Origin of the sequence: Sporosarcina sp. NPDC096371 (assembly GCF_044762865.1) — a bacterium.
In the GTDB taxonomy this organism is placed as follows: Bacteria; Bacillota; Bacilli; order Bacillales_A; family Planococcaceae; genus Sporosarcina.
This window is the reverse complement of sequence record NZ_JBIWFE010000001.1, coordinates 400,558-458,228: the sequence shown is the minus strand read 5'-3', so window position 1 is coordinate 458,228 and position 57,671 is coordinate 400,558. Positions and strand designations below refer to the sequence as shown.

General features: G+C 43.4%; 60 protein-coding genes (2 of these 60 only partly in view). 1 reads left to right on the top strand and 59 read right to left on the bottom strand.

Annotation, left to right across the window (positions count from 1 at the left end):
• The 49 genes from fliL to ACIQ0H_RS01875 form a co-directional block, all read right to left on the bottom strand.
• On the bottom strand, positions 1-296 hold the 5' portion of the coding sequence (gene fliL / locus ACIQ0H_RS02115) for a flagellar basal body-associated protein FliL (protein ID WP_403410209.1). 130 nt of this gene lie to the left of the window's left edge; only the first 296 of its 426 coding nucleotides appear in the window; its start codon is at positions 294-296; the stop codon falls past the left edge of the window.
• The gene (locus tag ACIQ0H_RS02110; protein ID WP_403410208.1) at positions 286-507 is read right to left on the bottom strand and encodes a flagellar FlbD family protein; all 222 of its coding nucleotides are present in this window, start codon (positions 505-507) and stop codon (positions 286-288) included. Before ACIQ0H_RS02110 ends, fliL begins: the two co-directional genes overlap by 11 nt.
• 81 nt (positions 508-588) lie before the next feature.
• Entirely contained in the window at positions 589-1,764 is a 1,176-nt protein-coding gene (locus ACIQ0H_RS02105) for a flagellar hook-basal body complex protein (protein ID WP_403410206.1), read from the bottom strand.
• Between the two features lie 86 nt (positions 1,765-1,850).
• Complete coding sequence (locus ACIQ0H_RS02100) at positions 1,851-2,231, bottom strand: TIGR02530 family flagellar biosynthesis protein (protein ID WP_403410203.1); 381 nt, start codon at positions 2,229-2,231, stop codon at positions 1,851-1,853.
• A 4-nt stretch (positions 2,232-2,235) separates the two neighbouring features.
• On the bottom strand, positions 2,236-2,940 hold the full coding sequence (gene flgD, locus ACIQ0H_RS02095; protein WP_403410200.1) for a flagellar hook assembly protein FlgD: 705 nt from the start codon (positions 2,938-2,940) through the stop codon (positions 2,236-2,238).
• A 2-nt stretch (positions 2,941-2,942) separates the two neighbouring features.
• Positions 2,943-4,196 carry a flagellar hook-length control protein FliK gene (locus ACIQ0H_RS02090; protein WP_403410197.1) on the bottom strand — a complete coding sequence of 418 codons (1,254 nt, stop codon included), beginning with the start codon at positions 4,194-4,196 and terminating at the stop codon, positions 2,943-2,945.
• A gap of 35 nt (positions 4,197-4,231) precedes the next feature.
• Positions 4,232-4,840 (bottom strand): MotE family protein, encoded by a 609-nt coding sequence (locus ACIQ0H_RS02085; RefSeq protein WP_403410194.1) that lies wholly within the window; start codon positions 4,838-4,840, stop codon positions 4,232-4,234.
• A 4-nt stretch (positions 4,841-4,844) separates the two neighbouring features.
• Positions 4,845-5,297, bottom strand: coding sequence for a flagellar export protein FliJ (gene fliJ, locus ACIQ0H_RS02080; RefSeq protein WP_403410191.1), 453 nt, complete (start codon positions 5,295-5,297; stop codon positions 4,845-4,847).
• Entirely contained in the window at positions 5,294-6,625 is a 1,332-nt protein-coding gene (fliI, locus tag ACIQ0H_RS02075; RefSeq protein ID WP_403410188.1) for a flagellar protein export ATPase FliI, read from the bottom strand. Before fliI ends, fliJ begins: the two co-directional genes overlap by 4 nt.
• Positions 6,626-6,627: 2 nt before the next feature.
• Positions 6,628-7,407, bottom strand: a complete 780-nt coding sequence (gene fliH, locus ACIQ0H_RS02070; protein WP_403412324.1) for a flagellar assembly protein FliH — start codon at positions 7,405-7,407, stop codon at positions 6,628-6,630.
• Entirely contained in the window at positions 7,391-8,404 is a 1,014-nt protein-coding gene (fliG, locus tag ACIQ0H_RS02065; protein ID WP_403410185.1) for a flagellar motor switch protein FliG, read from the bottom strand. Before fliG ends, fliH begins: the two co-directional genes overlap by 17 nt.
• A gap of 14 nt (positions 8,405-8,418) precedes the next feature.
• On the bottom strand, positions 8,419-9,993 hold the full coding sequence (gene fliF, locus ACIQ0H_RS02060; protein ID WP_403410182.1) for a flagellar basal-body MS-ring/collar protein FliF: 1,575 nt from the start codon (positions 9,991-9,993) through the stop codon (positions 8,419-8,421).
• 61 nt (positions 9,994-10,054) lie between these two features.
• Positions 10,055-10,363 (bottom strand): flagellar hook-basal body complex protein FliE, encoded by a 309-nt coding sequence (gene fliE, locus ACIQ0H_RS02055; RefSeq protein ID WP_403410179.1) that lies wholly within the window; start codon positions 10,361-10,363, stop codon positions 10,055-10,057.
• A gap of 24 nt (positions 10,364-10,387) precedes the next feature.
• Entirely contained in the window at positions 10,388-10,849 is a 462-nt protein-coding gene (flgC, locus tag ACIQ0H_RS02050) for a flagellar basal body rod protein FlgC (RefSeq protein WP_403410176.1), read from the bottom strand.
• A gap of 2 nt (positions 10,850-10,851) precedes the next feature.
• Positions 10,852-11,244 carry a flagellar basal body rod protein FlgB gene (gene flgB, locus ACIQ0H_RS02045; RefSeq protein ID WP_403410173.1) on the bottom strand — a complete coding sequence of 131 codons (393 nt, stop codon included), beginning with the start codon at positions 11,242-11,244 and terminating at the stop codon, positions 10,852-10,854.
• A 337-nt stretch (positions 11,245-11,581) separates the two neighbouring features.
• Positions 11,582-12,358, bottom strand: coding sequence for a GTP-sensing pleiotropic transcriptional regulator CodY (gene codY, locus ACIQ0H_RS02040; RefSeq protein ID WP_403410170.1), 777 nt, complete (start codon positions 12,356-12,358; stop codon positions 11,582-11,584).
• Between the two features lie 99 nt (positions 12,359-12,457).
• A complete protein-coding gene (gene hslU, locus ACIQ0H_RS02035) occupies positions 12,458-13,861 on the bottom strand; it encodes an ATP-dependent protease ATPase subunit HslU (RefSeq protein ID WP_403410167.1) in 1,404 nt (467 codons plus the stop codon).
• The gene (hslV, locus tag ACIQ0H_RS02030) at positions 13,858-14,400 is read right to left on the bottom strand and encodes an ATP-dependent protease subunit HslV (RefSeq protein ID WP_403410164.1); all 543 of its coding nucleotides are present in this window, start codon (positions 14,398-14,400) and stop codon (positions 13,858-13,860) included. The genes hslU and hslV overlap by 4 nt, the downstream gene beginning before the upstream one ends.
• Before the next feature lie 12 nt (positions 14,401-14,412).
• Positions 14,413-15,312: a tyrosine recombinase XerC gene (gene xerC, locus ACIQ0H_RS02025; protein WP_403410161.1), complete on the bottom strand. Its 900-nt coding sequence runs from the start codon at positions 15,310-15,312 to the stop codon at positions 14,413-14,415.
• 316 nt (positions 15,313-15,628) lie between these two features.
• Positions 15,629-16,939, bottom strand: a complete 1,311-nt coding sequence (gene trmFO, locus ACIQ0H_RS02020) for an FADH(2)-oxidizing methylenetetrahydrofolate--tRNA-(uracil(54)-C(5))-methyltransferase TrmFO (RefSeq protein WP_403410158.1) — start codon at positions 16,937-16,939, stop codon at positions 15,629-15,631.
• A gap of 553 nt (positions 16,940-17,492) precedes the next feature.
• Positions 17,493-19,565, bottom strand: coding sequence for a type I DNA topoisomerase (topA, locus tag ACIQ0H_RS02015; RefSeq protein WP_403410155.1), 2,073 nt, complete (start codon positions 19,563-19,565; stop codon positions 17,493-17,495).
• 114 nt (positions 19,566-19,679) lie between these two features.
• Positions 19,680-20,567 (bottom strand): DNA-processing protein DprA, encoded by an 888-nt coding sequence (gene dprA / locus ACIQ0H_RS02010; RefSeq protein WP_403410152.1) that lies wholly within the window; start codon positions 20,565-20,567, stop codon positions 19,680-19,682.
• Positions 20,568-20,633: 66 nt separating this feature from the next.
• Positions 20,634-21,536, bottom strand: a complete 903-nt coding sequence (gene sucD / locus ACIQ0H_RS02005; protein ID WP_403410149.1) for a succinate--CoA ligase subunit alpha — start codon at positions 21,534-21,536, stop codon at positions 20,634-20,636.
• Between the two features lie 18 nt (positions 21,537-21,554).
• The gene (sucC, locus tag ACIQ0H_RS02000; RefSeq protein WP_403410146.1) at positions 21,555-22,715 is read right to left on the bottom strand and encodes an ADP-forming succinate--CoA ligase subunit beta; all 1,161 of its coding nucleotides are present in this window, start codon (positions 22,713-22,715) and stop codon (positions 21,555-21,557) included.
• Positions 22,716-22,964: 249 nt separating this feature from the next.
• A complete protein-coding gene (locus tag ACIQ0H_RS01995; RefSeq protein WP_403410144.1) occupies positions 22,965-23,261 on the bottom strand; it encodes an EscU/YscU/HrcU family type III secretion system export apparatus switch protein in 297 nt (98 codons plus the stop codon).
• The gene (locus ACIQ0H_RS01990; protein ID WP_403410141.1) at positions 23,258-25,177 is read right to left on the bottom strand and encodes a hypothetical protein; all 1,920 of its coding nucleotides are present in this window, start codon (positions 25,175-25,177) and stop codon (positions 23,258-23,260) included. Before ACIQ0H_RS01990 ends, ACIQ0H_RS01995 begins: the two co-directional genes overlap by 4 nt.
• Positions 25,174-25,965: a ribonuclease HII gene (locus tag ACIQ0H_RS01985; protein ID WP_403410138.1), complete on the bottom strand. Its 792-nt coding sequence runs from the start codon at positions 25,963-25,965 to the stop codon at positions 25,174-25,176. Before ACIQ0H_RS01985 ends, ACIQ0H_RS01990 begins: the two co-directional genes overlap by 4 nt.
• 116 nt (positions 25,966-26,081) lie before the next feature.
• Positions 26,082-26,945: a ribosome biogenesis GTPase YlqF gene (gene ylqF / locus ACIQ0H_RS01980; protein WP_403412321.1), complete on the bottom strand. Its 864-nt coding sequence runs from the start codon at positions 26,943-26,945 to the stop codon at positions 26,082-26,084.
• A 16-nt stretch (positions 26,946-26,961) separates the two neighbouring features.
• Positions 26,962-27,519, bottom strand: coding sequence for a signal peptidase I (gene lepB, locus ACIQ0H_RS01975; protein WP_403410135.1), 558 nt, complete (start codon positions 27,517-27,519; stop codon positions 26,962-26,964).
• 100 nt (positions 27,520-27,619) lie between these two features.
• Complete coding sequence (rplS, locus tag ACIQ0H_RS01970; RefSeq protein ID WP_340738900.1) at positions 27,620-27,964, bottom strand: 50S ribosomal protein L19; 345 nt, start codon at positions 27,962-27,964, stop codon at positions 27,620-27,622.
• 140 nt (positions 27,965-28,104) lie between these two features.
• Entirely contained in the window at positions 28,105-28,833 is a 729-nt protein-coding gene (gene trmD, locus ACIQ0H_RS01965) for a tRNA (guanosine(37)-N1)-methyltransferase TrmD (protein ID WP_403412318.1), read from the bottom strand.
• Complete coding sequence (rimM, locus tag ACIQ0H_RS01960) at positions 28,833-29,348, bottom strand: ribosome maturation factor RimM (RefSeq protein WP_403410131.1); 516 nt, start codon at positions 29,346-29,348, stop codon at positions 28,833-28,835. The genes trmD and rimM overlap by 1 nt, the downstream gene beginning before the upstream one ends.
• A 343-nt stretch (positions 29,349-29,691) precedes the next feature.
• On the bottom strand, positions 29,692-29,925 hold the full coding sequence (locus tag ACIQ0H_RS01955; protein WP_403410128.1) for a KH domain-containing protein: 234 nt from the start codon (positions 29,923-29,925) through the stop codon (positions 29,692-29,694).
• A 15-nt stretch (positions 29,926-29,940) separates the two neighbouring features.
• Complete coding sequence (rpsP, locus tag ACIQ0H_RS01950) at positions 29,941-30,213, bottom strand: 30S ribosomal protein S16 (protein ID WP_342509413.1); 273 nt, start codon at positions 30,211-30,213, stop codon at positions 29,941-29,943.
• A 112-nt stretch (positions 30,214-30,325) separates the two neighbouring features.
• Positions 30,326-31,681, bottom strand: coding sequence for a signal recognition particle protein (gene ffh / locus ACIQ0H_RS01945; protein ID WP_403410124.1), 1,356 nt, complete (start codon positions 31,679-31,681; stop codon positions 30,326-30,328).
• 14 nt (positions 31,682-31,695) lie between these two features.
• Entirely contained in the window at positions 31,696-32,031 is a 336-nt protein-coding gene (locus tag ACIQ0H_RS01940) for a putative DNA-binding protein (RefSeq protein ID WP_403412315.1), read from the bottom strand.
• Positions 32,032-32,100: 69 nt separating this feature from the next.
• Positions 32,101-33,105 carry a signal recognition particle-docking protein FtsY gene (gene ftsY / locus ACIQ0H_RS01935; protein ID WP_403410121.1) on the bottom strand — a complete coding sequence of 335 codons (1,005 nt, stop codon included), beginning with the start codon at positions 33,103-33,105 and terminating at the stop codon, positions 32,101-32,103.
• 91 nt (positions 33,106-33,196) lie between these two features.
• Positions 33,197-36,754: a chromosome segregation protein SMC gene (smc, locus tag ACIQ0H_RS01930; protein ID WP_403410118.1), complete on the bottom strand. Its 3,558-nt coding sequence runs from the start codon at positions 36,752-36,754 to the stop codon at positions 33,197-33,199.
• Between the two features lie 2 nt (positions 36,755-36,756).
• Positions 36,757-37,521: a ribonuclease III gene (rnc, locus tag ACIQ0H_RS01925; protein WP_403410115.1), complete on the bottom strand. Its 765-nt coding sequence runs from the start codon at positions 37,519-37,521 to the stop codon at positions 36,757-36,759.
• Between the two features lie 232 nt (positions 37,522-37,753).
• Positions 37,754-37,990, bottom strand: coding sequence for an acyl carrier protein (locus ACIQ0H_RS01920; RefSeq protein WP_203246195.1), 237 nt, complete (start codon positions 37,988-37,990; stop codon positions 37,754-37,756).
• A gap of 161 nt (positions 37,991-38,151) precedes the next feature.
• Positions 38,152-38,898 (bottom strand): 3-oxoacyl-[acyl-carrier-protein] reductase, encoded by a 747-nt coding sequence (gene fabG, locus ACIQ0H_RS01915; RefSeq protein ID WP_403410112.1) that lies wholly within the window; start codon positions 38,896-38,898, stop codon positions 38,152-38,154.
• Positions 38,898-39,842, bottom strand: a complete 945-nt coding sequence (gene fabD / locus ACIQ0H_RS01910; RefSeq protein WP_403410109.1) for an ACP S-malonyltransferase — start codon at positions 39,840-39,842, stop codon at positions 38,898-38,900. Before fabD ends, fabG begins: the two co-directional genes overlap by 1 nt.
• Positions 39,839-40,831 carry a phosphate acyltransferase PlsX gene (gene plsX, locus ACIQ0H_RS01905; RefSeq protein WP_403410106.1) on the bottom strand — a complete coding sequence of 331 codons (993 nt, stop codon included), beginning with the start codon at positions 40,829-40,831 and terminating at the stop codon, positions 39,839-39,841. The genes fabD and plsX overlap by 4 nt, the downstream gene beginning before the upstream one ends.
• Positions 40,828-41,412 carry a transcription factor FapR gene (fapR, locus tag ACIQ0H_RS01900; RefSeq protein WP_403410103.1) on the bottom strand — a complete coding sequence of 195 codons (585 nt, stop codon included), beginning with the start codon at positions 41,410-41,412 and terminating at the stop codon, positions 40,828-40,830. The genes plsX and fapR overlap by 4 nt, the downstream gene beginning before the upstream one ends.
• 632 nt (positions 41,413-42,044) lie before the next feature.
• Complete coding sequence (gene recG / locus ACIQ0H_RS01895; protein ID WP_403410100.1) at positions 42,045-44,093, bottom strand: ATP-dependent DNA helicase RecG; 2,049 nt, start codon at positions 44,091-44,093, stop codon at positions 42,045-42,047.
• Positions 44,074-44,982 carry an L-serine ammonia-lyase, iron-sulfur-dependent, subunit alpha gene (gene sdaAA / locus ACIQ0H_RS01890; RefSeq protein WP_403410097.1) on the bottom strand — a complete coding sequence of 303 codons (909 nt, stop codon included), beginning with the start codon at positions 44,980-44,982 and terminating at the stop codon, positions 44,074-44,076. The genes recG and sdaAA overlap by 20 nt, the downstream gene beginning before the upstream one ends.
• A 14-nt stretch (positions 44,983-44,996) precedes the next feature.
• Entirely contained in the window at positions 44,997-45,659 is a 663-nt protein-coding gene (gene sdaAB, locus ACIQ0H_RS01885) for an L-serine ammonia-lyase, iron-sulfur-dependent subunit beta (RefSeq protein ID WP_403410094.1), read from the bottom strand.
• A gap of 140 nt (positions 45,660-45,799) precedes the next feature.
• Positions 45,800-47,467, bottom strand: a complete 1,668-nt coding sequence (locus ACIQ0H_RS01880; protein ID WP_403410091.1) for a DAK2 domain-containing protein — start codon at positions 47,465-47,467, stop codon at positions 45,800-45,802.
• Between the two features lie 18 nt (positions 47,468-47,485).
• On the bottom strand, positions 47,486-47,848 hold the full coding sequence (locus tag ACIQ0H_RS01875; protein WP_403410088.1) for an Asp23/Gls24 family envelope stress response protein: 363 nt from the start codon (positions 47,846-47,848) through the stop codon (positions 47,486-47,488).
• Between the two features lie 331 nt (positions 47,849-48,179).
• On the opposite strand from ACIQ0H_RS01875, the gene rpmB reads away from it, so the two are divergent.
• Positions 48,180-48,368, top strand: a complete 189-nt coding sequence (gene rpmB / locus ACIQ0H_RS01870; RefSeq protein WP_403410085.1) for a 50S ribosomal protein L28 — start codon at positions 48,180-48,182, stop codon at positions 48,366-48,368.
• Positions 48,369-48,448: 80 nt separating this feature from the next.
• On the opposite strand, the gene spoVM is transcribed toward rpmB, so the two are convergent.
• From spoVM to priA, 10 genes are all read right to left on the bottom strand, one after another.
• Positions 48,449-48,601: a stage V sporulation protein SpoVM gene (gene spoVM, locus ACIQ0H_RS01865; protein ID WP_403410082.1), complete on the bottom strand. Its 153-nt coding sequence runs from the start codon at positions 48,599-48,601 to the stop codon at positions 48,449-48,451.
• Positions 48,602-48,614: 13 nt separating this feature from the next.
• A complete protein-coding gene (locus ACIQ0H_RS01860) occupies positions 48,615-49,268 on the bottom strand; it encodes a thiamine diphosphokinase (RefSeq protein WP_403410079.1) in 654 nt (217 codons plus the stop codon).
• Complete coding sequence (rpe, locus tag ACIQ0H_RS01855) at positions 49,265-49,933, bottom strand: ribulose-phosphate 3-epimerase (protein ID WP_403410076.1); 669 nt, start codon at positions 49,931-49,933, stop codon at positions 49,265-49,267. Before rpe ends, ACIQ0H_RS01860 begins: the two co-directional genes overlap by 4 nt.
• On the bottom strand, positions 49,926-50,819 hold the full coding sequence (rsgA, locus tag ACIQ0H_RS01850; protein WP_403410073.1) for a ribosome small subunit-dependent GTPase A: 894 nt from the start codon (positions 50,817-50,819) through the stop codon (positions 49,926-49,928). The genes rpe and rsgA overlap by 8 nt, the downstream gene beginning before the upstream one ends.
• A gap of 14 nt (positions 50,820-50,833) precedes the next feature.
• Positions 50,834-52,828 (bottom strand): Stk1 family PASTA domain-containing Ser/Thr kinase, encoded by a 1,995-nt coding sequence (gene pknB / locus ACIQ0H_RS01845; RefSeq protein ID WP_403410070.1) that lies wholly within the window; start codon positions 52,826-52,828, stop codon positions 50,834-50,836.
• Positions 52,825-53,583 (bottom strand): Stp1/IreP family PP2C-type Ser/Thr phosphatase, encoded by a 759-nt coding sequence (locus ACIQ0H_RS01840; RefSeq protein ID WP_403410067.1) that lies wholly within the window; start codon positions 53,581-53,583, stop codon positions 52,825-52,827. Before ACIQ0H_RS01840 ends, pknB begins: the two co-directional genes overlap by 4 nt.
• Positions 53,584-53,710: 127 nt before the next feature.
• The gene (gene rsmB, locus ACIQ0H_RS01835) at positions 53,711-55,066 is read right to left on the bottom strand and encodes a 16S rRNA (cytosine(967)-C(5))-methyltransferase RsmB (RefSeq protein ID WP_403410064.1); all 1,356 of its coding nucleotides are present in this window, start codon (positions 55,064-55,066) and stop codon (positions 53,711-53,713) included.
• On the bottom strand, positions 55,063-56,004 hold the full coding sequence (gene fmt / locus ACIQ0H_RS01830; RefSeq protein WP_403412312.1) for a methionyl-tRNA formyltransferase: 942 nt from the start codon (positions 56,002-56,004) through the stop codon (positions 55,063-55,065). The genes rsmB and fmt overlap by 4 nt, the downstream gene beginning before the upstream one ends.
• The gene (gene def / locus ACIQ0H_RS01825; RefSeq protein WP_403410061.1) at positions 55,997-56,503 is read right to left on the bottom strand and encodes a peptide deformylase; all 507 of its coding nucleotides are present in this window, start codon (positions 56,501-56,503) and stop codon (positions 55,997-55,999) included. Before def ends, fmt begins: the two co-directional genes overlap by 8 nt.
• A gap of 137 nt (positions 56,504-56,640) precedes the next feature.
• A protein-coding gene (gene priA / locus ACIQ0H_RS01820) for a primosomal protein N' (RefSeq protein ID WP_403412309.1) crosses the window boundary here: on the bottom strand, positions 56,641-57,671 show its 3' end. Its footprint extends 1,381 nt past the window's final position; 1,031 of the gene's 2,412 nt are visible here — the last part of the coding sequence; the start codon falls outside the window, past its right edge; its stop codon occupies positions 56,641-56,643.

Genomic DNA, 57,671 nt, shown 5'->3' with positions numbered 1-57,671 from the left:
ATCTCGGACAATTCCTGGATAACAATATTTTTCACTTGGAATTCTCTTTTAGCTAATTCTTCCGCAGCTTTCGTATTGTCCGTTTGGACTTTTAATGAAATACGAATGAATTGTTTACCCGCTAAATTTGTCGTGATTTCTTGCACATCGACCGAGTTCTCAATGATTTCATCAATTGTCGGTTCCTTCTCTTCGCCACCTTTATTCAATTGCATGACAAGAACGAGTGCCACCACTCCAATGAGTGTTATACATACTAAAATGATCAAGGAAATTGTTAATACTTTATTCTTCATTTTCTTCACCTCGCATAAACGGATTTGATAGCAACTGGACCGCCTTATAAAAATCGATGATTCGGCTATTTATTTCATCAGCCGTATCGAGGACCACATATTTCGCTCCTGTTGTAAGCGTAATTGTAGTATCTGGAAACGACTCAATCTTTTCTATGTACATTGCGTTCAACGTAAACGCTGTACCATTCAGACGTGTAACTTGAATCATATGTAAGGGGCCGGGCGTCAAGAGCCGGCCCGACCCTCCTTTTCTAGTAACAGTTATGGTAGTTTAGTTGACGGAATTACATTATCGTTTCAAGTTAACAAGTTCTTGTAGAATTTCGTCGGACGTTGTAATGATACGCGTATTCGCTTGGAAACCACGCTGCGCAACAATCATCTCCGTGAACTCTTCCGATAAGTCGACGTTAGACATTTCTAGGAAGCCTGATTCCGTTTTACCGAAACCTTGATCAGTCGCAAAACCAATTGTTTCCTCACCAGAGTTCGCGGTTACTCGGAAATAGTTTCCGCCTACTTTCTCAAGCCCACCTGGGTTTGAGAATTTAGCCATTTGGATTTGTCCCGCTTCTTGAAGTGTTGCTTTGTTGTCAGCCATTGTTTTGTCGAAATTTATTTTAGCTGGATCGTATTTCCCTTTCTCTGTAATGTAAGTTGGTTGAGTAGTACCTATATCATTGTTAGCTTTAGTTATTGCAGCGTCAGCACTATTTTTTTCAGTGTTAGCTTTAGCTATTGCAGCATTAGCAGCTGCTAATGCTGCTGTTTTTTCAGCTCCCGCAGGTAGAGCATTAGCTTTGACCAATTCTGCATTAGCCTTTTCCAAAGCCTTTTCAGCTGTTGCCAAATCTTTCTGACCTGCTTTTAGATCTTCTTTGGCTTTATTAAAAGCAGTTTCAGCTGCTTTAAATGCCTTTTCAATTGGTCCAAACAATTTTTCTGCGGCTGCAATCGCTTCTGCAGCACCCGGCGGCAAATCCACAAAGTAAACCGTTCCATCTTGACCTACTGACATAGAGGATGCAGTGGTAGGTATCGTAATTTTGCCCAGTTCACCTTTGACATATCTTCCGTCACCATCAACGATGTCACCATTGTTATCCATATAGAAGTTCCCTGCTCTTGTATACAAAGTTTCATTACCATTCATTACTTGGAAAAATCCATCTCCCGCAACTGCAAGGTCTAATGTATTACCTGTAAACTGCGTAGATCCACCTGTATGAAGCGTATCAATTGCAGCGATTTGTGAACCTAGTCCTACTTGCTTCGGGTTAACCCCACCACGATTCTCACCAGGTGCTGAAGCCCCTGCCACTGTTTGTGAAATCAAATCTTTAAAAACCGTACGTCCTTTTTTAAAGCCATACGTATTTACGTTGGCGATATTGTTACCAATAACGTCCAGTTTCGTTTGAAAGTTTTTGAGACCTGAGATACCTGAGTACATTGAACGTAACATTAAATAATTTCCCCTCTCGGTTTGTAAGTTAGCCATATCAATCAGTCAATGGCTGTTGGCATCCTTTACGGTCCTGCCAAAGTGTTCTAGCTCAGTACAATCGTGCCGTCGATATTGGTAAATAATTGATCTTTCGCTTCCGTTCGATCCATCGCCGTGATAACCGTTGAATTCTTCGCACTCACAATTAGAGCAGCTTGATCCATTAACACTAGCGATTCTTTTATTCCTTTTGTTTTCGCCTCATTGACCTTATTCGTTACATGTGCCCACTCTGCTTCTGATATATGAATATTACGCTCAGTCAATCGTTCAGCTGCGTGTTTACTGATTTTAAGGGTGGCTGGCTGTATCGCATTGTTCAAGTGTTCCAAAAACGATTGTTTTGGACTTTGTATCACTTTAGGTGATTGTCCTTGACCTATTAGCGGGCGGGATGGGATGCGATGGAAATTTAATTCGTTCATATCATCACTCCGTAGGCTTGACGTAATCGGGTAGTTCTTTATCACTTATCGAGGTGAAATCTTTACCATCCATTCGAGTTCCATCTTCTAAAATGTATTGAAGTTTACCATCTTTGTTTGAAACCGATACGACTTTACCTGATTTCTCTTCTTCACCATCTATATAGCCAACATATTTACCAATCAGCATGCTCGCTTCAACGAGGCTGCTTGTTCCACTAGGATTAGAAGTCTTCACTTCAGAAATGTTACCAGGCGTTACGACTTTATCATTATCTAATACGAATTTGACCTCGCCATTTTCATACTTAATAGACACAATCACATTGGTGCCTTCCTCGACTACGAGCTTACCGTCTTCCCCTGTAATGGGATTTCCCGCGTCATCTAGTTTTAATTCGTGCCATGTGACACTTTTTCCAACAAAACTCGTGTACTGGATCATTTGTGACTGTGTTTGTGCATCCGCAAACTTTTCGAATGATTTAGCTAAGTTCATCGTTTGCTCCAGTGCCGAAAACTGCGCCATCTGGGCAATAAACTCATTGTCTTTCATCGGGTTTGTCGGGTCCTGATTTTGCAATTGAGTGATAAGCAACTTCATGAAATCATCTTTCCCCAAAGTTCCATCGCCTGTTTTACGTTCATCACGCTGTTTATTAATGAGATAATCTGTTCCTGAAATCGGTTTTTGTCCTTCAATAGCCATCGTTACACCTCCAACTCAATCAAATATTCTTGAAACGACAATTGTTCCTCGTCGTTTTGCTTTTGCTGACTTTCCGCTTCTTGTCCATCATTTTCGAAATGCTGATTAAAAGCTTTCTCTCGATCATTTCTGGATGTGTCTTGCAATGTTTGAGAAATATCGATTCGCTCTACTTGTAAATTTTGCTGTAAGAACGCTTGTCGAAGCTGGTTCAGTTGACTATCAAGCATTTCTTTACCTTGTGCCGTCGATGCAAGAATTCTTGCGGTCATAATCCCATTTACCTGTAACAATTCAATACGTACTTGCCCAAGATGTTCTGGATACAGTTTGATTAATAGACGATTTGTTCCACCTGTTTGACCAAAATTGGAACGCTTGAAGACGTTTTGCATTTCTCGAATTAACGCTTCATTACGAGCATTATTACGGTTTTCTGCTTCAGTAATTGTAAATTCACCTTTTGTGACTGCAACATTACCCGCCAGTCCAGTTACGGCTTGTTGAGATGATTCAGTGCTTTTTTTCGCGGTTTCATCATCTGTCATCGCTTGCGCATTATTCGATTGAACGACAATTCGTACAGCAGATCTTGATTCCATCAACTCTATGATGCCCTGCTTGGCGGAACTGTTAGATTTTAATCCCTCTTCGAATTGCTCACCCATTGTTATAAGATGGCTTTGTAATGAAAAGACTTGCTGTTCTTGCTTTAACAGTAAATCCGTTTTAGGTGCGACTAGTTCTGCCACTTTTAATACGGTTAATAGATTGACAGCCTGTTGTTTTGAAAGGTCACCTTTATCGGCCAGAGCATCCGACATTTGATTGAAAAACTGTGGTGCCACTTCGTCAATAGCGTTTAATACAACCCACAGGTCATTTGAATAGGCAACTTCTGAAAGTTCATCCTCACTTAGACCCGCCTTCTCTAACAGCGACAGGATACTATCAATCAGTTGATCTGGTTCTAAATCTAGTAATCCCGCAATCTCTTCCAATCCGCCCAAACTTGTAAGTTGTTCACTGTCTATCCCTTGTAATACAGTCGCCAATTCTTCCATTGACTTTGCATTCAAAATCGCTTGAATCGACTTATCAGAAGTTTCACTAGCTGACTGCTGGATTGTAGGTGCCGCGCCCTTTGCGGTTACACTACTAAAAACCGATCCAAATGTTCCGCTGGATGTCTGCGCATTAATTGAAGATGTTTTTGGATTGGGCGCAACCATAGCTTGTATTGCAGCGATGTTCACTTTTCCACCTCCCCTCAGACTACTTTTAAGTATTCTTAACTATCACTTGCCATAAGTGATGTATATTTCGCTGCATCCTCAGGTGCCATTTTCTCTAGTACAGCGGCAAGTGTATCCGACTTAAGATTTGTTAAAATTCGAATCGCTTCCACATCGCTCATTTTTGTAATGACAGGAGCCACCGACTTCGCGGACATTTTCTCAAATGTTGTTACAATTCCCTCAAAGTCCTTTTTCGTATCCTCTTTTTCCGAAATAAGTTGTGCAATTTCATCGATAAGCCTTTGTTGTTCGATTAATAGTTTCTCATTTTCATCCGTGGATTTTTCAAAGTCATTTTGTAATTTAAACAGTTTAGCTTCTTTCTCCTGGATTTCAGCCTGCAACGTCACGACTCGTTCTTCTAGGACAAGGTCCGCTGCTCCAGAATCTTCCTCGTTCTTCTCACTTATGAAAGGAAGACTACTTGACCACCCTTTTGCTTTGTCAAAAACGTTGATATCCGCAAACGTAGCAATGATGAGCAACACCGCGGTTGCAAAGAGCAACGGGATGAATATCCAAAGCATTAGTATTTGGAATATCCCAATGGGTTTTTCTTTTTTCACTGCAGACATAGTATTCAATTGTTTAGTTTTTTTCACCACATTACCACCCGTTTTCTCCTCTACGGAACTTCAATGTCGCTAGTTCATCAAGCTGAATTGCCTCCAGCTGTTCCATTTCAGTACGATGATGTTCATGATCCTTTTCTTTCATCTTTTCAAACTTTCGTACTTCGAGAGTTTTTTCCAACAGTTTACCCTCGAACCACGACATTTTCGAACGGGCTTGCACCACTTGTTGTTGCGCAGCTGCAATCCGTTTTTCTAAACTTTCAATGTACCGAGCGTAGTAATGAATTTCATTGATCGCAAACCCAGTCACCATTTTTCTCTGTTGTTCTGCGAGTGTATCTTCTTTCTTTTTTAACAGTTCATAAAGTCGAGTAGCGACAATCTCAAAAGCTTGGACGGCTCCTTTATACTCGATTTCAGTTTCAGTCTTTTCCTGCTCGCGGAACATCAACACTTTTTCAAAGCGATAGTGGTACGTCTTCATGACATACCACCTTCTGCACCAAGGGAGACGAGTTCTTCTATGCTATCTTCCATTGGAATATTATCTCTAAAACCTTGCTTCAAAAAATTTGTAATAAGCGGTTCGTATTCAATCGCTTGATCAATTTCTTTTGATGTCCCACGTTTATAAGCACCGATGTTGATAAGATCTTCTGATTTGTTATACGTGTAATACAAATCACGCAACTTTTCAGCTGCTTTGACATGTTCTGGATCGGCAATATGGTTCATAAGACGACTAACACTTTTCAAAACATTAATCGCGGGATATTGTCCCCTGTTAGCCAGTGTTCGGTCCAAAACAATATGTCCGTCAAGAATCCCTCGAACCGCATCGGCAATTGGCTCATTCATATCATCACCGTCGACAAGAACTGTGTAGAATGCTGTAATCGCACCGTGCTCATTGGTTCCTGTACGTTCTAGTATTTTCGGTAATATCGCAAATACAGAAGGTGTATAGCCCCGTGTAGCTGGCGGTTCCCCGACAGCAAGACCGATTTCCCGCTGTGCCATGGCAATCCGTGTGACGGAGTCCATCATAAGCATGACGTTCATCCCTTTGTCCCTAAAATACTCAGCAATCGCTGTCGCCGTGTAAGCTCCTTTAACACGCATTAGCGCAGGCTGATCCGACGTTGCCGCAACGACAATCGTATTTTTCATACCTTCAGGTCCAAGATCACGTTCGATGAATTCACGAACTTCACGACCGCGTTCTCCAATAAGTGCGATGACGTTCAAATCGGCTGTTGTATTTCGTGCAATCATACCAAGCAATGTACTCTTCCCAACACCAGACCCAGCGAATATTCCAACACGTTGACCATTGCCAACCGTCAACATCCCATCAATTGCTTTCACACCAACAGATAGCTTTTCATTGATGGGTGGACGAGTAAGTGCATTCGGCGGATCCTGTTCAGTCCGGACAGTCGTTAATCCTTTTGGAAGCGGACTTTTATCAATTGGATTACCCATTGAATCCAGTACTTTTCCTATTAAATTCATGCCCACTTTCACTTCAAGTGGCTTACCAGTACCTTCGACAAGGCAACCGCTTGATATGTCACGGATGTTCATATACGGCATGAGAATGACAATCTCTTCCCTAAACCCAACAACCTCTGCCTTTATCATTGAATCGCCTTTTCCAGACGTGTTCAAATGGATATGACAGACGTCTCCAATAGAACTTTCAGGCCCTTGTGACTCAATCATGAGGCCGACAACGCGGACAACACGCCCAAACTTTTTAAAAGTTTTCACTTTTGGAATAAAGTCGGTTAGTTCTTCCGCTTTTTTCATCGTCAATCCCCACTTTCCATGATTTCAACAAGACTCTCCCTAAGTACATTCAATTGTTCATCGATTGTCACAACAATTCGACCGTGGTTCGTTTCAATGTAGCACTGGTCAGAATCAAACTCATCGTTTGCAAAAATAAGAAATGGCACATCCGGAGGAAAAATAGCTGCAAGCTCCGCACGGTTTTCGGAAATAAGTTCAAAATGATTGAGAGAAACATACAATTTAATCTCTTTCATTTCCCGTGCTTCTTTCAATGCCCTCTTCACTACCGATAAATAGCTTGCTTCGTCATCTTGCAGTGTTTGTCCAATAATGCGTTCCGCTGTACGTAAGGCAAGTTCAAGAATGACCCGCTCTTGATTAACAAGATATTGCTCAGCATTTCTATATGATTGCTCCGTTGCTTCATTTGCTATTTGAATGGCGTTTGCCATATCCGCTAACACTTTATTGCGCCCTTCTTCATAACCTACTTGAAAGCCTTCCTCATAAGCTTGCTGCTGGAGCGCTATTTTTTCATCCTGCCAGGCTATTTGCATGGCAGATATGTCTTCTGTAGCCGTTTGCCGCATCTGTTCGATATTGGCTTCTTCTTGCTCGATTGTCCTTTTGGCTTCTTTTAACATACGATCCCGTTCCGCAAGAACAATATCTAACGATAACTCCACTTCCGAGCCTACATCCTGTGGGTTGGCAAGACTGCGAATCGAGATTTTTCTCGTCGTGCCATCTTCTACAATCGTATTGTAAGAACGGAAAACGTTAGACAATGATATCATCCCCTCCGCCGCGTGCGATGATGATTTCACCAGAGTCTTCTAGCCTTCTAATAATGCCAACGATACGACTTTGCGCTTCTTCCACATCACGTAAGCGAACAGGTCCCATAACATCCATTTCTTCCTGGAAGGATTCCGCCATCCGTTGTGACATGTTGCGATACAAAACTGCTTTCACTTCTTCACTAGAAACTTTGAGAGAAAGTATTAAATCCTCATTTTCACAATCACGAACAATCCTCTGGATCGAACGGTTGTCCAGTGTAACGATGTCTTCGAACACAAACATCCGCTTCCGTATTTCTTCTGCCAGGTCTGGATCCTGAATTTCAAGCGCATCCAAGATTGTTTTCTCTGTCGCCCTGTCAACACCATTCAATACTTCGACGACTGCATCGACCCCCCCTGTTTCCGTGAAGTCCTGCGTGACGGTCGAAGAAAGTTTGCGCTCAAGGACTGCCTCTACCTCACTGATGACTTCTGGTGAAGTTGAATCCATCGTTGCAATTCTTTTTGCAATATCCGCCTGCATTTCCTGCGGTAAAGCCGACAAAATCATCCCTGCTTGTTCTGCTTCCAAATAAGACAAGATTAACGCAATCGTTTGAGGATGCTCATTTTGGATAAAGTTTAAAATCTGTGATGGGTCAGCCTGTCTAGCAAAGTCAAAAGGCCTTACTTGTAAGGATGATGTTAGACGATTGATAATGGCTTGCGCATGATCCTTACCTAATGCTTTTTCAAGAACCGTCTTCGCATAGCCAATTCCACCTTGCGAAATATAATCCTGGGCAAGTGCAATATTATGAAACTCTTCAATAATCCCCTCTTTAACAGTGGCATCGACCTTTTTTACACCTGAAATTTCAAGGGTAAGGCGTTCAATTTCATCTTCACTCAAATGCTTATAAATCGTCGCCGACACTTCCGGGCCGAGTGAAATGAGCAGGAGTGCCGCTTTTTGTTTACCAGTCATTTCTTTTACTTTCTTAACCAAAGTTCATCCCTCCATCATTCCTCGGCAATCCATGTACGTAAAAGCTTCGCAAATTCTTCCGGCTTTTCTTTCGCCATTTTTTCAAGTTGTTTTCTACGGACAGTCCCTTCCGTTTCAAGCTCTTCATTAATGTCATCCACGTTAAATGTTGCAAGCTGTTCTTCAATAATCATTTCGTCTTCCAATTCCCTTGCTTTCCGTTTGCTTCGGAAGAACATGTAAATAAGAAGCCCGATAATTAAAAGTAACGCACCCCCAACAATATAGACCCACAATGGAATTATAGGTTTAGTTGTGATTTCCGACTGTTCTTTGAACTGTTGAGCAGAAACGATGATTTTGTTATCCAAGGTATCTTCAAACTGCTCTCCAGCAGCTTCTTTATCGACTGATGTGCGAATAATTGTTTTCAGTATGTTTTCGATTTCACTTTTCAAGTCTGCTGGTATTGCTTCACCACTATCATCTACCATCACTTGAATCCCGATATCTCTTATCTTATAAGGACTTTCAACAATTTCACTTCGAATTCGATTTACTTCATTGTTTACTGTTTCTTCAAGTCGCTCATAGTCACCATTAGACATTGTTCCTTCTACGTACCCTGTACGATTGTCCGTTGGATCCTCTCCTTCCGGTGCACCACCAGCAAGGGGATTATTCCCTGTAAATGATTCAGTAATTCGTTGAACACTTAGTGCAATACCTTCCATACTTTCCTTATCTACAGGCAATACAAGATTCTCTTCACGGTTTTCAAGTTTAAAATCGATATCTGTTGTGACAGACACGACTACCTTGTCTTGCCCCAGCATAGTGCCTAGCATCATCTGTATTTGTCGCTGCAAGTCACGTTCAATTGTCTTTTTAACTGTCATTTGATCCGTGATACTTGTTCCATATGAATTAGTAGTAGTTCCTAATTCAAAATACTCAGAGTACTGATTCATAATGACAATGTCGTCTTTCGATAAATTCGATACACTTTTCGACACTAGATTATAAAGTGCGTTAATTTGTGGCTCCGTAAACTGATGACCCGGATTGGTCTTCAACATGACTGCCGCCGTTGCCTGCTGTGTACTATCACTCACGAAAACACCTTGCTTTGGCAAGGTAATCATCACGCTTGCGTCTTTGACACCCTCAATTCCTTTGAGTAAATTGGCAAGCTCCGTTTGCATGGCATTTAGCTTTTGCATATCAAACTCGTTATCTGTCGATCCAAATCCAGCGTTTTCAGAGAAGAAGGCGTAGCCAGGCGACCCTGAATTCGGAAATCCTTCTGCTGCTAGCGTCACAAGCAATTCATCTACACGCTCGCGTGGCACAAGGATCGATGTTCCGCCAGGTGCGACTTTATTCGATATACCTTGGCTATCTAGTTGTTCTTTAATACGGCCGATTTCCGCTCGTGATACATCCTTATAAAGTGGCACATAATCCGTCTTAGACAGATAGAAAGTCAAGAAAGCAGCAATGATAACAGTAGCCACCGCCGAAACGATATATGTAGTTTTTTGTTTTTTCGTGCGACCTGACCAGAACTCCTTTACGTCCGTTCTGATTTTCGCCAATCGTTCATTCATTGTAATCCCCCGGTCAGCTTTCGTAATTCAACAATCCAAACAAGCTCAAACGATGTGCCAATCAGACAGGCATCCTAATAATTTCTTGGTATGCTTCCACCATTTTGTTCCGAACTTCCATTGTTGCATTCAATGCAATTGAAGCCTTTTGAGCTGAAATCATGACATCATGCAGTTCGACATCTTGACCAAGTACAAGCTTTTGTGTCATTACATCTGATTCGTGTTGCTTGGCGTTGACATCCTGAATTGCGGCTTTTAAAAAACTACCGAAACTTTGTTGCGCTTCATAAGGCGTCGGTTTCACTTGCGCATCCAACTTCGATAGCCCTGCCAACGGCGCTGTATTATAAATCGATTGTATAGCCATAATGTTACTTCCTTTCCAAATTCATTATTTTCCGATTTCAAGTGCTTTCATCAACATGGATTTATTAGCATTTAATACCGTGATATTCGCCTCATATGAACGTGTGGCTGACATAAGATCAATCATTTCTCGTAGCGGATCAACATTCGGCATTTCCACATATCCCTCGGCATTCGAATCAGGATGGGTAGGGTCAAAAACAAGTTTAAATGGCGTTTCGGTATCTTCCTTGATGCTTGACACCGCTACGCCATAACCTGCTGACCCTTTTATGGATTTGCCCATTGCATTATTGAGCATAGAGGAGAATTGTCCTTCTTGCGGTTGAAGCGTAACTGTCTTACGACGATACGGCTGCCATTCACCATCAACCATTTTCCCGCGAGTTGTATCGACATTTGCCATATTAGACGAGATAACATCCATACGTACCCGTTGGGAAGTCAAGGCAGATGCAGATGTATTAAAACTATGAAATATCGTCAACGTTAGCGGCCTCCTTTAATCACATTTTGTAACGAACTGAACTTTCCGTTGATACGGTCGACCAATGCATTATAGTAAATTTGATTTGCTGCAAGATCCGCTTGTTCCTTATCCATATCGACACCGTTACCATCATGACGGTAGCGTAAATTCGAATAATTAAAAGTACCTACACTACCTCCTACAGATGAAAAGTCTATATGCCTATTATCAGTTCGGTAAGCCTCTAGTGATTTTGTTTTGACATCCGCAAATATTTCCTGGAAACTAACATTTTTCGCTTTATAATTCGGCGTGTCGACATTTGCTATATTTTGCGAGATCGCTTTCCCTTTTGTTGCAGAAAAATCCAATCCTCGCTCTAAATGTGATATCGTCCCTCCGAAGAGATTCATCCTTACACCCCATATTCCCTTGATTTATGGACCTAAATACGATTATTCAAATCCTTTTATTGCCGTTTATTCCTTTACCCTACTTATCAAACTCTTAATCATATTGTATCGGATATTAGCGAATCTTGTCTATGGAATACGAGCGATATCCTTTAGTCCTAAACAACCTTTTTCTTTTTAGTTATTTTTGGATATCAAATCGATTAGGACTATAATCCCACTAACGAACATAGGTAACTTAAATTTCCTGGTTACCTGCATATTTATATACCCGAAAAATAAAAAAAACACTTCTTTCCGAATTCGAAAGAAGTGTCCAATTACCCAGCTTATTCAATTATGATTTTTGCTTTTCAAGCTCTTCAAGGAATTTACCATTCAATACTTTGATATACGTACCTTTCATCCCAAGTGAACGGGATTCGATAACTCCGGCACTTTCAAGTTTACGTAATGCATTGACGATAACTGAGCGTGTGATACCAACGCGGTCAGCAATTTTAGACGCAACTAGTAAGCCTTCGTTACCATCAAGCTCGTTGAAGATGTGTTCAATTGCTTCGTGTTCACTATAAGAAAGTGAATTGATTGCCATTTGAACAACCGCTTTGCTTCGTGCTTCTATTTCAATTTGTTCCGATTTCTCACGTAGGATTTCCATACCAACAACAGTTGCACCGTACTCCGCAAGAATTAAATCATCTTCTTGGAACTCTTCCTTCAGTCTCGCCAAGATAAGTGTACCTAAACGCTCTCCACCACCGATGATCGGAACAATCGTTGTCAAACCATCTTTGAACAACTCACGGTTTTCAATCGGGAATACTGTGTGATCGCTATTCACATCCAAGTTAGATGACGTTTCTCTTACCTCAAACAACCTGTTTGTATATTCTTCCGGGAATTTGCGGTCTTCGAACATTTTTTTCATGCGGTCATTTTCGATTTGATGATGAATTTCTAGACCTAACAATTTACCTTTTCTGCTAACGATGAACGCATTACAGTCAATGACAGAGCTAAGCTTTTCAGCCATTTCCTTAAAGTTAACTGGTTTACCTGCTGATCTTTGTAGCATTGCATTGATTTCTCGTGTTTTTATTAATAGTGACATTTGTTTCTTCCTCCTTGGGGTAGTTGTTTGTTTGTTTGTTTGAACGTTTAAAGAATATTCTAAAGGTTTTCAATCATTAAATAAACTAATACGTTTCAATTACAGGATAAACTGTGATAAATCTTTGTTTTTCGCGATGGTTTTTAGCTTTTCATCGACATAAGCCGGCGTTATTTTAATTGTCGCAGGACCTATTTCAGCAGCTTCAAATGACAATTCTTCAAGAAGCTTCTCCAAAATCGTGTGCAATCGTCTTGCACCAATATTTTCAGTATTATCATTTACCTCAAAAGCAATTTCCGCAAGCCTTCTAATTGCATCGTCAGTAAAATCCAAAACGACGTTTTCCATTTCCAGCAATTTTTCATATTGGCGGATGAGTGAAAAGTCTGGTTCTTTTAAAATGCGCTCGAAATCCTCTTTGGACAGTTTTTCGAGTTCAACACGAATCGGAAAACGACCTTGCAATTCAGGAATAATATCTGAAGGTTTAGCCGTGTGAAAAGCACCAGCTGCAATGAACAGGATGAAATCAGTCTTTACTGTACCATACTTTGTCGTGACAGTTGAACCTTCAACGATTGGTAATATATCCCGTTGGACACCTTCCCTTGATACATCTGCCGAAGAACCTGCGCCGTCGCGACTCGCAATCTTATCCATTTCGTCAATAAAAATGATTCCTGACTGCTCCGTCAATTCGATGGCACGTCTTGCAATTTCTTCATGATCAATGAGTTTGTCGGCTTCTTCTGCTTCTAGCGCCTTACGCGCATCCCTTACCTTCATCTTACGCTTCACTGACTTTTTAGGCATAAAAGAGGAAAGTGCATCTTGCATGCTCGCTCCCATCTGTTCCATTCCTGACCCTTGCAACGCGTCAAACATGGATGGTTGCTGTGCAGAGACTTCGATTGTAACCATTTGCTCTTCCAGTTTCCCTGCTTTTAGGCTTGCCGCAATTTCAGATCTTTTACGCTTCACTTCGGCAACTTCTGCATAATCTGGTTCTTCCGGCTCCGTTTTTTGTCCGAATAGCATTTCAAATGGATTTTGCATCCCACTAGCCACTTTTTTCTTATTAGGAACAAGTAACTCAAGCAATCGCTCTTCTGCTAATACAATGGCATGCTCTTTCACAGCTTCACGTTGCTCTTGTCGAACTATGCGGATTCCAACCTCTGTTAAATCTCGGACCATTGACTCGACGTCGCGCCCAACATAGCCCACTTCAGTAAACTTCGTCGCTTCTACCTTAATAAAAGGCGCATTAACGAGCTTAGCTATTCTTCTTGCGATTTCAGTTTTTCCGACACCAGTCGGGCCAATCATTAAAATGTTTTTCGGAATGATTTCACTTTTCTCTTCGTCAGAAAGAAGACTTCTTCTGTACCTATTGCGGATTGCCACAGCCACAGCTCGCTTAGCATTATCCTGACCGATGATATATCGATCGAGGTGCGCAGTCAATTCCTTCGGTGTCAGTTCTTGTCTTTTAGTCATTCGAGTACCTCCACAATAATGTTGTCATTCGTGTAGACACATATTTCTGAAGCCGTCTCAAGTGCCGCTTTGGCTATCTCTTGCGCAGTGAGTGCATGCCCACTATACTTCTTCAACGCCCGCCCTGCAGCAAGCGCATAATTGCCACCAGAACCAATTGCGAGAACGCCATCATCCGGTTCTATTACTTCTCCCGTACCCGACACAAGTAATAATCTCTCACTATCCATGACGAGTAACATCGCTTCAAGTTTCCTTAGAATTCGATCTCCACGCCACTCTTTCGCAAGTTCGACGGAAGCCCGCTCAAGATTACCATTGTATTCCATCAGTTTCGCTTCAAATAATTCGAACAATGTAAACGCATCTGCGACCGACCCTGCGAAACCAGCCAAGACTTTTCCACCAAAGATTCTACGGACTTTTCTCGCCGTATTCTTCATAACCACCGAATTCCCTACCGTCACTTGCCCATCGCCAGACATAGCACAAGACCCTTCATGGCGAATCGCAAAAATCGTTGTTGCATGAACTTCCATCTAATCATCCTCCTATGCTCGCGGATGCGTATTCATATACGTTTTCCGTAAATGCTCTTTCGTAATATGTGTATACACTTGCGTTGAAGATAAATGACTATGCCCAAGGAGCTCCTGGACAGTCCTCATGTCTGCACCACCTGCCAACAGATGTGTTGCAAAAGAGTGGCGAATCATATGCGGATAGATTTTGGAGTGGAGAGATGCCTGTTCCATCATCTTGCTTAGTATATGGCGCACTCCCCTATCGGTTAGTGGGTCACCACGCAAATTGACGAATAACATGTCATGCTCTTTCTGTTTCATCAGTTTTACTCTACTTTTTTCCCTGTATGCGTCGAGTGCGGATTGCGCAAAACTACCGAATGGCACATACCGCTCTTTACGACCTTTCCCCATGACCAGTACGATACCCAGGTGGTCATCGACGTCCTGCATTCTAATTGCAATCAGTTCGCTAACCCGTATGCCTGTTGCGTAAAGTAACTCCAAGAGTGCGTAATCCCGTAAAGATTTCTTATCTTGCCCTTCACAGGAAGAAAATAACAATTCCATTTCCTCTTCATAAAAAAAAGCCGGAAGTCGTTCTTCCTTCTTTGGATGATGTAACGATCGAAATGCATTGTCATTAATATCGTATCGAGCGTTGGCAAATTTGAAAAAAGAACGGACCGAGGAAATTTTTCTGGAAATCGAAGCTCTCGATAACCCATTGTCGTATAGGCCCGTCACATATAGCCTCGCTTCAGAATATGCGACATCATTCAAATCGGTTATTCCTTCAACTTCAAGGAACGCCAGAAATGTCTCGATATCCTTTTCATATTCTAATACCGTATAAGGCGAATAGTTTTTTTCCAAGCGTACAAAAGTAATGTATTCATCACGAACGATAGTAGGTTGTATAATCACACACTTCACTCCTCAGAATGAAAAGCCTTTACTATTATAACAAAATTTAAAGTCGTTTGAATAGTGAAACACACTTCCCAACGAATGACATAAGGTTCTGGAAAAGATTGACCACAAAATGGCGACTAATTCGGTAATTCCAAAGTCATCCACGATTCACTATACATTACATGACAATCGTCAAGCAACTATCTTTTCTTAAGAAGTCTGACGTCCTGCATTTTATTTTACTTCTGGACACATTTTGTTCATATCTAACAAAAAGGAAGAAGCCAAGGACGATTCCCCTAGCTTCTTCCCCTATACCCGTTTACTTTTAATGTAAAACTATTGGTTGAAATAATTCAATTGCCTTCAATGCACGATCTGCATGTTTTTCTGCACGTTCAACTTTTGATTTCACGCGTTCACCAAGTTCCGGGAACAATCCAAAATTAACGTTCATCGGCTGGAAGTTTTTCGGATCAGCTTCGGTAATGTATCTTGCCATACTCCCCAATGCGGTTTCTTTAGGGAACAGAACTGGATCTTTGCCAAGCGCTAGATTAGCAGCATTGATGCCTGCAATCAGACCTGAACCCGCTGATTCAACATAACCTTCAACACCCGTCATCTGTCCAGCAAAGAATACGTTTGGATTTGCTTTCAACTGATAGGTCGCGTCTAGCACACGTGGCGAATTGATAAACGTGTTTCGGTGCATCACTCCGTAGCGTACGATTTCGACATTTTCAAGGCCAGGAATCAGGTTAATGACTTCTTTTTGTGCTCCCCATTTCATATGCGTTTGAAAACCGACGATATTGTACAACGTACCTGCCGCATCATCCTGACGAAGTTGAACAACCGCTTTTGCACGTTTACCTGTTTCCGGATGCTCTAGACCGACTGGTTTAAGCGCCCCGAATAATAGTGTCTTTTCACCACGCTGTGCAAGTACTTCTACCGGCATACAGCCCTCAAAGTAAATCTCTTTTTCAAATTCTTTTAAAGGCACAACCTCTGCTGCAACAAGGGCGTTATGGAAACGTTCAAATTCCTCTTCATTCATCGGACAATTTAAATAGGCTGCCTCGCCTTTATCATAACGTGACTTTAAATATACCTTGTCCATATCAATGGAATCTTTTTCAATGATTGGTGCAGCCGCATCATAGAAATATAAATATTCTTCACCCGTTAGTTTACGGATTTGTTCAGCAAGAGCCGGCGACGTTAGTGGGCCTGTCGCAATAATCGTAATGCCCTCAGGAAGCTCGGTCACCTCTTCGTTAACAATTTCAATAAGTGGGTGGTTCCGAATATTGTCAGTTACATTCCCTGCAAATTCATGACGGTCAACCGCCAAAGCTCCCCCTGCCGGAACCGCACAGGCGTCTGCAGAACGTATAATAAGCGAATCAAGTTTTCTCATTTCTTCTTTTATAATGCCAACTGCATTCGTTAAATTATTGGCGCGCAGTGAATTACTGCACACGAGTTCAGCAAACTTGTCCGTATGATGCGCTGGCGTCTGTTTTACCGGTCTCATTTCAAATAAACGAACATTCACCCCACGATTGGCAATTTGCCACGCAGCCTCACTTCCAGCAAGTCCTGCGCCTATTACATTTACGATGGGTGTCATCCCAGCCACCTACTTTCTTTTTTCTTTACTGCCGCCACTGAACAGGCGATTCCAATTTTCATTATTGTCCCGCTCCAGGTGCCAGATGCTGGGGTCATAAGTCAGCCTAGCTATGTGGCAACGTTCGTCGCGTCGCTTGGCCGTCTTATTCCTGTCGCATCTAAACGGCACCCTCCGCTTTTCGTTATTGTCTAGATTCAGCGCCCAGCCCCTCGAATCGCTTCAGTCTTGCTGATAAAGGCAATAGGGCGCCTTTATCTTCAAGCCTTCCAGCAGGGAAGGCTTGAACTGCATCCTTCCTCCTTGTCAGGGCTGAACAGGCGCATCCGCTTGGGCACACACGAAGTGGGTCATGTAGCGGAGAGGGATTGAACTACATCCCTCTTTGTTGCGACAGGACGTCGCGACCTTAGGCTACGTTCCTTTTGTTATTGTCTAGCTCCAGCGCCCAGCCCCTCGAGTCGCTTCAGTCTCGCTGATAAAGGCAAAAGGACGCCTTTATCTTCAAAACTTCCAGCGCTTGTCGGGGCTTAACTGGCGCTTCCTCTTTTCGTTATTGTGTATCTTCTTTATAATCACATTCTGTACATTGGATTTGTACGCCTTTTTTCAATTTCTTTTCAACAAGTGTATGCTCACATTTTGGACACGGTCTTGCTACTGGCTTATCCCACGATACATATTCGCATTCCGGATAGCGATCGCAGCCGTAAAAAATTCGCTTAGTCTTACTTTTTCGTTCGACTACTTGTCCTTCCTTACAAGTTGGACACGTTACGCCGATTGGTTTGATAATTGCTTTGGTATTCCGGCAATCCGGAAAGCCCGAGCACGCCATGAACTTGCCGTAACGACCAAGTTTGAACACCATTGGTAAACCGCAGTTTTCACAATCTTCCCCTGCAGGCTCGTCTTTAATTTCAATTTTCTCCATCTCAGCGTCAGCAACTTGCACATGCTTTTCAAAGTCCTGATAGAAGTCATCAATAACCTCTACCCATTTGATATTGCCTTCCTCGACATTATCAAGTCCTTTTTCCATATGCGCCGTAAATTCTACGTTAATAATATCCGGGAAATATTGATTGACTGCTTGATGAACAATTTCACCCAACTCCGTCGGGATAAAGCGTTTTGCATCCAGTGTTACATAACCACGCCTTTGTATCGTATCGAGCGTCGGTGCAAACGTTGAAGGTCGACCTATACCTAGTTCTTCTAACGTTTTGACCAACCTCGCTTCCGAGTACCTCGGTGGCGGCTGTGTAAAGTGTTGCTTTGGATCAATATCGCTATATTTTATTTTTTCGCCTTCCTCTAACGGTGGTAAAATACGATCTTTCTCTTCTTCCTTATCGTCATTACCTTCCACATACACTTTCATAAATCCCTGGAATTTCACTTGGGAACCGTTCGCCCTGAAACGAATATCATTGTTTACAAGATCGACCGTCACTGTATCTAGTACCGCTGGAGCCATTTGACTGGCAACAAATCTTTCCCAGATAAGTTTATATAAACGTAATTGATCACGTGATAAAACCGCTTTCATAGCCGCCGGTGGTCGCATGACAGATGTCGGTCGCACTGCTTCGTGCGCATCCTGCGTCTTCGCAGTCTCTTTCTTCACTATTTTCGATGTCGTAACAAACTCTTTGCCATACATGGTTTCGATAAACGATCTCGCTTCCTCTTTCGCACTATCTGCAATTCTAGTCGAATCCGTTCTCATATAGGTAATGAGACCAACGCTTCCTTCTTTTCCAAGGTTAATCCCTTCATAGAGTTGTTGGGATAGCATCATCGTTTTCTTCGCTCGGAAGTTTAACTTACGTGCAGCTTCTTGTTGTAATGAAGACGTTGTAAACGGCAGCGCAGGATTACGCTTGCGTTCCTTTTTTACAACACTCGCAATTTCAAATTCATCGCCGTCAACTCGAGCAAGAATCTCATCTACCTGCTCCTTGTTCGTCAGTTTCACTTTTTTGTTTGCATCACCGTAGAACGTTGCTTCAAATTCTTTGTTCCCTTTTTGAAATTGGTTAGTGATGCTCCAATATTCTTCAGGCACAAATGATTGAATTTCATTTTCGCGATCAATGATAAGTCGTAGGGCGACGGATTGAACCCGTCCAGCAGAAAGACCCTTCTTTACTTTTTTCCATAGAATCGGGCTAATGTTATAACCTACAAGTCGATCCAGTATGCGGCGTGCCTGTTGGGCATCGACTAGATCCATATCGATCGGCCTCGGATTCTTAAATGATTCCTTAATCGCTTCTTTCGTTATTTCGTTGAATACAACTCGACAATCTGATTCGATGTCCACGCCAAGCTGATGTGCCAAGTGCCACGCAATTGCTTCCCCTTCTCTGTCGGGGTCAGCCGCGAGAAATATTTTTTTTGATTTTTTTGCTTCTTTTTTTAAGTCTTGAAGTATCGGACCTTTACCACGTATCGTAATGTATTTCGGTTCATAATTATTTTCAGTATCGACACCCATCTGACTACGCGGAAGATCGCGTAAATGACCGAGTGATGCACGCACTTTATATTTTTTCCCGAGATAGCGTTCAATCGTTTTCGCCTTTGCAGGTGATTCCACGATTACTAAGTAATCTGCCATTATTTGTGTGCCTCCTTAAAGAGGTTCCATATTTATTCAACAAAAGAATATCTGTTGCAAAATGTATAACAGATCTCAAATAAAAGCAACCTTTTCAATAAGAAGGCGTTTTAATTAGTAGTAGGAAAAGAGCGTTTCGACAATTTGAAAACCATTCCAAACAGGCTTTGCACCCTCATCTAGCAATTTGTTTGGTCCCGCGGATAGTTCAGATGTGATGGGCCCCGGAACTGCAAAAATATCTTTTCCATGGTCGAGTGCATGTTCGACCGTGCTCATTGTGCCGCTTTTATCTGCCGATTCAGTAATTACGACAGCATCCGACAAACCACTTATGATGCGATTTCGCATCGGAAAAGTCCAACGTTCCGGCTTTACATACGGCGGATATTCCGTTAGTAACAGCTGATTCTTTGCCATTTCTTTTGCAAGACCCTGATTCTCTTTCGGATAAAGATGGAATAGCCCATGTCCAAGGACAGCAATGGTTTTACCGCCAAATTCAATAGCTGACTTATGCGCTATCGTGTCTGCGCCTTTTGCCAGTCCAGAAACGATAACAATCTCATTTTGCACGAGAGGCGGCACAATAAGTGACATAGCTCGTTCGGAATAAGCTGTCGCTTTCCGCGAGCCAATAATGGCAATCTTAATCGGTTCTATCAGTAAACGCTGATCACCTTTCGTATACAGGACGGCTGGTGGATCAATGAGTACGCGTAACTTATCAGGGTAGTAGGGATTTGAGAACGGGATAGGGGTAATTGCATGCCGTTCATATAGTTTATCATATGGGGTCATGATATTTTGCTGCAAGTTTTCCTTCAATTGAATAGCCTTGGCTAATGATATATTAAGCAAGTCGACCAACTCTTTCGCGCGGTACGTGTACAACTTTTCGAGATTGGGGTCTTTCTCGTAAAGCCGATTCAATCTGTTCAACGGTACCGGAAATACATAGTGCAGCGCCAGGAGACGTTTTTCTGTGTCCGTTAGTTCCATCCAACTCCTCCTTTTGTATATATAAAAAAGGTGCAGCGCGTTTAAATACACGCTGCACCTTTCATATTAATGTGTTTTACACTTTTCGTATAGACCTTTTTCTTTAATAACTTTGATAAGTGTTTCACCAATAACAGATGGTGTGTCTGCAACTTCAACGCCAGCAGCGTTAAGTGCTTTGATTTTTTCAGCAGCGGTTCCTTTACCGCCAGAAATGATGGCACCAGCGTGGCCCATACGTTTTCCTTCAGGAGCTGTTTGTCCACCGATGAAGCCAACTACAGGCTTCGTCATGTTTGCTTTGATCCATTCAGCGGCTTCTTCTTCACCAGTTCCACCGATTTCACCGATCATGACAACTGCATATGTTTCAGGATCTTCGTTGAATGCTTTCAATACATCGATAAAGTTTGTCCCATTTACTGGGTCTCCACCGATACCTACAGCAGTCGTTTGACCGATTCCTGCTTGGCTCAATTGGTGTGTTGCTTCATACGTCAATGTACCTGAACGTGAAACGACGCCAACATGACCTTTTGTATGAATGTAACCAGGCATGATGCCGATTTTACATTCGTCTGCTGTAATAACACCAGGGCAGTTCGGGCCGACAAGACGTGTATTCTTGCCTTCCATATAACGCTTAACTTTGACCATATCCAATACTGGAATATGCTCTGTAATACAGATTGTCATTTCCAATTCAGCGTCTACAGCTTCAAGGATTGCATCTGCTGCAAATGGAGCAGGTACATAAATAACTGAAACGTTTGCGCCTGTTGCTTTGACAGCTTCTTCAACTGTGTTGAAAACAGGTACTCCTGCCGCTTCTGTTCCGCCTTTACCTGGCGTAACACCACCGACGATTTTCGTGCCGTATTCAAGCATTTGTTGTGTATGGAAAAGTGCTGTAGCACCTGTAATTCCTTGTACGATTACTTTTGTATCTTTGTTAATAAAAATACTCATCGTTTGTCCCTGCCTTTCTTAACCTACGAGTTCAACAATCTTTTTAGCACCGTCTGCCATTGTATCAGCAGCGATGATGTTCAAGCCTGATTCGTTCAATAGAGCTTTACCTTTGTCGACATTTGTACCTTCCAAACGAACAACTAGTGGCACTTGTAGACCTACCTCTTTAGACGCAGCTATAACACCTTCAGCGATAACGTCACACTTCATGATGCCACCGAAAATGTTTACAAAGATTCCTTTAACGTTTGAATCTGAAAGGATGATTTTGAATGCTTCTGTAACTTTTTCAGCCGTTGCACTACCACCAACGTCAAGGAAGTTAGCTGGTGAACCACCGAAGTAATTGATTGTATCCATTGTAGCCATTGCAAGACCTGCACCGTTAACCATACAACCAACGCTTCCATCAAGGGAAATGTAGCTTAGGCCATGCTTTGAAGCTTCGATTTCTTTTGAATCTTCTTCATCAAAGTCGCGAAGTTCTTGGATGTCTTTGTGACGGTATAGAGCGCTGTCATCAAAGTTAAATTTCGCGTCAAGCGCAAGTACGTCATCCCCAGCTGTTACAACAAGTGGGTTAATTTCAACGATAGATGCGTCTTTTTCTACGAATACTTGATACAATCCAAGCATGAATTTCGCTGCTTTATTAATAAGATGTGTAGGGATATTCATGTTGAATGCCATGCGGCGCGCTTGGAATCCAGTCAATCCTACTACTGGGTCGATGACTTCTTTGAAAATCTTTTCAGGTGTTGCTTCCGCAACTTCCTCGATGTCCATTCCGCCTTCTTCAGAACCCATTAGAGTTACACGGCTTGTTCCACTGTCAAGAACAAGTCCAAGATAGTATTCTTTCTTAATGTCAGATCCTTCTTCAATAAGAAGACGTTTCACTTCTTTACCTTCTGGACCTGTTTGGTGTGTTACAAGCGTTTTGCCGATCAATTCTTTTGCATAAGCACTTACTTCGTCAAGAGTTTTTGCAATCTTAACGCCGCCCGCTTTCCCGCGGCCACCTGCGTGGATTTGTGCTTTTACAACGATGACGTCCGTACCGAGCTCTTTCGCTGCTTCAACTGCCTCTTCAGGAGTGAAAGCAACAAGACCTTTAGAAACAGCTACACCATATTCTCTAAGTAGCTGTTTACCTTGATATTCATGGATATTCATCTTATGTCCTCCAATCGAACTTGTATATCATAATTTACTTGCCTTCATCATTGTAGTAAACATGTCATACAATGTCCACAACTGAATTTCGAATAAAGTGATTTGTAATATTTAGATATATCTTGATGTTTTCATCCCGCGTTTTTTTCCGATTTTACTCGACAGAAATTTATTGGTAAAATATACATCTTATGCCTAGGGATACCTTTAAGCTTATTTAGCCCGAGATTATGCTGAATAAGCCTAAAGTCAAAATTCTTTTTTCATTTTCAATCCATGTTGGCGATCGATTTGATAAACGTAAGCAAAAACTTCAGAAACTGCTAGATATAACTCCTCTGGAATCGATTCATTAATGTTCAATTGCCCTAAGATTTCAACAAGACTAGAATCCTCCTGTATGGGTATATCATGCGCTTTTGCCTTTTCCACGATATTCTCAGCAATTTTCCCTTTCCCTGCCGCCACTACTTTCGGTGCATTAGCCGAATTCGGATCATAAGAAAGAGCTACTGCTTCTTTTCGGACCTGCTTCCCAAGAGTCATATACGAAAATCAACTCCTTGTTTATCCGTTGTAATATTTTTGTTTTTATTCAATACATTTTTTTCTTCTTCGACGAAGTTTTTGAAGAATACTGCTGACAATTTATAGCCAACAGACTCAAGCCCTTCTTTTAACCTGTGCTGGAGCGGTGCGCCGACCGTCTTAAGCGTGTCATTCGCATTAAAAATCGTCACCGACACGACACGGTTCTGAACTTGCATGTCAATCACTGTCTTTTCAATAGATTCAAGATCAAGATAAAAGAGAATTCGGGCAAAACCGGGATCGATTTTACCATCGTCTTTCATGCGACTATTCCACTGTAATGTTGCTTCTATGCGCTTGCCGAAAAATTCGAGCGGTACTTGCATGACGATCTGGTGTTGAACACCATTTTCACCTGATTGCAAAAGTGGTCCATTCATCCGCATAACGACCGTTTCCGCAGCTTCACGTAGAGCTGGCGATACAGAAAGGTCTTGCATTAATGCAAGTAATTGCGGCTTCAATGATTCCGCAAGACGTCCAACATCGGCCTCTTTACCAAGAAGCCCTGCCTCGTAATTGAGTCCAAACGAGCGAATAACCGTTTGCAATGCCTCTTTCATCGCTTTTCCGTCAACTGCGGATGCAACGGCTGCTTCAGCTACTTGTAATGCTTTATGAATAGCGACGTTATTAGATTGTTCAGCGGTTCTTAGCAAAGTCGACAACTTTTCAGATCTTTGCTCCTGTACAGGTTGACCCAGTAACGTAAGCAATTGATCTGTAGTGCCCTGCGATAAGGTATTCGTCTGTAACGGCATAGTAACTGCATTTCCAGCCGCCACCCGCACGAGCGCCTGACTTAACTCTTGAGCCAATTTCGTTGCCGTTTCAGTAGCTGGTTGCGAACCAATAGGACGGTCAAGAATTGTCATTAGTGAAGATTTTTGCGCACTATTCATCGATTGTTCAGCCGAAAGAAGCGTTTTTAATGTTTCGATTGTCCCTTTTAACTGTCCCGGCGATGTCTGTTCCACTTGTTTAAGGGTACTCGCTATTTCTTGCATCGATTGCGATGCTTGCGCGATAGCCCCTGGGCGCGCTGCCCCGCTGTTCGTCAATATTGAAGTCAAGATTTGTTGTAAGTTCGCAAGCGATGTTTGTCGTGGTAAAATATCCCCGTTTTTTAACAGTTGCAGAATAGAAAACTTGTTTTCTGGACGTTCTGCATCATCAAGAAGGGTCACCAGTGATTGTCCGAGGAGGGCGCCTCCTGTTGCCTGCGCCAAAGGTTTCTCCATCTTATCAAGTGCAGTTAGTATAGCGTTCCTCGCCTGGGATGAAATGCTCGTATCGGTAGCCAATACATTTTTGAGCGCTAGCAGAACAGTGTGTAATCCTTCTTTATTTTCAACCCCTAACAACGAGCGGAAAATAGTGTCGGTAAACGGTAATTTTAAATCCACCATTTTCTGTATCGAGGCAAGCGCCTCATTCCTAGCGGCTGCCGAAACACTTTTGAGCATCCTTTCTGCTTCTATCAGATTCTCCCTAGTCATCGGTATTTTATTTTTCACGACAAATGCAAGTAATGATTGCATTTCGGCTGTTTTCGGTAATTGCATCGCATCCATCAGACTACTTAACTGACGCGCTTGCCCTTCTGACGCTTTGGTTGGTCCCGAGATAATCTTCAACTGAAGTTCTGGTTTCATCGCATTCACTTGAAAGTAATACGAGTCGCCCGCTTTCATCGGCACTTCGAGTTTGGCAATTAATTTTTGGTTACCAATTTGCACTTCTGCCATTTGTCCTGGGAAAAGTTGTTTGATCTGCCCGTGAAACATCTGTCCTTCATTCATGATAAGGGGTTTGCTCTGGACAGCACTTGCCGCCATTTGTCCGGCTAATGCTGTCGTTTGAAAGTTCATCGGCCACTTCTCCCTTCCGCTATCATCGATTTGACTGGTTCAAAACTTGTACGATGGTGTTCGCATGGACCATGCTCCTGAAGGGCTTCAACATGCTCAGCTGTGCCGTACCCTGCATTTTTCCCAAAGTGATAAACGGGGAAGTCATTATGTAAATCATCCATCATCGCGTCCCTTGTTGTTTTCGCGATGATGGAGGCTGCCGCAACAGCTAGACTCTGAGCATCACCCTTGATAACGGACTCAGTGGGGCAATCCACATTGAGGGACATCGCGTCAACAATGACAAAGGCAGGTTTGGTCTCAAGTGTTTTTACCGCTTGCTCCATGGACTCTCTTGTCGCAGCGTAGATATTTAGTTCATCAATGCGACGAGCTGATTGGATATGTGTTGAATAAGCAATCGCGACGTTGCGGATGATTTCCGCAAGGCGTTGTCGTTCCGTCTTCGAGATATTCTTTGAATCATCTAGCCCAACTAACTCCGGGACTTCTTGCGGCAAAATGACTGCTGCTGTGACTACAGGACCCGCTAATGGGCCTCTACCCGCTTCATCAACCCCAGCAACCAGCGCTCCTTCAAACGGCGCAAACGACCTGTCAAACGCTATTTTCGCCATATGTTCCTGAAGGATTATTTTTCGCTTGTCGTATTGACGCTGCCATCTAGCCAATGCGTTTTTTACACCCGCGCGGGAATCTTGCGCAAGTTCCTCCATCCACGGTTCAGCCTCTTCAGCCATCTTCAATTTCTCTACAATCTCTTTAATTGTTGTCAATTGGGTCACCTTCCAGCACTCGATTTCATGTACTTCTACTTCATATATCGGCTAGTCCAATCCGTTTTAGACCCCTATATATAGAAAAGCCGATTGCCACGGAAAATATCCGCATCGGCATCGGCTTAGTCATTTTGAAGTTGGTCGGCCGTGAAGTCAAATGTTAGTTTACCGAGGTATTCGTTGCGTATATCGCGGACGATCAACTCTGCTACTTTGTCATATTCAACTTCCCCACCCGTTGTATATACCTTGCGTCGTGAACCGATTTGATTGAAAACTTGAAGGATATCGTCACCCACTGTTGTTAGGCCATATCTTTCCGATAATCGATCGGGATAATTCGTCTCTAGAAAACGTAGTCCGTAGACGGCCAAGTCTTCCATATTCACGATTGAGTCTTTGATAGCACCTGTAAGTGCCAGCTTATAACCTGCTTCTTTGTCTTCAAATTTCGGCCAAAGAATCCCTGGTGTATCTAATAGCTCAAGTTCTTTTTCAAACTTAATCCATTGTTGGGCTCTAGTAACACCTGGCGTGTTTCCTGTTTTAGCAACGTTTTTCTTGGCAAGTCGATTGATTAGAGTAGACTTTCCTACGTTTGGAATCCCGACAATCATTGCTCGGATTGCACCTGGACGGATGCCTCTTTTGCGCATTCTCTCTAGCTTCGGTTCCAAAATTTCTTTCGCAGCCTTTATAACCGTCTGAAGACCTTTCCCTTCAAATGAATTAATAGCAACTGCACGCATTCCTTGCATTTCAAAATAGCGAATCCAACGCGCAGTCTCCGTTTCATCTGCGAGGTCCATTTTATTCAAAATGAGTAATCTCGGTTTCTGATGGATGACCTCGTCAATCATCGGATTCCTAGATGACAGCGGAAGCCTTGCATCAATCAATTCAAAAACGATATCTACTAGCTTTAGCTGTTCTGTTACTTCTCGGCGTGCTTTCGCCATATGGCCTGGAAACCATTGAATCGTCATACCATTAGCACCTTTCTCAGTCAACAATTCCAAAATCTTTGATTGGCCAAAATACAAAATTTGTATTGCCAATGATTTCATCAATTGCTACGGCTCCAATATGTCTGGAGTCTTTACTTTTTCTTCTATTATCCCCAAGGACAAATACATGCCCTTCCGGGACCGTCGCACTTTGGATTTTCTCTTCAAGCGTAAAGTCCTCGGTTAGCGTACTGTCCGCAATTTCCGCTTTGTACTGATCTAGATACGGCTCTTCAAACGGCTCCCCATTAATGTACAAAACATCATTGCGATACTCGACATGATCCCCCGGAAGTCCAATGACCCGTTTGATGTAATCCTTCTTTTCAGGCGCATGGAACACAACGATATCAAAGCGATCTGGCTTCCCTATTGTGTAACCGATTTTGTTGACAATCATTTTGTCGCCATTTTCAAGCGTCGGCATCATCGATTCTCCATCGACGACAATCGGCGTAAAAAGGAATACACGAATGATAGCTGCAAGACCGAACGCGATTAACAGCGCCTTCGTCCATTCCCATGTTTCATTTTTCTTCTTCTGTTCATTCATAGACTAAGCCCCCCACATACTTATCCTCTTATTGTACAGTCTATTCATTTTTGAGGCAAAAAGAAAGGAGGCCGTTTGAAAGGCCTCCCGCATCTTTGTATTATCGAAGTTCTTTGATACGTGCAGCTTTTCCGCGTAGACTGCGAAGGTAGTACAATTTCGCACGACGTACTTTACCACGACGAACAACTTCAAGTAATGTAATTTTTGGTGTGTGTACAGGGAATGTACGTTCAACGCCTACACCGTTAGAGATTTTACGGACTGTGAAAGTTTCACTGATTCCGCCTCCACGACGCTTGATAACGACGCCTTCAAATAGCTGGATACGCTCACGCGTTCCCTCTACAATTTTCACGTGCAAACGAACTGTGTCTCCCGCACGGAATGATGGATGATCTGCACGAAGCTGATCTTTTGTAATATCTGCAATTAGTTGTTGCATATTTTTTCTCTCCTTCTCCACAGACGTTCTTACATCTCTTGCCTTTGCAGCGGAACATCAGTCAGTATGTACCCCATTTTGAAGTACATACTAGATAATATCACAAAGGGCAAAGTGGTGCAAGGCTATCCAATTTCTTTTTATTGATTTAATTGCTGGAGCAATTTACGCTGATGATCAGTTAACGGTGCATCCTCAAGCAAGTCTTTTCTCCGTTCAAACGTCCGAAGAAGCGATTGTTCTTCACGCCATTGTTCGATTTTAGCATGATTGCCAGACAATAATATCTCCGGCACTTCCAAGCCGTTAAAAGAGGCCGGTCGTGTGTATTGCGGATGTTCGAGTAATCCCGTTGAAAACGAATCGAGGACAGGCGAATCTGCATTGCCCAGTACATTCGGCAACAAACGAACAACACTATCAATGACAGCCATCGACGCAATCTCTCCACCTGTTAGCACGAAGTCACCAATCGATAATTCATCCGTCACTAGATGCTGACGTATCCTCTCGTCGTAGCCCTCATAATGACCGCAAATGAAGATGACATGTTCTTCAGCAGAAAGTTCTTCAGCTTTCTTCTGTGTAAACCGTTCACCTTGTGGACACATCAGAATGACACGTGGTTTCTTTTCAAGCCCCTCCGACAATGCTTCTACAGCCGCGAAGAGCGGTTCTGGTTTGAGTACCATACCTGCACCACCGCCATACGGGTAATCATCTACCTTGTGATGCTTGTCCGTAGAATAGTCACGGAAATCAGTGACCTCGAAAGTCACCGCGTCATTTGCTTGTGCTTTCTTCATAATGGATGAATGAAGCACCCCTTCAAACATTTCCGGAAACAATGATAATACATCGATTTTCATCATGACAGAAGGCCTTCCATTGGGTCGATGACAATTCTCTTTGTGTCAATATCGATTTCTTTAACGATATCTTCAATATAAGGAATGTAATGAGGCTTTCCTTTTTCTGGCGTTACTGTCCAGACATCATTAGCACCCGTTTCAAGAATATCTGTCACCTTACCGATATCGACACCTTCGGTTGTAACAACTGTGCAACCAATGATTTCATGGTAGTAAAATTCATTTTCATCTAGTTCACCAAGTTCAGTTTCCGCGATTTTGAAAACGCCATTGCGATACTTTTCAACATCGTTGACATTAAAGTGATTTTCAAACGTCAATAAATCGAAGTTCTTATGTTGACGATGGCTCGCCACTACTAAATAAATTGGTGTTTTGCTATCTGGCATGAAAAGGGACAGCTTGTTGCCTACCGTATAACGTTCTTCCGGGAAATGCGTACGTGAGATCACGCGAACTTCTCCGCGGATACCATGTGTATTGACGATTGTTCCTACGTTAAACCATTGCATATTTACACCATCCTTTATTTTTAATGAGCATAAGCGCAGGGCGCCTGGAAGTGAACAAAGCCTAATTTCGCCACGTCGTGTGGCAACGGCTATGCGACCTACATCCTGTAGGCCGGTGATAGGTATAAGACGGATAAAGGAAGGTAGTCTAAGGTCGCCGCGTCCTGCAGCGACCTGTAGGCCTACGAGGCGCTAGTGCCTCAAAGCCAAAACGGCTTATGACCCAAGCGTCCGGCGCAAGAAGCCTAGACGTGAACTAGCTCAATATCAACTTACCCTCAGTTCGGGATTTTATTATTCCCTAATCATAGACAAAAGGGAAGGAACATAAGCTCCCTCCCTTTCAATCTATAATATCAATATACACTTTTTTACCGTGGTGACTGCCTGCTGCCGAATAAACAATTGTGCGTATCGCTTTCGCTACACGCCCCTGCTTTCCGATTACTTTCCCCATATCATCAGGATTTACGGATAGTTTGTAGATGACACGATTATCGTGCTCATCCATTGCAACCCGGACATCCCCGGGATAATCGACTAACGGTTGAACGATTGTTTCAATCAGCTGCTTCATGGACACCCCTCCTGATTATTTACCGTGTTTAGCGTTATGGAATTTCTCCATGATACCTTGGTCAGAAAACAGGTTACGGACTGTATCAGAAGGTTTAGCACCATCCTGAAGCCATTTAAGTGCTAGTTCTTCGTTGATTTTTACTTCCGCTGGTTTTGTAAGTGGGTTGTAAGTACCAACTGTTTCGATTTGACGACCATCACGTGGTGAACGTGAATCTGCTACAACAATACGATAGAAAGGAGTTTTCTTTGCTCCCATACGTTTAAGACGAATTTTTACTGACATTTTTTCTTGCACCTCCGAATAGTTTCACACAAGATAGTATATTATCAAGCTTTTTGATGTTTGTAAAGTGTTTTTTCTTAACACCTTGAATTTCTTTTAGAAAACGTGGTTTTTATCTAAAAAACGAATCAAATCCAGGCATTTTATTTTTCTTTTTGCCTTTTTGTTGCATGTTAGACATTTGCTTAACCATTTTTTTCATATCCTCAAATTGCTTCAGTAGTCGGTTGACTTCCTGAATGGACGTCCCTGACCCTTTAGCAATTCGCTTACGGCGATTTGAGTTGATGATTTCAGGTGTAGTGCGCTCCGCCGTTGTCATCGATCGGATGACTGCTTCGACGCGCCCCATCTGTCCTTCGTCAACTTTGGCATTTTCGAGCCCTTTGATTTTATTGGCACCCGGCATCATCTTCAATAATTCATCGAGCGGCCCCATTTTTTTCACTTGCTGGAGCTGATCAAGGAAGTCATCGAGCGTAAATGATTGCGTTCGGAACTTTTGTTCAAGTTCTTTTGCCTTTTCTTCATCAACATTTTCTTGCGCTTTCTCGATCAGCGACATCACATCGCCCATCCCAAGAATTCTGGATGCCATGCGCTCCGGATGGAACGGTTCAAGCGCATCCATTTTCTCGCCCATCCCAACAAACTTAATAGGCTTTTCAGTGACCGAACGTATCGATAGTGCGGCACCGCCTCGAGTATCTCCATCCAGTTTAGTTAGGACAACGCCCGTGATACCAACGGTTTCATTGAAACTCTGCGCGACGTTTACTGCATCTTGTCCTGTCATTGCATCTACGACAAGGAACACTTCTTCCGGCTTACTGAGGTCCCGGATATCCTGAAGTTCCTGCATAAGCACCTCATCAACGTGAAGTCGCCCTGCGGTGTCAATAATGACAACGTCGTTATGTTCTCTTTCCGCCTCCGCTAGTGCCTGACGAACAATCTCAACAGGAGATACGTCAGTTCCAAGCGCAAAGACTGGCACCGTTAACTGTTTCCCAAGTGTTTCCAATTGTTGTATTGCTGCTGGTCTATAAACGTCCGCCGCTACAAGAAGTGGATTTTTGTTGTGCCGTTTACGAAGAACGGTTGCCAATTTCCCAGTTGTTGTCGTTTTCCCTGCACCTTGTAACCCGACCATCATAATGACTGTCGGAGATTTTCGGGCAAACTGAATAGGATTCTGTTCGCCGCCCATCAAGTTCGTTAGTTCATCTTTAACGATTTTGACAACCTGTTGACCAGGTGTCAAACTTTTCATAACGTCTTGACCGACAGCTCGTTCACTTACTGTTTTAACAAATGTTTTAACAACTTTTAAATTGACGTCGGCTTCAATGAGTGCGAAGCGCACTTCACGCATCATTTCCTTGACATCTGTTTCGCTGATTTTACCTTTGCCCGTTATTTTCTGTAGCGTCCCTTGTAGGCGCTGGGCTAAACCTTCAAATGCCATGCACAGAGCCTCCTCTACTCATGATCTTTTAGTTCAATCAACAGTTCTTTTATCGTTGTCGATTGTTCATCCGTATCGGATATGAGCTGTTCCAAACGATCTACAATTTCCAACCGCTTTTGAAACTTCGAAAACAAGTTTAACTTCATTTCATAGTCTTCGAGCATCGCTTCAGTCCTACGCACATTATCATAGACAGCTTGTCGTGATACGCCGTATTCTCCTGCAATCTCGCCGAGCGAAAGATCTTCCAAGTAATATAATTGCATATAAAGTCTCTGTTTATCCGTCAATAATGACTGATAAAAATCAAAGAGGAAGTTAATGCGTGTCGTTTTTGCAAGCACGATAGTCTTGCCTCCTCCGCTTGTTTCTTCCTATGTCATCATAGTATGACAGTTGTATACTGTCAAGCTAAATTACTTGTCTTCATCATTCTGCTCTTCTAATTCTAAACCATCAGCAAAAAGGCCGTAGACGTACTTTTCTGGATCAAACGGCTGTAGATCGTCTACACCCTCACCAAGGCCAACAAATTTTACAGGGATATTCAATTTATTACGAATGGCTAGAACGATACCGCCTTTCGCCGTGCCGTCCAGTTTCGTCAAGACGATACCTGTAACGTTTGTCGCTTCTTTGAATGTTTGTGCTTGGACCAATGCATTCTGTCCTGTCGTCGCATCAAGAGCCAGTAACACTTCATGCGGGGCGCCCGGCACTTCCTTACTGATGACCCGATGCACTTTTTCAAGCTCATTCATCAAGTTTACTTTGTTTTGAAGCCTTCCTGCCGTATCACAAATCAAGACATCAACGCTGCGGTTTTTCGCTGCGCGAATGGCGTCGTACATCACTGCAGCCGGATCAGAACCTTCCGATTGCCGAATCACCTCGACACCTGCACGCTCGCCCCAAACAACGAGCTGATCGATAGCGCCTGCCCGGAACGTATCGCCAGCTGCCAGCATAACCGTTTTACCTTCTGCCATCAGCCGTGCCGCCAACTTCCCAATCGTTGTTGTTTTACCGACACCATTCACTCCAACCATTAACACGACAGATAGTTCGTTTTCCTGAATATTAAGGCTGCTGTCAATTTTTTCTCCAGCTTCGTAAATTTCGACAAGTTTTTCCGAAATAACCGATTGAATACCTGCCGTATCCTTAATATTTTTCCGTTGCACTTCAAGCTTCAGTTGATCAATCAGTTCCATAACCGTTTCAAAACCAACATCCGCTTGCAACAGCAATTCTTCTAGCTCCTCAAAGAACTCCTCGTCTACTACACGAAAACGAGCAACCAGGTCATTCACTTTTGAGGTAAACGTATCGCGCGTCTTCGCCAATCCGTCTTTAAACTTCTCTGTTACCGCTTCGTTTGTACCCGTGATTTTCTCTTTTAATTTCTTGAAAAATGACATGATAATCCGCTCCTTATCGATTAAGCTCCAGCGCAAATGCAACTTAATTTTGAATTGCACTTGCGCAACGGAGGATTGCAATTAAAAGAAGTTACATCATTGCTTCTTCCGGCACCTCAGACAGTTTAACCGAAATAAGTCTGGATACGCCTGATTCTTGCATTGTGATTCCATAAAGTACGTCAGCCCCTTCCATCGTCCCTTTACGATGTGTAATGACGATGAACTGCGTTTTCTCCGAAGATTTCTTCAGATATTTACTGTAACGGATGACATTGGCTTCATCGAGTGCTGCTTCCACTTCATCCAGAATACAAAATGGCACTGGCCGAACTTCGATAATGGAGAACAGCAAAGCAATCGCAGTCAATGCTCGTTCGCCACCTGACAACAGACTCAAGTTTTGCAGCTTCTTACCAGGTGGACGTGCAACGATTTCTACACCTGTTTCTAGTAGATTATTGGGTTGCGTGAGGACTAAATCTGCATCGCCTCCCCCAAACATCTCCTTGAACACTTGCCTAAAACGACTTTGAACGGCGTTGAATGTTGTTGAGAAGCGCATCGTCATTTCGAGATCCATCTCGGACATCGCTTCATGTAACGTATTTTTGGCCTCAATCAAGTCGTTACGTTGCTCATCCAAGAACGTATGCCGCTCAGATACTTCTGTAAACTCTTCAATAGCACCGGGATTGACAGGACCTAGGGCCGCCAGTCGCCGTTTCAAATCCTCGACCGTTTCCCTTGTACCCTGTTCATCAAAATCAGTTGCAATGACCTCATCTGGATACAGACCATAGTCACTTAACAGACGTTGTGTAACCGCCTCATATTTCACTTCCAGGCGCGAGATTTCTACAGATAGGCCGTTCAATACAGATACAGCTTCTCCCGACTGTTCTCTGAGCTGTCGAAGGTGTAGAGCTTTTTCCTCTAGTTGACTGGAGAGTACCGAACGAGTTTCTCTCCCCGTCACAATGGCCGTTTCAACCGTAACCTTATCGGAAGATGCCTTTTCAATATGCTCAACAATTTCTTCAGCCGTCAGCTCGCGGCCTTCTTCATCACCTGCAAAATATTGTATTTGTTCTTCTAACGACACAATCTTATGCTCAACTTGACTAGAAGTACGTTCCAGTTCATCAATAGATAATTGCTGATGTGTTTTCTGTTCACGTAAAATAGCCGCCTGTTCCCGAAATTCATTATAACGACTTGTCAAGGTTGCTTCTTCGTTCCTCCAATTGGAGGCGAGACGTTCTAGCGTGGTCACTTCTGACTGAATCATGTCCAAGTTATTTTTTACTCGCGCATGATTTTCTAGCAACATCGATTTTCTATCTAATAATTCGGAGCCGGTATGTTCAGCACCACGTCTCCCTAAATCAGTCGATGCAAGATCGGCTTCAACTGATTTAATAGCAATTTCTGTCTCACGTACACTTGACTCTGCTGTCGCGATGTCGATTTGTAGGCCATCCGTTATTTTCCGTAGTTGATCGGCTTCATGTAACTTTTTCGCAACAGCCATTTTCGTATCACCAATGGTCGTTGTGGCAGAATTGATTGACTCGGCCATCTGTGCAAGTTGCTTCTGCAGCGTTTCGAGCTCGGCTTTTCGTGTGAAAACGGATGCTTGTCCTTTGACACCGCCCCCCGTAAGTGAACCGCCAGCGTTGACAATATCTCCATCAATCGTTACGACACGGAAACGATAACCAAGTGCTTTCGCGATAGCAGATGCGCCTGCAAGCGTTTTGGCAACAATCGTATTGCCCAGTAAGTTTTCAGTAATGATTGCATAGGCGGCATCAGTCTGCACCAGACGGTCCGCAGTACCTAGGAATTCCGGGTGTTGTTCCACAGCATGCAAAGATGACGGTTGGATTTTCCGAGATTTCATGACATCTCTCGGTAAGAACGTCGCTCGACCAGCATTCTTCGCCTTTAAATAAGCAATCGCTTTTCTCGCTTCCAGCTCAGTCGCTGTTACGATATGTTGCATAGCGCCACCAAGTGCTGTTTCTACCGCCTTAATATAGCCTTTGTCGACGGAAATGAGTTCCGCCACCGCCCCATCAATACCCGCTAATTTACCGGCTTTTTTTGCCACAAGAATTTCTTTTACACCGGAATAAAAACCAGAAAAATCCGCTTCCATACTTTCAAGCGCATGTACTCTACCACGCATCTCATGTTGCTTATTAAGCGCTTTTTGCACGAGTTCTTGCTGTACCTGAAGGTCATCCTCTGCTTTCCGTAAGGCTGAAGTCATTTCACGATAAGACGAGTCAGCCTGCGTTAATTGCTGTTTCAACACAGCTAACGCAGCCACTTTGACCGATTTTTCTTTCTTTAGTTCTTGAAATCTCTCTTTCAAAATGGAAGTCTGTTGTGAAATTTTTTCAGATGAAGTTCTTTCCCCTTCAAGACGCTCCTCGATATGCTTCAAATCATTGCGGATAGTTGCTTCCTCGTTTAAACGATCGATATAGGTTGATTTTAGCTCTTCAATTTCCTGTTCCGTCTCTGTGACAGAGCGCTTTAAAATTTGGGAAATGCCATCCATTTCAACAGACACTTGTTGATAAGCCGTTTCTGATGCAATTAATTTCCCACGAGCTGCCGAAAGTTTTACCGCAAGCGCCAACTTGTCCTTAGCAGCTTCAGCAAGCTCTTGTTGAATTCTTTCAAGCTGTTGGTCAGTATTACGGCGTTTCTCTAGCGAGAGTAGACGCCTACCTTCCCACTTCTCCGTCTCCGCACTCGCTTCAACGAGTTTCTTCTGCAAGACATCCAGTTGATCATCGATTACCGCGAGCTGTTGGGTTAAACTTGCGGATTCTTCCTCCGCAATCTTCGTTTGAGTTTCAAGGCTACTAGAGTCCTTTTGGAACTTTTCAGCCTCTGTTGATTTACGAACGATGGCATTTCGAAGATTTTGTGCATCGTAGTTGAGTAAGAAAACGTCCGTCTCACGTATTTCTTCCGAAAGCACTTGATGTTGCTTGGCTGCTTCCGCACTTTTCTGTAACGGAGCCATCCTAGAATCAAGCTCTTTCAAAATATCGAGAATACGGTCCAAGTTATCTTCCGTCTCAAACAGCTTATGCTCCGCTTTCTTTTTTCTAGTTTTATACTTCAGTACGCCAGCCGCTTCATCAAAAATACTTCTTCTGTCTTCCGGACGGCTATTCAGAATCTCATCGACACGACCTTGTGAAATAATCGAAAAGGCTTCTTTTCCAAGACCCGAATCCATAAAGACATCATTGACATCTTTTAAGCGGCATTGTTGGCCGTTTAACAAATATGCACTATCCCCTGATCGGAACACGCGTCTACTGACACTGATTTCTGTGTAATCAAGAGGGAAAAGTCCTTTGCTATTATCAAGAATAAGCGTAACCTCTGCAAAATTTAGCGGTTTTCGAGTATCACTGCCCGCAAATATAACATCTTCCATCTTCGCACCACGAAGCGATTTGGCAGACTGTTCGCCAAGCACCCAACGGATGGCATCTGTAATATTACTTTTTCCACTACCATTCGGACCGACAACTGCTGTTACACCTGGAACAAAATCTACGCCAACCCGTTCAGCGAACGATTTAAATCCCATAATTTCAAGTCTTTTTAGAAACACAATCAGTTCTCTCCTTCAGCTTGTCGACTCTTCAGTTCTTGAATCGCATGACGAGCTGCTTCCTGTTCGGCTTCCTTTTTCGACTTCCCAAGACCTGTTCCAAGCTCAGTCTCTCCAAGACGAACGACCGTCACGAATTTTTTCGCGTGTGCGGGGCCTTTTTCTTCAATAATTTCATATTGCAATTGCCCATTATTCTTCTGCTGAACAATTTCCTGTAGACGACTTTTATAATCCATCACATGCGAAAAAGCACCGAGACTGATTTTTGGGAAAACAACTTTTTCAAGAAAAGGGACGACGGCTTCCATTCCTTGGTCTATGTACAGTGCACCAATGAATGCCTCAAATACGTCCGCTAGAAGTGCTGGGCGCATCCGTCCACCTGTTTGTTCCTCGCCTTTCCCTAGGAGGATATAATTCCCAAATTCGAGCTCGCTAGAAAACTTCACAAGGGAAGGTTCGCAAACAATTGCAGCCCTCAATTTCGTCAGTTCTCCTTCGCTCATGCCCGGTTCAGTTGAATAAAGGAACCGCGACACGCCCAGTTCGAGTACTGCATCTCCTAAAAACTCAAGTCTTTCATTATCAGTGAAATTTTTTCTTCGATGCTCATTCACATAAGATGAATGCGTGAAGGCATTGTACAGTAATGCATGATTTTTGAAGGGTATATCCAACCGATTTTGCAGCTCATCAAATTTATTGCGAATTGCAATCGGGAGTGTTGCCGTACTAGTTCTTCCATTATTTCGTCTAGTGTTCATAACCGATTCTGCCTTTCAGTCCATAATACATATAATTTTACCCTTTTCACGTGCTTTGTGCAAAAAAGATTTATGTTTAAATTCGCCAATACGTTTTTGTGTACACATTTCGAATTAAGCTTGCCCAATTAACTTTCTTAAAATCTATGACATTCGCCGAAGTCAACCCGAAAAGAGACGTTTTCATCCTTTCAATAACGAAAGGATGAAAACGCCTCAAGTGGAATGTCTATTAATTGATTTTTGATTCGATATACGAAACTGTATCTCCTACAGTCGTCACCTTTTCAGCATCATCATCAGAAATTTCCATTTCGAATTCATCTTCTAATTCCATAACAAGTTCTACGACGTCCAATGAATCAGCGCCTAGATCATCACGGAAAGAAGCTTCTAATTTAACTTCACTCTCGTCGACACCAAGGCGATCGACGATTACTTTCGTTACACGTTCAAGTACTGTTGACAAATTTGTCACCTCCCTTCAAGAGAAATGCGTAGGGCGCCGTCTAGCTCCGACAGGCATAAGACGGTTTGCGAGGATGGCGTTCTTCAGCCCCCACAGCAAAACGGCTTATGACCCGAGGAGCTGGCGCCCGGAGCTGAACACCATAAATGCAACTACCTTTATTACATTACCATTCCACCATCAACATGGATAGTCTGTCCTGTAATATAAGCTGCATCATCTGACAATAAAAACAGAACTGTTTTTGCTACATCTGCTGGACTTCCCAACTTACCGAGGGGAATAGTCGATAGCATCTGACCTTTCACATCTTCATTCAACGCATCTGTCATATCCGTTGTAATAAAGCCAGGTGCCACTGCATTGACGTTGATGTTACGTGAAGCAAGCTCTTTGGCAACCGTCTTCGTAAAGCCGATAACACCCGCTTTTGCCGCGACATAATTCGCTTGCCCCGCGTTGCCAGACACTCCGACGATCGATGCCACATTGACAATTTTACCAGCACGCTGTCTCATCATTTGGCGCGTGACACCTTTCGTACAAAGGAAGACACCTTTTAAATTAATGCTGATCACATCATCCCACTCGTCATCCTTCATCCGCATAAGCAAATTATCTCTTGTAATCCCCGCATTGTTTACGAGAATATCAATCGAACCAAATGTCTCTAACGTTTGATCAACCATAGCTTTTACGCTGTCAGCATTCGAAACGTCCGCTTGGATGGCGAATGCTTCACCGCCTGACTCCACAATAAGATTGACGACTTCATCAGCCTTGTCCTTACTACCACTATAATTAACTGCAACACGTGCGCCTTCCTTCGCAAGAAGTAACGCAATTTCACGACCAATTCCGCGTGACGCACCTGTGACGATTGCCGCTTTCCCTTCAAACTTCCCCATTATGACCACTCCTTCGACGCTTCGATGACAGTTTGTAATGTCTCTTCATCATAAACTGGTAGGATTGTCGCACTACGATCAATCTTTTTAACAAGTCCGCTCAGTACTTTACCCGGGCCACATTCGATGAAATGCGTGACGCCTAGTTCAAGCAATGTACGAACCGAATCTTCCCATAGAACTGGAGAATACAGTTGTTCAACAAGTAAATCTTTTATGTCATTGGAATGAGTGACTGCCGATGCATTGACATTGGCTATGACCGGAATACTTGCTTCTTGCATCGTCACATCATCCAATGCTGCTCGTAGCTTCTCTGCAGCTGGCTTCATGAGCGATGAATGGAACGGCCCACTAACATCGAGAGGAATAGCCCGTTTCGCACCCGCTTCTTTTAACTGGACACATGCCTTTTCGACGCCTGCTTTCGTACCCGAAATAACAATTTGTCCAGGACAGTTCAAATTAGCTGGTTGAACGGCAAAGCCTTCCGCCGTAATCGAATCCGTCACTGCTTTCAACTTATCACCATCAAGCCCCAAAATAGCCGCCATTGCTCCTTCGCCCGCTGGAACAGCTTCGTTCATATACAATCCACGCTTCCGAACAACGGACACGCCATCTGCAAATGATAGGACGCCTGAGGCAACTAATGCCGTGTACTCGCCAAGACTATGACCAGCAGTATAATCCGGCGTAATCCCCGCTTCAACTAATCTCGCCGAAATCATCGATCCAACCGTAAGTAGCGCAGGCTGCGCGTTATAAGTTAGCGTCAATTCATCTTGTGGTCCCTCCATAATGAGTTCGCTTAGTTGAAAATCAAGGACGCTATCTGCTTGTTCTAAAAAAAGGTTACTGTTGCCATCAGTTGCCGCCAATTCTTTCCCCATACCAACAGTTTGTGAGCCTTGTCCAGGGAAGATAAATGCCACTTTCGTCATTGACTGTCCGCCTTTCTTACCGTTTCGCGGATTGTTCCGCAAACATCGTATTGCGCCATCGTTCTTGCTTGCCGAATTGCATTCAAAATGGCATTGGCATTCGAAGATCCATGCGCTTTAATCACCGGGGAATTCAAGCCAAATAACCCCGCTCCACCGTATTCCGTGTAATCCATTTTTGTTTTCAATCCGCGCAATTCATCTTTCACAAGTCCCGCAGCTAATTTTGTTTTCAATGAAGTACCATACACTTCTTTCAGCATCGTGAAGAAAGCAAGCGCGGTCCCCTCAATCGTTTTCAAAACCATATTCCCCGTAAATCCATCTGTAACCACAACGTCTGCCACGCCGGTCAATAAATCACGTGATTCTACATTGCCGATAAAGTTAATCGGAGCTTCCGAAAGAACGGTAAATGCTGCCTTCGTCAGGTCATTACCTTTACCTTCTTCAGTTCCAATATTCAGTAAGCCCACACGAGGATTGTCGATGCCCCGTACTTTTTCAGCGTAAATGCTTCCCATCACCGCATATTGCCCAAGTTGTGAGGGTTTGGCATCTGCATTAGCACCAAGGTCTAGCATGACGAACCCTTGTCCATCAACCGTCGGGAGTGTCGGGGCAAGAGCAGGGCGCTCAATGCCGTCAATCCTACCTACGACGAACAAACCTGCCGCCATTAGCGCACCCGTGTTACCCGCTGATACGCACGCCGCCGCTTCGCCATCTTTAACTGCTTGCGCCATCCTAACCATAGATGCGTCTTTTTTTCGACGGATTGCACGAACCGGCTCATCGTCCGCTTCAATTTTTTCTGTACAATGAATAACTTTTAGGCGTTCATGTTGTTGTAGAAAAGGTGACATCGCCTGCTCATCACCAAAAATATGTATATAAATATCATCAAATGCAGCAAGACTTTCTAACGCCCCGGCAATAATTTCACCCGGCGCATGATCGCCGCCCATTCCATCTAGCGCAATAATCATATGGATTCCACTCGCTTCCTATCCGTCGTCCGGTACATATAAAACTCTCCCGTGAATACCGTTTCATCACCGACTGTCGAAACAACTTCAACGAGCGTCCTTTTTTCCAATAAACTTTCTTTTTTCACTTCAGCGCGCGCCACGACCCTGTCCCCTGCTTTGACAGGTTTCAAGAAATGGATAGTCGATTTCACAGTCAAAGCCAAATCATCATCCATCACAGCAACTGCCAGTGAATTCGCTTGGGCAAAAAGATGATGACCACGCGTGATGCCATTGCGTTGGAAAACATGATCTTTCGTAACATCAAAAATGGATAACGCTTTTTTATCAAGTTCAATGTCTATTATGTCCCCAATAACCTCATCGGAATGAAGTGACTTCACTTCTTCTTTCATCGTACGCGTTGCAACTGTTTTTAACCGTTCCCTTAGTTCGGGTATGCCACCTTCAAGTCGATCCAATCGAATCGTTTGCACACTTACGGTAAAATGTTCCGATAATTCCCCATCCGTCAAGAATGGGTTTTCTTCGAGCAACAATCCAAGCTGTCGTTGCCGTTCCTTTTTAGGCATTCTCAATCATTTCACCTTCCGGATTAGCACTTGGTACTAATAGTAGTATATAAAGACCGAAAAGAGAATGCAAGCATAGAAATGCGGAAGCGGCCTGAATAGATGCGACAGGCACTGGAGGGCTTGAAAATAAAGGCGCTTTTTGCCTTTATTAGCAAGACCGAAGTGACCCGAGCATCTGGCCGCTGGAGCTAGACACAATTGAAATGCGGAAGGCGCCGTTTTATGGAACGAAACCTAAACTCGCCACGTCCTGCGGCAACGGTTTCGTGACCTACATCCTGTAGGCCTGCGGCAGACATAAGACAAATTGCCTTTCGAGGCGTACTTTGCCTCATGGGCGAGATGGCTTATGTCCGAGCATCTGGCGCCTGGAGCTAGACAGCATAGAAATGCGGAGACGACCGTTTTATGGAACGAAACCTAAACTCGCCGCGTCCTGCGGCAACGGTTTCGTAACCTACATCCTGTAGGCCCGCGACAGGCATAAGATGTTTTGGCGAAGCGGCGCCTTTTGCCGCACAGCCAAAACAGCTTATGACCCGAGCATCTGGCGCCTTACAGCTAGACACAATAAAAATGCGGAAGGCGCCATTTAGATGCTCCCAGAGAAGAATTCCACACTCGGTACAACTCTATTAATCCAATCTCTCCATACTTAGAGCACCCGACAATTCAAGTTGCGACCTGAGCGTAACATACTCCGAATCTTCCCAGAAATGATTAGACGCTAATAATCGCTCTGCGTCTTTCCTCGCGGTTTCAAGAGCCCTATAATCGTGAACAGGATCTGCTATTTTGAATTCCGGCATTCCACTTTGCTTTCTGCCAAAGAAGTCGCCCGTTCCCCTTAATTCCAAATCCTTTTCCGCCAAGACAAAACCATCATTCGTTTCTGTCATGATTTGCATCCGTTCTTTGCCTTCCTCCGTTTTCGGATCAGCCAGCAAAACACAATAGGATTGATCTGCCCCACGTCCTACACGCCCCCTAAGTTGATGGAGCTGAGCTAGACCAAACCGCGTCGCATCATAGATAAGCATAAATGTCGCATTCGGTACGTTAACACCGACTTCTACAACAGTTGTTGAGACAAGGATATTGATGTTTCCATCGCTAAACTCCCGCATAATGTCATCTTTATCATCTGCATGAAGACGGCCATGCATAAGGCCAACCGTGTATCTACCAGCGAAATGAGTGGACAATTGCCCATGAACATCGACCGCATTTTGAACATCCAATTTATCGGACTCCTCTATTAACGGACAAATCACATAGGCTTGTCGTCCCGCACTTAGCTCATTTTCCATCTTGCGTAAAACGGGAAGAAGCGAATCTTCCTTCAGCCAATGCGTCTCGATTTTCTTCCTTCCAGCAGGTAATTCATCGAGAATCGACACATCCATTTCACCAAACGCAGTGATGGCAAGCGTCCTCGGAATAGGCGTTGCAGTCATAAATAGGACATCCGGATTTAATCCTTTATCCCGTAAAATCCGCCGTTGTTCGACACCAAAACGATGCTGTTCGTCCGTTATCACTAATCCTGGATTGCTAAAAATAACATCTGGTTGAATCAGTGCGTGCGTGCCAATTAACAAGTCAATCTCGCCCAATTCTAGCTGTTCAAGCAAAGCTCTTCTTGCTTTCGCTTTGGTTGAACCCGCCAAAAATGCAACTGTAACCCCATGAGGTTCCAACCATTCCGCAAGTGAAGTCGCATGCTGCTCGGCAAGGATTTCTGTCGGAGCCATCAGTGCCCCCTGGAAACCTGCTGTGATGGCTGCGTATAAAGCAATAGCCGCAACAACCGTTTTACCCGAACCAACATCTCCTTGCAACAGGCGATTCATACGAGTTGGACTCTTCAATTCTGCACATAATTCATTCACGACTCTTTTTTGAGCGCCCGTTAGTTCAAATGGCAAACTTTCAATGAATGCTTTCACCTTAGCCAGATCATAATCAACGGCAACACCTTGTTCTGCTTCTTTACGCGCTTTTTTCATACCCAACATTTTCAGTTGAAACATCAGTAATTCTTCATAGACAAAACGTCTTCTCGCATGCTTGACGTCTTGGGGACTTGTTGGGAAATGGATTTTTTCAAGCGCTTCTTCGATTCCAGGCAATCGATAGACTTCACGCAAATCTACCGGTAGTGATTCTTCATGTTGTCCAGCAACCGCGTCCAAAGCGTTGCGCATGAAACGACGAAACGTCTTTTGATGCATAACAGCTTTCAAACTGTAAACCGGTTCAAAATCAGCTTGTTCCGTCTTTGGACCATCTTTGAAATTGCTAACATTAATCACTTGTCGACCACGATCCCACTTCCCTGTGACCGTAACAATCATGCCAGGCGCGAGGCGATCTTTTAAATAGTGCTGATTGAAAAAAACCGCCTTCACAAGATGCCTACCGGCAAGAAGACGGACTTGTAGACGAGACCTACTTTTACCTAAAAAAAGAACGGAAGGCTCACTTTCGACCCTTCCTTCAATCGTAACCCGTTCGTTATGTGGTGTTTCAGTCAAATCTTTCAATCTAAAATCTTCATGACGATACGGGAACGTCATGACAAAGTCGTGAATTGTCGAGATGCCGAGTGCTTCGAGCTGTTCACCCGTCGACTTCCCAACTCCTTTTATCGTCGTGACAGCATCATGAAGTGACGATGTCACGATCAGCCTTGTCCTTACCGAAAATTTTAGCCTCAAGCGCTTTTCCTGTTGGTGTCGCAGCTAGACCGCCTTTTGCTGTTTCCCGTAACGCAGAAGGCATTGATTGACCAATTTTATGCATCGCTTCAATCACTTCATCTGTCGGAATACGACTCACAACACCCGCAAGCGCCATATCTGCTCCAACGAGCGCCTTAGCCGCCCCCATTGCATTACGTTTAACACAAGGCACTTCGACGAGACCCGCAACTGGATCACACACAAGCCCAAGCATATTTTTCATAACAATGGAAAACGCTTCTGCACTTTGTTGGGGTGTACCGCCTGCCATTTCAACAATAGCGGCTGCTGCCATTGAACCTGCTGATCCTGTTTCAGCCTGGCAACCACCTGCCGCGCCTGAAATGGATGCATTATTCGCAACGATAAAACCGAATGCACCTGACGTAAACAGATAGTTAATCATTTGTTCCCGTGTTGGGTGTAATTTATTTTTCACAGCAAACAATGTGCCAGGTACAATACCTGCAGCTCCCGCAGTCGGTGTCGCACAAATCGTGCCCATCGCTGCATTCACTTCATTTGTGGCAACCGCTTTACTCACAGCATCCAACAGCAAATCGCCCGATAAACCTTTTCCTGTCGCTATATAGTTTTGAAGAAGTACCGCGTCCCCACCCGTTAAACCGGATGTCGATTGAACACCTTCTAGACCTCTTTCAATCGCATTTTCCATCACAGTCAAATTGTTATCCATCTGTGCGATAATATCTTCCCGCGACCGCTTCGTAATCAGCATTTCTTGTTCGATCATGATTTCTGAAATGGGTTTCTGTTGTGACTCTGCTAATGCTACAAGTTCTTTAACCGTACCAAATAGAATATCCATGTATGTGTTCCTCCTTAATTCGCTAACGTTGAAACTTGTGTAACATGGGGCAATGCTTGCAATTCATTAAGTAACGTTTCATCAATCATCTGATCGACTTCAATCACCATCAGTGCCATTTCCCCTTTTTCTTTCCGCCCCACTTCCATATGCGCGATGTTCATACCCTGCATCGCAATCACATTGGAAACGTTTGCAATAACACCAGAACGGTCATCGTGAACAACGAGAAGTGCAGGATAATGCCCTGACAATCTTAACGGGAAACCATTTAAATCGACAACTTCCATCGTTCCCCCACCGATCGAAATCCCAGTCAGTTCCATCGTCCCTTGGCTGTCTCCAATGACAAGTCGCGCCGTGTTCGGATGGATTGCTTCTTCCTCTTCTGCAATAAATTCAAAAGTCATGCCAAGCTGCTTTGCTTCAGTAAACGCCGTTTTGATACGTTCATCGAAAGTATCATAGTCTAGCAATCCCCCGATGATTGCAACATCTGTCCCATGACCTTTATACGTTTCTGCGAATGAACCATAGAGATGTATCCGAGCCCATTCTGGTTGTCGTCCAAAAAGTGTCCGTGCGACACGGCCAATGCGCGCTGCGCCGGCAGTATGTGAAGAAGACGGTCCTATCATGACAGGCCCAATGATTTCAAAAACGGATCTATATTTCATAGTGAATATCCCCTTTAAGATGAAGTAATGCTCTTATTCATTTTACACGAATAAATACTTTAAAACAAAAAATGTTGTTTTCCAATTTCATTATAAAAGAAGCAGTACACCGAAAACACGGCGTACTGCTGACATAACGATTATTCGACTGAAATGATATAGGGATATAACGGCTGTTTCCCGTTATACAATTCAACCTCTGCATGGCTGAAATTATTCTCTACATAATTCACCATAGAGGATGCTTGTTCTTTGCTTACATCTTCACCATATAAAATCGTGACAATTTCATCGTCTTCATCAATGAGGGATGCAAGTAGTGTCTTCATCGCTTCATCAAGTGAAGGCGTTGAAATCATAATCTTGCCGCCTGAAATACCCATGAAGTCATCTTTTTTAATGTCTACGCCATCAATAGACGTATCTCGCACAGCATGCGTAACTTGTCCGGTTTTGACAAACGATGCCGCTTCCGTCATTGCACTAGCATTCGCAGTCACTTCAGCTTCCGGGTTGAATGCCAAGATAGCCGCGAGTCCTTCCGGTACAGTCTTAGTAGGCACAACAGCCGCTTCAATTCCGACCACTTCAGCCGCTTGTTCAGCAGCCATGATGATGTTTTTATTATTCGGCAAGATTAGGACGCGTTCTGCGCCGACTTCCTTAATCGCCTTGACGATATCCTCAGTTGATGGATTCATGGTTTGTCCGCCCTCAATAACGGCAGATGCGCCAACACTTCTCAACAAATCAGCAATGCCAGCCCCCATCGCAACTGTGACAACTGCATATGGGTGTGTAACAACTTCTTTTTTCGTCGTGTTTTGTGTCGAATAATTTTCACCGACGATTTCAATATGTTGTTCACGCATATTTTCAATTTTAATCTTGATAAGTGAACCGAATTGTTGACCGTAATTCAGTGCATCACCCGGTTCTTCTGTATGAATATGTACTTTTGCAACTTCCTCATCAGAAATGACAAGTAGCGAATCACCAAATTGACTCAAAGCCTGGCGGAAATTAGATTCATCATATGGATTTGTTGCTAATTTATCAGCTTCGAATTGCACCATGAATTCTGTGCAATAGCCAAATTCAATATCTTCCGTATTCATAAATCCTTGTACGCTACGGTGGTGCTCAGCGTTCACAAGATCATCCATTGATCCGACAATTGTTCTTTCCGGGAGTTCCTCACCTTTTAGGCATGCTAAAAAGCCCTCGTATACATAAACGAGACCTTGACCACCACTATCGACAACGCCAACTTCTTTTAAGACAGCCAATAAGTCCGGAGTCCGTTCAAGTGAGGCTTTCGATTCTTCTACTATCGCTTCCAAGACTTCGATGATATCATCGGTCGTCGTAGCTTTTTCTACACCGACATTTGCAGCATCCTTCGCAACCGTTAATATTGTTCCTTCAACTGGCTTCATAACCGCTTTATAAGCCGTTTCTACACCATATTTTAAAGCGGCTGCAAATTGCTTACCATCTACAATAGCCTCATCTTCGACTGATTTCCCAAATCCACGGAATAGCTGTGAAAGGATGACACCTGAATTACCACGCGCCCCCATCAGCAAACCTTTCGATAATGCGTGCGCAGTCTGACCCAAGTGGGCAACAGCGTTTTCTTCCGTTTCCTTAGCACCTGATGACATGGACAAATTCATATTTGTACCTGTATCACCATCTGGCACTGGAAAAACGTTCAACGAATCGACATAGTCGGCATTTTGGTAAAGGTGGTGAGCACCCATCTTTATCATTTCAGCAAACTTTAAACCATCAATGGACTTCATTAAAATTACTTCCTCCTTCTACAGGTTGGTCACTCGGACTCCCTGGACGAAAATATTGATAGATTTGACAGTCATACCAACTGTCTTTTTTAATGTATACTTGACCTTTGATTGAACTTGGTAAGCTACTTCTGAGATCTTAGTACCGTATCCTACAACAACATACATATCGATATGTGTATCTTCCCCAACGTTACGAACGATAACTCCGCGGGAAAAGCTTTCTTTTCGAAGAATTTCCGTAAGTCCATCCCGAATCTGATGTCTTGAAGCCATGCCAACAATCCCGTAACATTCAATCGCCGCTTCGCCAACTACTTGAGCAATAACGTCATTTGTAATATCGATTTTGCCGTATTCATTTTTCACTTCAATTGACATGAGTAGATCCCCCTTGCATCTTTTCACACTTACACCTATTGTACTATATCTGCAATAATAATAAAAGAAAGCATTCCTTCAATCAAACATATACACTTCAATATCGTATTGAAGAATAAAAGTGCCGGAGCCTAGACGCAAAATCCCTGTGTCGTAACTTATCCACAGCACGAAATTTTATAATTTCCTATACAATAAAAAACGTGTAAAGGTAATTACCTTGAAAGATGTCGTAAAAAAGGTTGCAACACAGTTTATCATATGATACATTATTATGGTATGCGAATAACAAGTAAATCGCTTAATCATCATTCGCAAGGAGGTACTAACTATGGCTAAAGTATGTGTTATTTCAGGACGCAAAGCCCGTGCGGGAAACAACCGTTCACACGCAATGAACTCAAGCAAACGTACATGGGGTGCGAACCTTCAAAAAGTCCGTATTCTCGTTGACGGCAAACCTAAACGTGTATGGGTTTCTGCAAGAGCCCTTAAATCTGGTAAAGTTCAACGCGTTTAATTCTTGATAACTGTAAGAAACTTTTTTAGAGTCTTACAGCTAGATATGAACGAGAAATAAAACACCAGGCTGAAATTGCTTCAGCCTGGTGTTTTTTCTTTTTTCTTTTTCTTGGTTCTACTACTACTATTACTTGCCGTCGCTTTTGACGGCCCCTCTTTTTGAAAAACAACCAAACACTTCCGGACAAGACCACTCACAACTTTCGGCATCGTAAATGTATAAACGCGCAATTCCCCACTCCTTTCAGGAATCTGAACTCCTTACCATTAAGCATATGCCGGTATGGAAGGAGATAGTACAGACTTCTGCAGCAGGTTCATTACTTGTGAATCGAGTCATTCCTGTTTTTAGCGAAGCATCTACCGTTTCGTATTTAAAACCGGAAAGAGTTAACCCGCAAACATCCCCACCGAAAGGAAAAAAAGATACATAAGGGAAACGTTCGTTCCGTACACACTCATGTACACCTGGAGGAAGGATGGATAACTCATTTGACGTATTACGTATCGAAAATGCCGTCTGATGATGGGTCATTTGAAGCCGGTACAACAGGTGAAGGGCGGATTCCATATGATCCAGCCTTCCTCCTGTTACTCCTGTTAAAATCACTCGATCAGGATGATACGCAAGCGCACAGTCGACAGCAAGTTCTGTGTCGGTTTCATTTTTTTCTGAACGAAACCGTCCAACTTTACGAACCACTGCCGCAATTTGATCGTATTCACTCATTGTAACCGAATCGAAATCACCGACAGCTTCATGCGGGGTAATTCCTTGTTGCAACAGGTGTAAGGCCCCTCTGTCCGCACCAATGAAAACCGTGTCGTCTTGTAGAAATTCCGTCATATCCACAATTTCCGATTTTGGTCCCCCTGCACAAATGACGGCAAGCGTCATTTTACTAGCGCACCTTCACCAGCTAACTTAATGCGCTGTAAAGCTTCCGCACGGTCTGGTGCATTGAAAACAGCCGATCCAGCAACAAGGATTGTTGCCCCTGCTTCAACACAAGGAATAATTGTTTCTTCGTTGACGCCACCATCAATTTCAATTTCAATCGGCAAATTACGTTCACGAATAATATCCGAAAGTTGTTTCACTTTTGGAAGAACCGAATGGATGAATTTCTGACCACCAAATCCAGGATTTACCGTCATAAACAACACCATGTCTACTTCCTCAAGAACGTGTTGGATCGTTTCAATCGGTGTATGCGGGTTCAACACAACACCTGATTTTACACCAAATGATTTAATCAATTGCAGTGTACGGTGTAAATGCGGGCAAGCTTCAACGTGAACCGTGATATAATCTGCCCCAGCCTTCGCAAACTGTTCAATATAGGCATCAGGGTTGCTAATCATCAAATGGACATCTAACGGTAATTTTGTCACTGGTCTAAGTGCTTCAACAACAATTGGTCCCATTGTAATATTCGGAACGAAATGGCCATCCATCACGTCGATATGAATGAGTTCAGCTCCCGCTGCTTCTACTTCTCTTACCTCGTCGGCAAGTTTTGAAAAATCTGCTGCTAAAATGGAAGGTGCTATTTTAATCATGTTTATTATACCTCGGCTTCCTGTCTAGTATTTCTTGCATAAATTGCAAGTAGTTCTCATAGCGGTGACGCGGCATTTCGCCGGTCTCCACTTGCTCTTTCACCGCACACTTTGGTTCTTTCATATGAAGACATCCCCGGAACTTACACCCCGCAGACGCCTCATCCATATCAATGAAGTAATGAGACAATTGTTCCTTCTCGATATGATCGAATTCGAGCGAACTAAATCCCGGTGTATCCGCAACCAATCCCCCAGCAACCTCAAGTAGTTCCACATGGCGTGTTGTGTGCTTTCCACGACCAAGGGCTTCCGAAATCACACCGGTTTTCAATGCCAGCTTCGGCAGCACAGTGTTTAGCATAGTCGATTTACCGACACCCGACTGCCCCGCTAAAACAGTTGTCTTGCCCTCCAAATACGGTTGGAGCGTATCAGATAGAGAATCATCATCAATAAATGTTTCGATAACATCATACCCGATTTTTTTGTAATAAGCAGCTGCTTCTGCTACTTTCTCTAATTCCTTGTCATTCGCGAGATCTTTCTTTGTCAGGCAAATCACCGGTGTCACACCATACGATTCAACAACTACAAGAAATCGATCCAATAAATGCGGGCTAAATGCAGGCTCTACCATCGAAAATACCAGCAGCGCCTGGTCAATATTAGAAATCGGCGGGCGCACAAGCTCATTGCGCCGTTCATGGACAACCGTAATCAGCGCATCATTATCGCCATCAGGTACAAAGGTCACAAAATCTCCAACAAGGGGGTGAATCCCACGGTTTCTGAATACCCCCCGACTCTTACATTGAATCAATTCCCCATCTTGTTCCACATAATAAAATCCACTAATCGCTTTTCTAATTTGTCCCTCTGGCATCCAATACCTTCTTTCTAGTTGGCGTCACTGTATTTAACCGGTACCTCGGCAATTATTTTGCCATCTCTCTTAATCATATAGGCTCCGGACTGCCCATCTTCCAGTTCAACCTTGATCGTTTTCACCGCGTTCTCCGTAATGGTGAACTCTTCAACAGGTTTATCAATCGAATTCGACTTATCCTGAACATAAATTTTGATCTCTTGAGGGACTAGCACAGGTGGTTCCGGTTGTACCCAATTTCCATCCTCATCCACTTCATCGCCATCACTATTTATCACTTCAGGTTTATATTCGATTGTCACAGTATGGAAAAAGACCTTATCAGGTTTTTTCTCTTCCCCTTTTGACACAGTAACCTCGACATGTTCACCAGCCTTCATGTCGGTCCCCTGTCTAGGTTTTTGCCGAATCACTTCCCCGGCGGCTACGGTAGATGAAAATTCTTCACTGACAATTCTGATGTCGATACCAGATGTGGCTGCATAGTTATCAAGTTCTTCTTTATTGAACCCTCTTAGATTACCAAGTTTCTGCGGGGCTTTTCCTTTACTTACCGTAAATAAGACATCGGTTTCTTCCGGTACAACTTCAGTACCCTCTGTCGGATCCTGATCCAAAATGGTGCCAGGATCTTTATCCGAAAACTTTTCAATTGGTTCCATCACATTGAAACCTTGGTTGGCCAGGAAGTCTGCCACTTGCTCATAATCCCTGTCCATATAACCGTTAAACTCTACCGTATCTTTCCCCGAACTCACATATATCGTGATAGGAGAACCGACATCTCGTTTCTTTTCCGCTTCTGGGACTGTGCGAATGACTTTCCCACTCTCAAATTCTTCAGATGGCTCTTCTTTTGTTTCTTCCACCTTAAATCCTTTTTCTACTAGCATATCTACCGCTTTTGTAACATCTTCTCCCGCAACATCCGGAACGACTTCTTTTTTAGGGCCTAATAGAATTGGCAATAGCAACAAAAGAAGGATTAAGACGACCACACCAGCGATTCCACCTACAATGAATGGCCACTTCTTACGTTTTTTAACGGGTGCTTGCGGTGGTTCAACAACAATCGGTTCTTTCTTTGGTGGTTCAACGTTGTCGAATTTGGCTGTATTTTTGACAATTGGTATACTACGCGTCCGATCATCATCGTATGGCACGCTGAATTTCTTTTCATTTACCCGTTCCTGTGACAGCGCTGTCAGTAAATCTTCATACATCTCATCCGCCGAACGGTAACGATGTGTAGCATCTTTCGCCGTCGCCTTCAAAATGATGTTTTCAACACTTTGCGGAACCGACGGGAATAGTTCTCGAACTGAAGGCGTTTCTTCCTGTAAATGTTTCAACGCAATCGCAACAGCTGTTTCTGCCGAAAACGGCAACTCTCCCGTCAACAATTCGTAAAAAACAATACCTAGTGAATAGATATCCGACTTCTTCGTCGCCATTCCACCGCGTGCCTGTTCAGGCGATAAATAATGAACCGTACCAATCACTGAGTTTGTTTTCGTATGAGCCGTCGCACTCAAGGCCATCGCAATCCCGAAATCAGTAATTTTCAAATTCCCATCTGCATCCATTAAAATATTCTGCGGTTTAATATCGCGGTGAACAATCCCATTATGATGCGCATTTGAAATAGCCGAAACGAGCTGTCTCATAATCGGTAATGCTTGTTTCGGTGCTAATGGGCCATGCGATTGAATGAACTTTTTCAACGTCTGTCCTTCCACATACTCCATAACCAGATAAAGAAGTTCACCCTCTTCACCGACATCGAAAATATCGACGATATGCGGATGTGTTAGACTTGTTGCAGATAGCGCTTCCCTTTGAAATCTACGCTTCAACTCTTCTTCATTAGCAAAGTCATAGTTCAGGACTTTAATCGCTACATCACGATTCAGGATCATGTCATGCGCCAGATAGACCTTCGACATTCCCCCGTCACCAATGCTTTTAAGTATTTCGTAACGTTCTCCGATTCTACTTCCAATCACGGATTCTTCACCTCCACTTCGGTAGAATCTATCAAAATAACGGAAATATTATCTTCCCCACCCATTTTATTTGCTAAATCCACAAGTTGCTTTGCCTTATCATGTAATGCTGCATCCGATAGGACCACTTCACGCATAAGCTGCTGGTCGACCTTATTACTCAGACCATCTGTGCATAATAGCAAATAGGATCGATCATTTAACTCAATGGAATATAGATCAGGTTCAATGGTCTTTTCAGATCCAATCGCCTTCATAATCCAATTCCGTTGGGGATGAACTGCCGCTTCTTCCTCAGTAATTTCCCCACTGTCTAGCAGTACATTAACGTAGGAATGATCACGCGTAACTTGGCGAATTCCATTGTCATTGATTGCATAGACGCGGCTATCGCCTGTATGGGAAACCAAACATGTGCGCCCCCTAATAAGTGCCGCCTCTAATGTCGTGCCCATTCCCTTTAGGTCTTCATTTTCATTAGCTTCCGTATAAAGTAGTCTGTTGACGTGATTGACAACCTCCCGAAGCCATTCTGCCCAGTGCTGCTCTTCCTCAAAGTCGGCACTATTCAACTCCATAAAATGTTCACCAATCACTTGAATGGCTGTCGAACTTGCATAATCTCCTCCAAGATGCCCACCCATACCATCTGCAATGACTGCAAGGATGATACCATTTGGAAGTGTAAAAACGGCTGCACTATCTTCATTGACCGTCCTTTTCCTACCCACATCCGATAAGATTTCGAATCGCAACGTCCATCCCCCCTTGTTTGCTTCAAATCTTCTAAGAAATAAGTAAAAATAAAATGATTTATTGAACCCACTACCGTGGGAGGCCCCTCTTTTAAGGTGCCTCGCTCAACATATACACATAGTCAATTTAGTGTTTTTTACGAAATGCTGCGACAAAAAAGCCATCGCCTCCAAAATGTTGTGGTAGCACTTGAAGCGTGTCGTTCTCAATCGCCAATTTATCCAGTTTTTCCAATTGCGCCAAAGGAATCTTTTCCATATCCTCATGACGTGCTAGAAACTGTTCCACCATCCCGCGATTTTCAGTATACTCCACTGTACAGGTACTATAGACGATAATACCGTCTGGTTTGATCAATTCACGTGCTGTGTCAAGAAGATCTGATTGAATTTTTGTCAGACCAGTAAAATCGGCTTCCGTTTTATTGTATTTAATCTCAGGTTTCCGACGAATAACACCAAGACCACTACATGGTGCATCAACAAGAATACGATCGAAGGATGCCGTAGCGTACAGTTCCGTCAACTTCCGGCTATCCCCACTTTTTGCTTGAATAGATGTCAGACCAAGGCGGGTCGCATTCGATTCAATAAGCGCCAGTTTATGTTCATGAATATCATGCGCAAACACTTCACCTGTATTGTTCATCTTCTCGGCAATATGGGTCGTTTTCCCGCCTGGAGCTGCACACATATCAAGTACTTTCATACCAGGCAGTACATCCAATGCCAATACCGGAAGCATGGAGCTTTCATCTTGTATGGTAATAAGTCCTTTTTTATAGGCTGCTGTGCTCGCTGGATTGCTGTTTATGGAAATGATGCACTCCGGAACAACTTCCCCAACCCTTACTTCGATACCTTCCGATTCAAGAGAAGCTATCACTTCAGCTACTGTCGCTTTTGACGTGTTGACGCGAACTGTCATCGCTGGCGGATTATTGTTCTCATGCGCCATAATTGTCGCTTCCTCTACACCGAACTGCTCGCTCCAACGCTTTATAAGCCATTCCGGATGACTCGTTTCAATAGCCGTCTTGGCTATACCATCCGCCATGTCGTCCAGTGAACGAACACCTTTGCGCAATACAGAACGAAGAATTCCGTTGACCGTTGGCGCAATGCGTTTATGCCCTCGTCTTTTCGCAATTTCTACCGCTTCATGAACTACGGCATGCGGCGGGATTTTCGTTAGGTAAACAATCTGATACAGTGACATTCTCAGTAATTCCCGTACCCAACCGTCCAATTTACCACGAACAAAAGGTTCAAGATAATAATCGAGCGCCATGCGATGTTGCAACGTACCGTACGTCAATTCCGTCAATAAACCACGGTCTTTCGTTTCAATACCATATTTTTCAATCGTTCGGTGAAGCAATAAATTGCTATATGCTTGGTTATTATTGATTTCCATCAAAATGGATAGTGCTGCGTCACGGACATTGCCGTTCCAGATTTTCTTTTTCGGTCTAGTATTCATTCAAATCGGTCTCCTTCGTTCCATTTCGATCCGGTTCCACGAACAAATACATCCGCCGGCATCCGCTTTTTCCCGGCTGGTTGGAGATCAGTTATGGCTATAGCGACGTCATCACCCGCTTGGACAATGATTCGGTCTTGTTCAATCTTAATAATCGTACCTGGTTCTGCATTTTCCTGCGAAGCGACCTTTTCGCCCCACCATACTTTGACGTTTTCACCTTGAATGGACGTATAGGCCACTGGCCAAGGATGCAGTCCACGAATTTGATCATAGATCGCCTTGCCGCCTTTTGACCAATCAATCCGTTCTTGTTCACGTGAAATATTACGAGCAAATGTTACGAGTGATTCATCCTGAACAATTTGCTGATTTGTACCATCTAGTATAGAAGGAAGTGTTTCTTTTAGCAGCTGTGTTCCTGCCACGGACAATGCATCAAACATAAGTCCCGTATGATCCGTATCCTCGATCGGCACAACTATTTGTGAAATAATGTCGCCTGCATCCAGTTTTTCAACCATATACATAATCGTAACGCCCGTTTCCTTTTCCCCATCCATGATCGATTGATGGATAGGTGCACCGCCACGGTATTTTGGCAATAGGGAAGCATGAACATTAATGCAACCCAGTCGTGGAACCTCTAACAATGCCTTAGGTAAAATCTGACCGAATGCCGCAGTCACAATCAAATCTGGTTTAAGTGCAATAATTTCTTCTAGTTCAGCAGAACCCTTCAGTTTTTCCGGCTGAATAATGGGTAAACCAAGTCGAAGAGCCTCTACTTTTACTGGAGGAGGCGTCAAAACACGCTTGCGTCCGACTGGTCTGTCCGGTTGCGTGACGACTGCTGAAATGGTATGGCCTTCATTATGTAGCATCGTCAGGACTGACACCGAAAATTCAGGCGTCCCCATAAAGACGATATTAGTCATGGTCACTCACCGTCTCTTCTTCATCTATTTCTTCGAATTCAGACGGATCTACCATACGGATAATTTTCGAATCGAATAACACGCCATTTAAATGATCAATTTCATGCAAAATGGCACGGGCTTCATAATCTTCCGCTTCAATTTGGTACAACGAACCGTCGCGTTCTTGTGCTTCCACCCGAACAAAAAATGGTCTTTCTACTTCACCATAGATTCCTGGGAAACTGAGACAGCCTTCCACTTCAATTTCAGAACCTCCAACGGCAGTAACGACAGGGTTGACCAATTCAATGACATCTTGTCCTTCACCCATATCGACAATGGCGACACGGATTGCTTCGCCGATTTGCGGTGCTGCGAGACCAATGCCGTCCGCCGCAACCATTGTGTCATGCATATCATCCAAAAGCTTCGCAAGCTTCTTATCAAATTTCACTACTTCTTTACACATTTGTTTGAGCACCGGTGCCGGATGCTCCACGATTTTACGTATTGCCAATTCAATTCCTCTTTTCTTCTACTTATATATATTGGACTAAAGAATCCTTACAACAACGCCCGGCGCTTAAGGAAGGATTGAACTGCATCCTTCCCCGGAAAGTAAATAGAATCAATCGTCCAATATATATTTTATTATTAATAAATCGACGCTGGTTCCATATCAACGGTCATGGTTAAACCTGCTTTGATCCAGTCCGTCCGGTAATACTTAATGAGCTGTTGTAATGTCTCTGTCAACTTCGGCTCTTTTTTGTATTTTATCAAACATTGGTAACGATATCTATTATTCACACGGCTAATGGCCGCCGCAGTTGGGCCGATGATGACCGTGTTCGGCGATAAGTTCCCTTTTAAGAACCTTGCTCCTTTATCCGCAAAGTCAGCAACTTTCAGCAAGTCTTCATGTGTGAACTGGACAAGTGTCACAAAGTAAAATGGTGGGTAACCAAATTGTCTTCTCGCCGCCATCTCCAGATTGTAGAACGGTTCATAATGCTGATCTTTTGCCAGCTCAATTGCGTAATGTTCTGGAGAATAGGTTTGGATGAACACCTCACCTGGCAACTCGTGACGACCCGCTCGTCCACTCACTTGCGTCATGAGTTGAAACGTTTTTTCCGCAGCACGGAAATCAGCCAGATGAAGCGTTGTATCTGCTGCCAGTACGCCGACAAGCGTAATGTTCGGGAAATCCAGCCCTTTGGCAATCATTTGCGTCCCGAGTAAAATATCCGCTTTCCCTTCACTGAACTGCCTGAGCAGCCGCTCATGAGAACCTTTTTGTCTGGTCGTATCGACATCCATCCGAATAACACGTGCCTCCGGAAACAGTTTAGCAATTTCCTCTTGTGCTTTTTGAGTACCTGTTCCAAAGAATCGAATATAGTCACTTTCACATTGTGGACATTCTAGGGGTACATGTTCTTCATGGCCACAATAATGACATTTCAGCCGTTCATTAGCACGATGGTACGTCAAGGAAATATCGCAGTTCGGACATTCAACAACCGTTCCACAGTCCCTACACAAGACGAATGACGAAAACCCACGCTTATTGAGAAATAAAACCGTCTGTTCTCCTTTCTCCAAGCGGATACGAACTGCTTCCGCCAATGGCAAAGAAAACATCGAACGATTCCCATTCTTTAATTCTTCGCGCATATCAA

Bases quoted from the DNA above. Each gene is read 5' to 3' on its own strand.
- sucC (WP_403410146.1), bottom strand. From the start codon at position 22,715: ATGAATATCCATGAATATCAAGGTAAACAGCTACTTAGAGAATATGGT.
- hslV (WP_403410164.1), bottom strand. From the start codon at position 14,400: ATGGAAGTTCATGCAACAACGATTTTTGCGATTCGCCATGAAGGGTCT.
- fmt (WP_403412312.1), bottom strand. From the start codon at position 56,004: ATGACTAATATCGTCTTTATGGGGACGCCTGAATTTTCGGTGTCAGTC.
- ACIQ0H_RS01880 (WP_403410091.1), bottom strand. From the start codon at position 47,467: ATGAAGTCCATTGATGGTTTAAAGTTTGCTGAAATGATAAAGATGGGT.
- hslU (WP_403410167.1), bottom strand. From the start codon at position 13,861: ATGACTAAAAGACAAGAACTGACACCGAAGGAATTGACTGCGCACCTC.
- ffh (WP_403410124.1), bottom strand. From the start codon at position 31,681: ATGGCATTTGAAGGTTTAGCCCAGCGCCTACAAGGGACGCTACAGAAA.
- rnc (WP_403410115.1), bottom strand. From the start codon at position 37,521: ATGAACACTAGACGAAATAATGGAAGAACTAGTACGGCAACACTCCCG.
- fliI (WP_403410188.1), bottom strand. From the start codon at position 6,625: ATGAAAAAAGCGGAAGAACTAACCGACTTTATTCCAAAAGTGAAAACT.
- ACIQ0H_RS02110 (WP_403410208.1), bottom strand. From the start codon at position 507: ATGATTCAAGTTACACGTCTGAATGGTACAGCGTTTACGTTGAACGCA.
- fliJ (WP_403410191.1), bottom strand. From the start codon at position 5,297: ATGAAGACGTACCACTATCGCTTTGAAAAAGTGTTGATGTTCCGCGAG.
- flgB (WP_403410173.1), bottom strand. From the start codon at position 11,244: ATGAATCTCTTCGGAGGGACGATATCACATTTAGAGCGAGGATTGGAT.
- ACIQ0H_RS01875 (WP_403410088.1), bottom strand. From the start codon at position 47,848: ATGTCAATTGAAGTGAAAAATGAATACGGCAAAATCGATATTACAAAT.
- rsgA (WP_403410073.1), bottom strand. From the start codon at position 50,819: ATGCCAGAGGGACAAATTAGAAAAGCGATTAGTGGATTTTATTATGTG.
- dprA (WP_403410152.1), bottom strand. From the start codon at position 20,567: ATGGAACTAACGGACACAGAAAAACGTCTCCTGGCGCTGCACTATGTA.
- ACIQ0H_RS02105 (WP_403410206.1), bottom strand. From the start codon at position 1,764: ATGTTACGTTCAATGTACTCAGGTATCTCAGGTCTCAAAAACTTTCAA.
- rplS (WP_340738900.1), bottom strand. From the start codon at position 27,964: ATGCAACAACTAATTGCAGATATTACAAAAGATCAGCTTCGTGCAGAT.
- ylqF (WP_403412321.1), bottom strand. From the start codon at position 26,945: ATGACGATTCAATGGTTTCCAGGCCATATGGCGAAAGCACGCCGAGAA.
- fliF (WP_403410182.1), bottom strand. From the start codon at position 9,993: ATGAATGAACGATTGGCGAAAATCAGAACGGACGTAAAGGAGTTCTGG.
- plsX (WP_403410106.1), bottom strand. From the start codon at position 40,831: ATGATTATTGCGCTAGATGGAATGGGCGGCGATCATGCGCCGGGTGAA.
- sdaAB (WP_403410094.1), bottom strand. From the start codon at position 45,659: ATGAAATATAGATCCGTTTTTGAAATCATTGGGCCTGTCATGATAGGA.
- fliH (WP_403412324.1), bottom strand. From the start codon at position 7,407: ATGATATCATTGTCTAACGTTTTCCGTTCTTACAATACGATTGTAGAA.
- topA (WP_403410155.1), bottom strand. From the start codon at position 19,565: ATGGCAGATTACTTAGTAATCGTGGAATCACCTGCAAAGGCGAAAACG.
- flgD (WP_403410200.1), bottom strand. From the start codon at position 2,940: ATGGCTATTGAAGGACAAAAACCGATTTCAGGAACAGATTATCTCATT.
- rpsP (WP_342509413.1), bottom strand. From the start codon at position 30,213: ATGTCAGTAAAAATTCGTCTTAAACGTATGGGAGCAAAGAAAACTCCT.
- fabG (WP_403410112.1), bottom strand. From the start codon at position 38,898: ATGGGGAAGTTTGAAGGGAAAGCGGCAATCGTCACAGGTGCGTCACGC.
- ACIQ0H_RS01860 (WP_403410079.1), bottom strand. From the start codon at position 49,268: ATGACGCTTGCCGTCATTTGTGCAGGGGGACCAAAATCGGAAATTGTG.
- ACIQ0H_RS01990 (WP_403410141.1), bottom strand. From the start codon at position 25,177: ATGAACTTTCAAACGACAGCATTAGCCGGACAAATGGCGGCAAGTGCT.
- ACIQ0H_RS01955 (WP_403410128.1), bottom strand. From the start codon at position 29,925: ATGAAGCAGCTGATTGAAACAATCGTTCAACCGTTAGTCGATTATCCC.
- fabD (WP_403410109.1), bottom strand. From the start codon at position 39,842: ATGACGAAAGTGGCATTTATCTTCCCTGGACAAGGCTCACAAACTGTT.
- ACIQ0H_RS02100 (WP_403410203.1), bottom strand. From the start codon at position 2,231: ATGAACGAATTAAATTTCCATCGCATCCCATCCCGCCCGCTAATAGGT.
- ACIQ0H_RS01995 (WP_403410144.1), bottom strand. From the start codon at position 23,261: ATGACTCTTGGGAAGCAGGTCCGAAAAGAAGCAGTAGCTCTTTCTTAT.
- sdaAA (WP_403410097.1), bottom strand. From the start codon at position 44,982: ATGGATATTCTATTTGGTACGGTTAAAGAACTTGTAGCATTAGCAGAG.
- ftsY (WP_403410121.1), bottom strand. From the start codon at position 33,105: ATGTCATTTTTCAAGAAATTAAAAGAGAAAATCACGGGTACAAACGAA.
- trmFO (WP_403410158.1), bottom strand. From the start codon at position 16,939: ATGACACCCATCGTAAATGTAATAGGCGCAGGACTTGCTGGAAGTGAG.
- rpmB (WP_403410085.1), top strand. From the start codon at position 48,180: ATGGCTAAAGTATGTGTTATTTCAGGACGCAAAGCCCGTGCGGGAAAC.
- sucD (WP_403410149.1), bottom strand. From the start codon at position 21,536: ATGAGTATTTTTATTAACAAAGATACAAAAGTAATCGTACAAGGAATT.
- codY (WP_403410170.1), bottom strand. From the start codon at position 12,358: ATGTCACTATTAATAAAAACACGAGAAATCAATGCAATGCTACAAAGA.
- lepB (WP_403410135.1), bottom strand. From the start codon at position 27,519: ATGAATGAACAGAAGAAGAAAAATGAAACATGGGAATGGACGAAGGCG.
- trmD (WP_403412318.1), bottom strand. From the start codon at position 28,833: ATGAAAATCGATGTATTATCATTGTTTCCGGAAATGTTTGAAGGGGTG.
- rimM (WP_403410131.1), bottom strand. From the start codon at position 29,348: ATGCAATGGTTTAACGTAGGAACAATCGTCAATACACATGGTATCCGC.
- fliE (WP_403410179.1), bottom strand. From the start codon at position 10,363: ATGGCTATACAATCGATTTATAATACAGCGCCGTTGGCAGGGCTATCG.
- rpe (WP_403410076.1), bottom strand. From the start codon at position 49,933: ATGATTAAAATAGCACCTTCCATTTTAGCAGCAGATTTTTCAAAACTT.
- rsmB (WP_403410064.1), bottom strand. From the start codon at position 55,066: ATGAATACTAGACCGAAAAAGAAAATCTGGAACGGCAATGTCCGTGAC.